Genomic DNA, 40,691 nt, shown 5'->3' on the forward strand with positions numbered 1-40,691 from the left:
GAAAAACTTCATCTTGATCTGCACGACGTTTCCAAATAATTTTAAGCGGCATTGTATGTTCACTGATATCATAGCCCGCAATTTGTGGCCAATGTTCTATAAGCGCTACATTAAGCCCTGTCCGTTTGCGTAAAACTGGATCAAGTATTTTGTATACCGTCTCAGAAAGAGAATAAAAGATACGTTTTTTAAGTTGTTTTCTCATTTTTAGATCATTGTTCAACCGCTTACTAAATTAAAATCATTTGTTTCATCTAAAAATTGTTGCCTCCTCAATTTATGAAATATCAACAAAATAAATAATTTTTTCTTTTGCATTTTATATCTCCCTATGCTTGAAAGCAATCATGTATGAAATTTCTTCGCACCTCCTTGCTTGGTACGATCAAAATCACAGACATCTTCCGTGGCGGATTACCCCAGAAAAGCAAAAACAAGGTATCCGTCCTGATCCTTATCAAGTTTGGCTTTCTGAAATCATGCTTCAACAAACAACCGTTGAAACAGTTAAGCCTTATTTTAAAAAGTTTCTAAAACTATGGCCTGATCTTTCCTCTTTAGCAAAAGCCTCACAAGATGATATCATGAAAGCATGGGCTGGACTTGGTTATTATTCACGCGCACGTAATCTTAAAAAATGTGCGCGACAGCTTGTTGAAAACTACGCGGGACAATTTCCACAATCTGTAAAAGAATTGCGAACTCTAGCCGGTATTGGAGATTATACTGCCGCAGCCATTGCTGCGATTGCTTTTAACCACCCTGTAGCAGTGGTTGATGGTAATGTCGAACGTGTGGTAGCGCGACTTTTTGCTATCACTTCAATATTGCAAAAAGCAAAAGTTGAAATTAAAGAAAAAACACAAAAAATTACTGCTTTAAATCGTCCTGGTGACTTTGCTCAAGCAATGATGGATTTGGGAGCAACAATTTGTACTCCACGCAAACCATCTTGTTATACCTGCCCTCTTCAATGTTTATGCAAAGCAGAAAAGATACAACAAACGGAGTCTTTTCCAGTTAAAGCCCCTAAAAAAGAACGCCCTTCAAAAACAGGTATTGCTTTTGTGGTCCTTAATAAAAAGAAACAAATTTATTTGGAAAAACGACAGACGCAAAAGCTCCTTGGTGGAATGACCCAAATTCCTAACAATATTGGCATAAACAACGAAAATGGGCTCCAAAATGCACCCTTTACTGCCAATTGGCAATTCAAAGGACAAATTACGCATGTTTTTACTCACTTTTCTCTAAAACTCGATGTTTACTATACTGAGAATGTTCATGAAATGAATTATGAAAATGGTTGGTGGTGTAACATTCAACATCTTGCCGAAGAAGCACTACCTACTGTTATGAAAAAAGCCATTTCCGTAGCACTTCCCAATTCTTTCAGATTTAAATAACCTTCCCTATTCATAAAAATGTTTTCTAATGGAGACTTTTGTATCTCTAGCGATCATTTATTAATCTGTAAAAGAAAAATTTTAAAAAATGAAATAACCAATTTTTTCTACAGACAAAAATTAAGGAGGGATAGAAACGCTTAGAAGCTTTAGATTTAAATTTCAGGATCTATCCTTTTTTGCTTATGAAGGAGCAAGTCAGCACCATCATTATATTTACCAGCCTCCTACAACAACCCTTGGCACTTGAAACGGTTCATAAAAGGTACTTTTTAATTCTTTCTTTAATAATTTTATTCACACGCCACCCCCGCTTATGACATGCAAGCAAGTAAATTTTATTGATTCAATATGAAACAGGTCTGAAATAAGAAAATTTGACGATATTCGGGGAGGACGTCAATATGAATAACGCTAAATTAGCTTGATAAACCAATACATCTTACGCACTTTACAGATGTACGTATTCAAAAACGCACTTAATTTTGAACTTCTGAATGAACCTTTTAATTCTGATATTTCATTTTTATAAGCTTATATTGAAATTTTACTGTTTTGGAACTAAAATCAGAACATAGAGTGAAAATTTCTCATTTTAATTTCTTCTAAAAGAAGCATAAAAATACTCGCTTGCCGCTTATAAGCGGATTAGTGTTTTAATAAAAAACATCTAAGAAAGGCAAAAACACCCTCCCGTCCATCTCAATCAAGATCAGGTACATTGATGATCACTCTAGAATGAAGCGATCAGCTTAGTTCATAAAACACCCGTTTTTAACATTTGTGAACGTATGATCATTCTTAAATGATCTATGGACTTCAACCGTCCATTTTCCTCATAATACCAAAAGGTCCAACCATTACAACTCTGCGAATCTTGAGCCTTTCTTCCCATTGCGTGAATTGAGCCCGCTTCACCACCATGCATAATCGTACCATCAGCTCTTACAATAGCAGATACTTGCTTCTTACGATCATACAGAACTTCTCCAGGATAGAGTAAACCTGCTTCAAGCAAACTGTTGAATGCTACGCGTGGTTCTGCTTTTTTTCTATCCAAAATCGCTAGTTCTGGTTGCGCTAAAGGTTGAACCGCTGCAATTCTCTCACATGCTGCATCGATGTAATCTTGCTCGCGTTCAATCCCAACAAAATCACGCCCTAAAAGCTTGGCAACAGCACCTGTTGTTCCCGAACCAAAAAACGGATCGAGAATAACATCTCCAGGTTTACTAGAAGCCATAATAATACGCGCTAATAACGCTTGCGGTTTTTGTGTTGGATGTAATTTACGCCCTGAATCATCCTTTAAACGTTCAGCTCCAGTGCAGAGAGGGAAAAGCCAATCTGAACGCATTTGTAGATCTTCATTTGCCGCTTTTAAGGCATCATAATTAAATGTGTACTTTTTATCTTTTTGATCTCGCACAGCCCAAATAAGCGTCTCATGAGCATTTTGAAAACGGCGCCCTCGAAAATTAGGCATCGGATTATTCTTGCGCCAAATAATATCATTAAGCATCCAAAAACCTAAATCTTGTAATGCCGTCCCAACTCGAAAAATATTATGGTAAGATCCGATAACCCAAAGTGTTCCGTTGGGTTTTAATACACGACGACAAGCAAGCAACCATGCACGAGTAAAAGCATCATAAGCAGCAAAACTCTCAAACTGATCCCATGCATCATCAACCGCATCAACAAGCGAATGATCTGGACGATATAAAGCTCCGTCCAATTGCAAATTATAGGGTGGATCCGCAAAAATCATATCAACGGAATGTTTTGGAAGTTTTTCTAGAACGGAAACACAATCTCCTTTAAAAATTTTATTGCGCCATGGCATCTGTGAGGGAGTACGAAGAAAATCTTTTTGAAGCTGAATAACTGTCATGAAAAACCCAACAAAATTAACTGAATTTGCCCTATAATCAACCAAAATAGTTTATAGGCCCGCATTACCAATCCATATTTACAAAATAGCGTAAACGTATCGTTAAAGTTCTACAAAATTGATAATTGTTTTTGTTTTTTTAAGTAAAAAAACTTTCATATGAATGAAACCTTATTTTTCTTTTTTTCAATGTACTGTTCCCATATCTTTTATTTCGTAAAAGAATTAAGAATCATTTTCAAAGCGTATTTTTATGAAATAAGATCCTCTCAATATCGTTTTCATGAAAGTTGTCCATCTCGTAACATGTAAAGGAATATCTTATGCCTCAGATAGATCTTATTATTTTTGATTGTGACGGAGTTCTCGTCGACTCTGAATATCTTGCAGCAAAAATTGGATCTCAATTGCTCAAACAAACAGGATATGAAATATCACCCGAAGAATTGAGTGAGCGTTTTGCAGGGCTTATTTTTCGCGATATTCTTAAACACGTTGAACAGGAAACAGAAAAACCAATTTCCGCTCATCTCATAGATCAGATGACTAATATTTTTCGTACACAAATAAAAACTAAATTACGGGCTATTGATGATGTAAGAGAAGCCATAGAAATTATTCAAACACGCTATCCCTACTGTATCTGCTCTAATGCAAAAAGCGTAGATATAAAAGAGATGCTCACCACGGTTGATCTCTATGACCTTTTTGAAGGTAAAATATTTTCAGCACCTGAAGTTGGAACAAAAAGAACGAAACCGGCCCCTGATGTTTTCCTTTTTGCCGCACAACAATTACAGGCAGAGCCCCAAAACACTATCGTTATAGAAGATTCCCTTCATGGTGTACACGCAGCCACAGCAGCAGGCATGCGTGTCATCGGCTTTACGGGAGGATCACATAGCTATCTTGGCCACTCTAATGCACTTGCAGAAGCTGGTGCAGAAACAGTTATCGCAAAACATGCTCATTTAGGAGAAGTCTTAGAAGCAATGGCAGTATGGAGGGATCTATTATAAAAAATCTCTTGAATATATTAGTTTGTAAACTCTTATGTAAGAAGCATTTTTACTCAAATGCCCTTCTCTTCTCGTTGCTTCTTTTATAATAACTTCAATAAATGCGTAATTCACGATACGGGTGAATTGCATTTCAATGTGAAGGAAAAAATATAGCACCTCGTTGAGCAATCAATAAGTCAGTTAACCATTGCACGCGCTTTAAAAAAGCAAACAACAGGGAGGAAAACTCATAAAAATCAAACCCTGCTTATCTATCTCAAATCCGATATCTCACTCCCAACCTCAGCAGCCCATCCTGATAAGTTATTATATTTTTCAAAAAAGGAATATGACGATGCCCTGCTCGATAAGATGTGAAAATTGCTAGCCTCTTCCATCTGATCAAAAAAATCACACACTATGGTAAAATTTTAGAGTATGTGCGTATTGGTCATGGAAAGCATATTAAAATTCGCGGAATCTATGGAATACAAGAGTTTATTGAAAACAACAAAAGCGTCCTTGTTGAGTTAGAAGAACTTATATTTACTCAATCCAAATCTCATAAACTTGTTGAAGGCTTATTTACTTTGCTGCTTAAACAGTATTTTAACAGCTTCAATCGGTACAACCTCCCTAAGATTACAAAAAACAAAAAGAATACATTCTTATAAAGATTTGCATTTTATAAAAAACATTTCATACCAAGTAATTTACAGACAATATATTGATTTATAATCATAATTTATCATTATTCAAATTAAGCAAAAAAAACGAATATTGTAAGATTCTCTCATTTCAAATCTGGATATGCTGAATTAAATAAATAAAGAAATAAAAATGCCTTTTAATGAATCATCTCAAAAGGCAAAAATTATAGCAACATTAGGAGCGAGAAAAGTGTATGGCAATGCCATCTTTCTTCTTTATAAACGTCAAAAATTCTGATGCCCTAAGAATTTTATATTATGGGGGCTTTATCATCATATCTATCATTGCAAAATAGGCTTGAGTACCTTGAGAACGGTTTCTTTAAAAAAGCACATAAATATGAAACATATAATCATGTTAAACAAGCGACAGAGATACCAATAGTTGCTTAAAATTTTCCGAAAGCACTTAATAGCCTTTTTAAATAAGCAATGAAATCAGACCTTTTCAAAAGTAATCCACTTTCTAAAAATAAAAGCGGCTTTTCAGTTTGGAAAAAAGAAAGTGTTGAAAATATTATCTAATGCTGATCTTTCGGCACTCATAAATATGTCTAAATTATATTCTTCTATACACCGCCTTCCATCATAGTAATATGCTGTTCACATTGGCGAGAAAAAGATAATATCATTTATCTCTATCCAATTCGAGCTCTACTTTATACTATGAGAAAATTGTACATTTTTTAGTATCTATAACATATTATTATCTATAAGATAAATGTATATATTTAATAGTAAATTAAGAATTATTATTCTGCTATCACGATGCACTTAAATAACCATTGAATAATAACTTAAATAATATCTATATAACACACATTATACAATAATGACTATCTATAATAAATACTATAAATAATAAAATTTTATCGTATCCTTTCATATTTTAATTGTTAATAATACTTTTATAACTACATCATAATTTTCATGTTTTCTATTATACTATCGATAATAAATAAATTTTTATATATTTAATATGTAAAAATTTTGATCACTTTTATTATCTATAAATGTATTTAAAAAATATATTAATATCGTTTTATAAAAATTATACGATAACCATATGTTGTTTTATATATAACACATAATAAAATATTGTATAAAGTTTTTAAAAAATATAATTTGTAATTATTACTGTTACTTTTTTACAATAACGTTTATAAAAATTATAGTTATATTTTTATATGTATTTTTATTATTGACTAAAAATACATATTGAACTATATGGCTTGTATATAGTGTGATATACATAAACATTATGTATATTTATTACATATATAACTTAAAAATATTTGAGGTAAATTTATGGTAAAAATATTTAAAAATTATATTTTAAGCATTTTTATAGCGAGCACTTTTTTTATTTCACAAACTGTAAATGTTAATGCAAACTATTTGAAAAACGATACTCCAAAAGAGGAACTTTCTGTTTTCCCAATGGAACAAGTAAAATATGCGAAATCCGATGTAGTTTCTACGACTGCTTTCTATGCTCCGTCTGTAAATTATCAAACAGAACATGGAACAATAGGTGAAGAAAAATTTGAAAAGGTCGTTGGGCCTATGACTATAGGAATGGGACTATTGTACGCTGGATATGCACTGAGTTTTATAGGATCGATAATAAGTTGGATAAAGGACATAGTATTGATGTTCAAATAATTCAACCTCGTCTATAACTCTAGAATAATAGCTTCATTATGAGTCAATAATTAATTGTAAATAATTACATAATGAAGCTTATTTTTCCATGAAATATAAATTTCGTAGATTACATCCAAATATCCAAAGTACAAATTTACGCATATATATTGAATATTATAAATATTTGAGGTAAATTATGATTAAATTATTTAAAAATCATATATTAAGTATTTTCATTATGTCTGCCTTTTCTCTTTCTCAGGTTGTAAATGTGCATGCAAACTCTTTACAAAATAGTACTCATCGTGAGAATATTTTTGTTTCTGCAATAGAGCAGAAAAGAAAGGATGTAGTCCATACTGTTTCTCTCTATAGACCTAGTCTAAATCGTGGAGTGGGTAATGAAGCTACTATTGAAGGAAAATTTGAAAAGGTTGTTGAACCTCTTACACTCGGGGCTTTTGGTATGGGGATGGCACTTGGATATGCATCAAGTACGATAGGCATGTTTTTAGGATGGATAATAAGTAAAATAATATTGTATTTTAAATCTCGTTAAAATTGAAATTTCATCAGAATAAGACCTTCTCATATGAAATATAAACTATGAACATATTCTGTGTTTATCCATTGTTGATGACAAAAACTAATGAATTACCACACTAAGAGTGAAAAAAGCTTTAAATGCTTCTGTTTCTCTCAATGTGCACTAATTCTGCCGATGCATCTATTCAATTCAGATTAAAATAAAAGTATTGGTGGTAAACTATGATTAAAGTATTGAAAACTTACGTATTAAATATTTTTATAGCAGTTGCTTTTTTGCTTTCACAAGTTATAAATGTTCATGCCAATCATTTGAAAAATGATACTCAATGGGAAACTGTCTCTCTAATAGAACAAGGAAAGAAAAAAACTATCGATATAGCTGCTCTTTATGTCCCAAGTTTCACTCATAGAGCAAAAAGTGAATCTGCCTTTGAAGGAAAATTTGAGAAAGTATTTGAACCCATTACGCTAGGAGTTTTTTCTACAATGGGAGCTTTGGGTTTTGGATTTTTAACCGGATCTGTTATGGCCATATTTAGTGCGATAATCGGATGGGCAATAGGAAAAATTAAAGGCAAATAATTCAAAGATACTTAGTTATTTTTTTCTATTTAAAATGAAAATACTTTACAGCCTGCTTCCCATCATTTAGCAGGCTGTTGTATGTTTTCTATGGATAAACTTTAGGTTACCATACTGTATAGCACAAATATAATATCTATTATTATACAAAGTGATAAATTAAGCTAAAAAAGATTATTCAAAGTATAGATTTGCGCACGAAATGCCATAAATTTACCTTATAAATCTTCCAATGTGAGTTCTGAGGTGTATCATTTTAACATTCAGTTCAGCAGATTTAATTGTTACAAAGTATTAAGAGCATAAAATAACTATAAATGATTGAGTTTTATACAAAAGTTCTTCAGTAAATGCCATTCTATCTATTTAATTGTATTATTTAAGAAGGTGTACAAATGAAGATACGTTGTAAAATTTAAGTGAATGAATAATAGAGAGAAAATTTTCGACTGTAAAAGATTTTCTGTGAACATTTGGCGTTTATATCTCAAAAATAAAAATGCTTAAGGCTATTTCCTTTCATTATTGAGTTAAAAAGAAGAAAAGAAGCTCTATCCATTTAATAATTTAAATATTATGAAAAACGTGAAATAAATAACTTCACCAATTTGCCAGAAATAAAAAAAGGATAAGACTTATGGAATATATCAGCACGAGAGGTGAAGCTCCTGCTTTAAGCTTTACGGAAACAATCATGACAGGGTTGGCGAGTGATGGTGGGCTTTATCTTCCAGATAAATTTCCGCAATTATCATTTGATGCGTTACGAGCACTTCGTGGTCAGTCCTATACAACAATTGCTAAAACTATTCTGTGGCCCTTTGTGAATAACGAAATCGAATATACAGCTTTTGAAAATATGATCGCTGAATCTTATGCAACCTTTCACCATCCAGCAATCTGTCCGTTACGACAAACTGGAGCAGATGAATTTATCCTTGAACTCTTTCATGGTCCTACTTTAGCTTTTAAAGATGTAGCAATGCAGTTTCTTTCTCGACTGATGGATTATGTTTTGACTAAAAAAAATAGATGTGCAACGATTATTGCTGCAACATCAGGTGATACAGGAGGAGCTGCGATACAAGCTTTTGCTGGAAAAGAACACTCAGATATTTTTATTTTATTTCCTAAAGGACGTGTATCACCTGTTCAACAACGGCAAATGACAACCAATCAATGTTCCAATGTTCATCCCATTGCCATTGAAGGAAATTTTGATGATTGCCAAGCTCTTGTCAAAGCAATGTTTAATGATCATAATTTTCGTAAAAAAACAGCGCTTTCAGGTGTTAATTCTATAAATTGGGCGCGTATCATGGCGCAAATTGTTTACTATTTTTCATCTGCATTTTCTTTAGGAGCACCTGATAGAGCTGTTTCATTCACTGTTCCTACTGGAAATTTTGGTGATATTTTTGCAGGTTATGTCGCAGCCCGTATGGGATTACCCATTGCTCAACTGGTCATCGCAACGAATGATAACGACATCCTTGTACGTACATTGACCAGTGGTACTTACGAAACAAAACCAATAGTCCATACAACATCACCTTCTATGGATATTCAGGTCTCTTCTAATTTTGAACGTTTGCTCTTTGAAAGTGGCAATCGTGATCCAATGTGGATTCGCAATGCAATGGAAAACTTGAAAAAAACGGGTCTCTTTACTCTTGATGAAAAGCAACTCAAAAATATTCGTTCGCTATTTTCCGCTGGGAAAAGCAACATGGCTGCAACAGCTCAAAAAATTGATAGTGTCTATAAGGAAAGTGGCTATCTTGTTGATCCACATACAGCGGTCGCTCTTCAAGTAGCGCGTGAAAACAAAAAACCGCATATTCCAATGATCGTTCTTGCCACGGCTCATCCAGCTAAATTTCCTGATACTATTAAAAGCGCTTGTGGCCTTCATGCTCCATGGCCATCTCATCTCAATGATGTAATGAAACACGAAGAACATTTTATAAATCTTGCTAATGATGAAAAAATAGTAAAAGATTATATTTCTTTAAAATCGCGTGCATCTTATTAAAGTTAGCTGCATTAATTTAAATCAAGAAGATTCTGATACCCTTACAATGAGGTATTTAGCTTATTTAATGGAGTTGTAAATACATGGATGTAGATATCTGTCGCCTAAATAATGGTTTGACTATCGCCACACATACAATGCAACAAATTGATAGTGTTGCCCTCGGAATATGGGTTAAAGTGGGCTCACGCAATGAAACCTCCACACAGCATGGTATTGCTCATCTTCTTGAGCATATGGCTTTTAAAGGAACCGAAAACCGTACTGCTTTTCAAATTGCAACCGATATTGAAGATGTTGGCGGTGAAATCAATGCTACAACCAGTATTGAAACAACAGCTTACTTTGCACGTGTACTTAAAAGCGATATCCCACTTGCTATAGACATTTTAGCCGATATTTTAATGCATTCAAAATTTGACGACGATGAACTAGAACGAGAAAAACAAGTAATCTTTCAGGAAATTGGTGCTGCCCATGACACTCCTGATGATATTGTTTTTGATCACTTTACAGAAACAGCCTTTCGTCATCAATCCCTTGGACGCTCTATTTTAGGAACAGCTAAAACTATTCAATCATTTACATCTACTGATCTCCATGATTTCATCAATAAACAATATAGTGCAGATCGTATGATTGTCGTTGCTGCAGGAGCTGTAAAGCACGAAAGTTTCTTGCGAGAAGTTGAAAGTCGTCTTGGTACTTTTCGCTCCCATTCAACCGCACCTCTTACTAATCTTGCAAATTATGTCGGTGGCGACTTTCGTGAATATCGCGATTTAATGGATACACAAGTTGTTCTAGGGTTTGAAGGGCGTGCTTATCACGCGCGTGATTTTTATGCGGCCCAAATTCTTTCAATCATTCTTGGTGGTGGTATGTCTTCACGTCTTTTTCAAGAGGTAAGAGAGAAACGTGGATTATGCTATTCTATTTATGCTTTTCATTGGGGATTTTCAGATACTGGGCTTTTTGGTGTTCACGCAGCTACCGGACAAGAAGGGCTCAAAGAACTTATTCCTGTGATTCTTGATGAACTTTCCAAGGTCAGCAAAAATATTCACGCCAACGAACTGCAACGAGCACAAACGCAATATCGTGCAAATCTGACAATGTCACAAGAAAATCCCTCTAGTCAAGCACATCTCATTGCTCGCCAAATACTCCTTTATGGTCGACCAATTCCAATATCGGAAACAATTGAACGCCTCAATCTCATCACTCCTAAAAGATTAACTGATTTAGCACATCGTCTTTTTACAAACTCCACTCCAACACTAACTGCTGTCGGACCTGTAGGCCCCCTCATAAATTTTGATGATTTAACGTCAACTCTTTCATACAAGCTAAAGTAAAAACTTCTTTTTAAAGCAGCATCACAATAACGTCACATATTTTATCATAAAATTTACCACAAAAGCTCTCCTCATTAAATAAGTTTTGGAAATATTGGGCAAAGAGGTGTACAAAACTACCCAATTCATACTTCATGTGATAAAGATTCTAATAAGTGAAGGTATATCCGTGAAATCTGAAAATTCATGGTTTAACTTTGCCCTTTTAAAATATAAAACTTCATTCGCTTCAGGTTCCATTGAAGCAAATGGGTGTGTGGTCTATTTGTATATAAAATCACATAACTTAAGAAAAAGTGATAACAATTTATTATGTAAATAAATTATAAAAGGTGGACGTTTTTTCTCAAAAGTCGAAATGAAAATTAAACATCCTAAAATATTGAGAGTGGGACATTGTGAAGAGTTTGCGTAAAATAATTGACATCATTTTCATTGTAGTCGTTAGTTCTCTTGTCCATCTTACATCAGCACAAGCAATTGAACCAGTTAAAATTTCTTCTCAAGATGCTGCTCTTGATCTCTCAAAAGCAATTGAAATTCACCATACAAACAACTCTATTTTTCAAACAAGTACAGCACCAGGACCAGATGGTATTGTATGGCGTATTGAAGTGCAGGCAAAAAATGAAAAATTTTCCGGAAATTGGGCAGTTTTTTCTCTTGCAAATCCAACAGATGAACAAGTTGATCGTCTCATCGTTGCCCCCCATTACCGCATGGCACGTTCTGGATTTTTTTGGCCAGACCTTGGATCATCAAGGATTCAATCCATAACGCCAAGCGAAGGTTTTTCCCTCGATCGTCAACTTAGTGCAAACTCTGATATCTTTCGTATTACCCTTAACCCTGGTGCTGTTATTACATTTGTGGCCGAACTTAACTCTGCAAATCTACCGCAAATCTATTTATGGCAACCTGAAGCTTATAAAGATGCAATTAATTCTTATACGCTTTATCATGGTATTCTTCTTGGGATATCAGGTCTCTTAGCGCTTTTGTTAACTGTTCTCTTCGTCGTCCGTGGAACAGGGCTGTTTCCTGCAACAGCGGCAGTTGCTTGGGCAGTGCTTTTTTATATTGGTATTGACTTCAACTTTTTAAATAAATTCTTTGCAGTTACACTCACAACCCAACCAATCTGGCGTGCTGGTACAGAAGTAGCACTTACTGCTACACTCTTCATTTTTCTTTTTACCTATCTCAGCCTTAACCGCTGGCATTATCATTTTAGTTACGGTGCTATCGCTTGGACCATTGCGTTTTGCAGTCTAGGAGCCTTTGCTATTTATGATCCCATCAGAGCAGCTGGAATTGCGCGTTTGTCTTTTGGCCTTACCGCTGTGCTTGGTATAATATTAATCATCTATTTCTCAATCAGAAGCTATGACCGCGCCATTATGCTTATTCCAACATGGTTGCTCATTAGCTTTTGGTGCGTTGGAGCCTATGCCTGCATAGCTGGACATTTAAACAATGATATTATCCAGCCAGCATTAGCGGGGGGATTAGTGCTCATTGTTCTTCTCATAAGCTTTACTGTCCTGCAACAAACTTTTTCTAATGACGCTTTCCATGAAGGAATATTTTCCGACCTTGAACAACAAGTACTCGCAGCAAAGGGAGCTGGAAATATTATTTGGGATTGGAATATTGAGCGTGACCGTATTGTTGTACATCCAAACATGGCAACCCTTTTTGGTACTGAAATTCATAACCTCAATGGACCTATGCGCAACTGGATTTCAGCCTTGCACCATGATGATCGTGAACGCTTTCAAGCCGTATTGGATATCATTCTTAAAAATAAAAAAGGGCGCATTGATCAAATTTTTCGGCTTTCTTCCGGTGGTGGTTATTATCATTGGTTTTCTCTTCGTGCACGTCCGGCTATGCAAAAAGATGGAAAAATCACACGTGTCATTGGAACCATTGTCAATATTACTAACCATAAAAAATCCGAAGAACGCTTATTGCATGATGCAATCCACGACAGCTTAACCGGACTTCCTAACCAACAAATTTTCTTTGATAGACTACAAAATTATACCTCTTTAGCGAAAGCAAATATCAAAATTAGACCGACTGTCTTTATGATTGATTTTGACAATTTTCGCCAAATTAATCGCAAATTAGGCATAGCAGTTGGGGATACTGTACTGCTTATAATCGCACGTCGTTTAAATCGTCTCATTAACTTTCAAGACACCTTATCGCGTCTTTCAGCAGACCGCTTTGCAATTATTTTACTCAGTGAAACCGAACCACAAAAAATTGCAGCATTTGCAGATCATTTGCACAAAACAATTTCAGCACCTATTTCACTTTCAGAAAATAAAATAATCCTTTCAACCTCTATCGGATTGGTTACATGGAGTGAAAGCCGATCGACGGCTAAAGATATTTTTAATGATAGTGAGTTAGCGATGATTCGCGCAAAACAAATGGGTGGGAACCATATTGAACCTTTTCGTCCTAATTTTCGCACTTTGGGTCTCGAACATAATACTCTGGAGAAAGATGTTCATTATGCCATAAAACGTAATGAGATGAAAATCCTCTACCATCCTATTCTTAATTTATCAGACGGACATATTATTGGTTTTGAAACAATTGTAGAATGGCATCATCCCACTTATGGAAATTTAAATGTCTCTGATTTCATAAAAATCGTAGAAAATGAACAAATTGTTATGGATTTGTCACAATTTATCATCGATAATGCCATTATTGATCTTATAAATGTACAAGAAAAGTTTTCCCAACAATCTTTCTTTATTTCAATTAATTTACCAAGCGCAGAAATGATTCATCCTCGTTTTATCAGTCAATTGCGTGCCGCTTTGCTTCGCCATCCGCTCCACAAAGGGCGTCTGATGATTGAAATATCTGAATTTGTCTTAAGAAATAATCCTGAACAATCAGCGCACTTTCTTGAACAAATTAAAACACTTGGAATGAATCTCGCACTCGATAATTTTGGAACAGGTTATTCGTCTCTGACCTATCTCGTACGTTATCCATTTGATATGGTTAAACTTGATCGTTCACTTATCTCAATCGACTCTCTTAAGAAGAAAATTGTTCTAAAGTCTATCATTAATATGGCAACAGATCTTAATTTGCAAATTATCGCAGAAGGTGTTGAAAATGAAAAAGAAGCAATCTTCCTCCGTCAAGAAGGCTGTAAATATGTTCAAAGTACACTTGTGACAAAACCGATTGCCATAGAAGAATTAATTACGCTCGTTCAGAGCCATTTCCCTTATAAAATAAAAACATAAGGGATAAAATAAAGTTAAAAAGCTTAGAAAAAACTCTACGCGTGTCCCATTTCAGAAGCAAGATAAGTTGGATCGATACCCATGCGTGTTAAACTTTTATCATATTTGCAGCTTAAATCGCTTTCAAAAAGAAAACTAGGTGATGTAGAACTGATTAGCCACCCATTTGTAGAAATTTCTGCCTCAAGTTGCCCCGCTTTCCATCCAGCATAGCCTAATGCGACCAGTGCATGTTGCGGACCTTGTTCGCAACTGATCGCTTTTAATATATCAATTGTCGCAGTAAAACAGATCTTATCTGCAATAAAAACAGTTTCTTCACAAGCATAATCATCTGAATGAAGAACAAAACCACGCGAAGGATCAACAGGACCACCATAGCGAACTGGAAACTGTTTTATTGGTTCAGAAAGACTTTTTTTTTGGCCACTGTCTATGATTCCTAAGTGAAGCAAAAGCTCCGGAAAATCAATATGATGCAATTGATTGAGAATGATGCCCATCGCACCGGCATCAGAATGCGCACAAATATAAATAACAGAACGAATAAAGCGTTTGTCATTCATCCCAGGCATTGCTATGAGTAATTGTCCACCTAAAAAGCCATTACACCGCTTCATTAATCTGTTATTCTCCATAATTTACATGATAAAAGTTTGTTCATTTAGCACACTAGGAAAATAAAACTCCAATGAAAAAAAGTTATATATTTACAAATTTACAAAATATCGCAACTTTCTTTTATAAAAAGCTTTTAGTTACTTTAAGCTTAACATTCATAGTTTTAGAATTACTTAACATTCCTGTAAATGCTCAAACAGAACAAAAACTCCAGCTTTTCGCAACATCTTGGTATGAATCAGATGGTGGTCGTATCCGATTAGCGATCACTGAACCTTCTCTTTCTGGAATAAGAGAAGGCATTATTGAAATTGAGCTTAAACCAGAATGGAAAACTTACTGGCGTAATCCAGGTAATTCTGGCATGGCACCATTTTTTAATTTCAACCAACAGATTTCTTATGAAATCTTTTATCCTACTCCACAGCTTTTTGAAACAGAAAATGATTGGTCATTAGGTTATAAAGATAAAGTAATATTGCCCTTCAATCTTTCTAGTTCAAGCAAAAATTTAAGTGGTGCTTTCACTCTTGGATTATGTCACAAAATCTGTCTTCCATTTACTGTTAACTTTGATTTTTCGCCATCTGCTCTTAAAAATAAACAGCTTCCTGCTTCCTTCTTAAAAAAGGCGCAAGATTCTTTGCCACGCATGGCGCAGAATGCACTAAAAATAAGTGCCGAAAAAAATAACAGTACCCTTCTTATAAAAATACAAAATAATAACAAAACCACTCCTTCCTCTCTCTTTTTAGATGGAGGAGAAATGCAAATTGGAGCAGCAAGAAAAGTCAGTGATAACGCAGAATATACACTCTTTAATGCTCCACTCTATTTCGCACCAGAAGAAATAAACCAAAAAATTTTTTATACAGTTTCTTTTAAAGATCACGCCTTAAGTGGAACATTCATATTCCATACGCAGCCAACCCCTCTTGCGTCTCCGTGATAAAAGAAAAAGCTCTCAAACAGCAATTATGCTGGAAAACGTCCATTTTCACGATATTGAGTAATTGCTTTGCGAGCAAGGGCATCTGCGCGTTCATTTTCTGGATGTCCCGCATGCCCTTTTACCCAGTGCCATCTAACTGTATGACAAGAACTAGCATCCTCAAGAGCTTGCCATAGCTCCATATTTTTAACAGGATTTTTTGATGCGGTGCGCCAATTATTCTTTTTCCAATCTTCAATCCACTTAGATATACCGTTACGTACATAAACTGAGTCTGTATAAAGATCGACCAAACAGGGCTCTTTAAGCACCTTTAATGCACAAATTGCCGCCATGAGTTCCATTTGATTGTTTGTCGTATGGACCTTACCGCCATAAAGCTCCCGTTCATGACCATTCCAGCGTAAAATTGCCCCCCACCCTCCAATTCCAGGATTCCCTGAGCAAGCACCATCTGTATAAATTTCAACGACTTTTTGTTGAGTTGCCATAAAATTTAAAAACCTAATTCACTTAGCGAATTTACATTACTGAAAAAACAAAGCTTGTGCCAATACTCCCATGGATCTTTCTTAATAACAAAGCTATTAGGCGGTGTATTAAACCAATCATATAGACGTGTGAGTAAGAAACGTAGAGACGCACCACGAGCTAATAAAACCATCTTGTCCAATTCTAAAGGGATCAATGGTCTTATTTTTTGATAATTTTCCAATAACTTACGTGCTTTGGTAAGATTATAGGAATGATCAGGCTCAAAGCACCAAGCATTTAAACAGATCGCTAAATCATAAGCAAAAAAGTCATTACAAGCAAAATAGAAATCTATCATCCCAGAAAGACGATGATTCACAAAAAAAACGTTATCATTAAATAAATCTGCATGAATAATGCCTATTGGTAAATTGAACGGCCAATTTTCCTGTAAAAAAGCCAATTCCAACTCAATTTTTTGTCCAAATTCTTTTAACAATGCATCTTCTTTGGTTTGACAACGTTGCCACAATACCTGCCAATCCATAACAGAAAGAGTATTTTTACGACTGAGTGTAAAATCCTGTCCTGCTAAATGTAATTGTGCTAACCCCATCCCCACTTCGCCACAATGATCTATGTTGGGCTGGCGGATCCACTCTCCTTCCAGAAAAGTAATAATAGCAGCAGGACGTCCTGCTAATTCACAGATCATCATTCCATCATTTTGAATAACAGGTTTAGGACAAGGAATTCCACGTTGTCCTAAATGCTGCATCAAGCGACAAAAAAAAGGTAAATCATCTTCTGAAATACGCTTTTCATAAAGTGTTAAAATAAATCGCCCTTGTGTTGTCTCTAACATAAAATTGGAATTTTCAATCCCCTCTTCTATACCTTGATAAGACAAAAGTGATCCTATTGCATAACGTGTTAAAAACACTTTTAAATCATTTGGGTGAATATCTGTATAAACGGCCATTATTCTGCTTTCGTTGTAGACATGTCTGTATTCTGATTTTCATTTTTTGCATTATTTGCTTGACCATTGACGAAAGCCATATCTTGAGACGTTAAAATGACGTCACGTAATTCGCGACTCACTAAAAATTTTTCCGTTTCTACCGCTGTTTCAGCTAATTCTATTGTGACATCATAACGCTCACGAAACGCTGAAATAATTTCATCAATAATAATTTCAGGAGCCGAAGCCCCTGCTGAAAGACTGACAATAGAAAGAGATTTTAGGTTTTCAAAATTAATTTCATCAGCGCGCTGAACTAAAATAGCTTGTCGCGCACCAGACTTTTCGGCAACCTCTACTAAACGTCGTGAATTAGAAGAATTTGGTGCTCCAACAATCAAAAACAAATCACTCCCCTTTGCCGCTGCTTTAACCGCATCTTGTCGATTCGTTGTAGCATAGCAAATTGATTCAGCCGCTGGGGCTGCTAATGTAGGAAAACGTTGTTGTAATATATCGATAATTCCTGCAGTATCTTCAACAGAAAGCGTTGTTTGTGTAACAAATCCTAATTTATCTGGATCATTGGGTTGATAATGCAAAGCATCTTCTATCGTTTCAATAAGCGTCACAACCCCTTCTTCAAGCTGTCCCATTGTCCCTATCACTTCAGGATGACCAGCATGACCAATCAATATAACATGACGACCATGACGTTGATGTCGTATCGCTTGTTTATGAACTTTCGAGACCAACGGACATGTTGCGTCGAGATAAAACAAATTATAGCATCGTGCTTCTTCTGAAACAGATTTTGGTACACCATGAGCAGAAAAAACAACTGGTTGATTGCGATGTTCTTCTGGAATCTCATTAAGTTCTTCGACAAAAACAGCACCCCGTTGCTGTAATCCCTCAACCACGTAGCGGTTGTGTACAATTTCATGACGAACATATACTGGAACACCATATTTTTTTAATGCAAGCAGAACAATCTGGATAGCACGATCAACCCCTGCACAAAATCCACGTGGACTACAAAGACGTATCGTTAAAGGGGGAAGTCCAGACATAATCATCCTTAATCTCTATAGCTTTATTATATTCAAACAACCTATCATTATACATGAATAAGCAATGTAAAAAAACGCGCAATATCATCTTTTGTATAAGAACACACTCTATCGTATTTTCTTACAGCATTTTCTTGAAGAAAAGCTCTTTTAAAATTTGCTCCTTCATTTTACGCGACTAAAGAGCGATAAAATACCAAACAAGAGATTCAATCAAAAGAATTCCAAAGATAGCTGCCAAATAAAGTAATGAAAAGAAAAACGTTTTTTTGGCCATCAAAATAGTTTCATTATGTGTATCAGCTTTCCACAAACGATAGGCAAAATAAATAAAGATAATGCTTAAAATTGTTGAAAAAATACCATAAAAAATTCCGCCAAGACCAGTAAAACACGGAGCAGCAGCGCATAATGCCATCAAAACAGTATAAAATAAAATCTGTTTTTTTGTTGAATGCTCACCTCGTACATTAGGCATCATAGGGATACCTGCAGCCTCATAATCAAGAGATGAAAATAAAGAAAGAGCCCAAAAGTGAGGAGGGGTCCACATAAAAATGATTAAAAATAATAAAAAGCTATCAATACTCACTGTCCCTGTTGTCACGGACCATCCAATCATTGGTGGAAAAGCCCCAGAAGCACCACCAATAACAATATTTTGTGGTGTGATACGCTTTAACCAAATTGTATAGATAACGACATAAAAGAAAATCGTAAACGCAAGAAAAAATGCCGCAAACCAATTAATGAAGCTCCCCATAACCAATACCGAGAGCATAGAAAGAACCATGCCAAAAATAAATGCCTTTTGGGAGCTGATTTTACCCATGGGAATAGGACGCTTTTTAGTTCGTTCCATCACAGCATCAATGTCAGCATCATACCACATATTCAATGCTCCCGCACCACCACCGCCAACAGCAATACATAAAATTGCTAAAAAACCATACAACGGATTGATAGGAACAGGCGATACAAGCAAACCAACCAGAGCCGTAAAAACCACAAGAGACATAACACGTGGCTTTAATAATGTGATGTAATCACCAATACCGGATTTTGGTGGCGTTGATTTACCATTCACAACAGATAACTCTTCTGAAACTGACATTCCACTCAAAGCCCTTTTCCATTTCTGTCATTCACAAACCCAATATTATCTGACAAATATTATCTAGCGTATGGAAATGACCAATTAAGACCAATCGTATTTTTGAGAAAATATGAAATATCTCTTTCGCACGTATCCCCTAAAAGTAAATGGAAATATTGGCAATAAAAATACATTTTTTCAATCAACGTTCTCTCCACATTACAAATGTATCATAAAAATATATCATATGAATTAATATATTTGGGTAAATACTGATTTTGTGTTATAGTTTTTTATGGGGAGTTCATTTTTTTATGTAAATCTATGCATGGTTGTGGGTGTTGAGTCGGATAGGATTTTCTGTGATACTTTATAAATTACTCAAAAAAACTTTTTTTATTGGTGCTGTTCTTTACACACTTTATAGTAGTTTTATCAGTCATGCATTTGCACAAACACCCTATGCACAAGATGTCCCTGCTCCACAAACCTATGGTGCATGGACAAAAGTGTGTTCTCTACCACCAGGTACACCTAACATGCAGTGTGAAGTTGTACAAAACGTTCACACACAAGGGCGTCAAGATATTACCTTGCGCGTTACATTTTATAAACTTCCTCAAAAGCAAGGTGCCTTGATGCGTGTTTTTGTTCCGATTCGCGTTGAATTACGTCCTGGCGTTGGAATTAAAATTGACGATAAAAATATGGGCAGAATGGAATATCGTCGTTGTCTTGGTGATAATTGTGTTGCTGAAGCCTTTCTTAAAGAAGACATATTGCAGCTCTTTTTAAAAGGAAAAATGGCAACCTATTTTATCTTTACAACTCCTGAACAAGGGATTGGAGGTTTTGTTGACCTTCATGGTCTTGGCGACGCCTATGCAACCTTACCGACATGAATGAAATCAATACATTTTAAACAATCAAAATCTCATCGTATATTTTGAAAGATTCTTAAAATTAGATTGATAAAAATCTTCTAAGCCCCCATAAAAATAGGATAATTCTTATGAAATCGCTGATTGATCATTTTGATATTGCTTCCTCTAAAGTGCAATCACTTATACAGGAAACACTTCATCATGCTGATGATGGTGAGCTTTACCTTGAGTATACAGAAAGCGAAGCTCTTTTATTTGATAATGGACAGCTTAAAAACGGCTCATTTCATCAAGATATGGGATTTGGACTACGCGTTGTTGCTGGAGAGGCTACTGGATATGCTCACTCTAGTGAGTTATCAGCTGCTGCACTCAAACGTGCCAGTGAAGCTGCTAAAGCTGTTACCTATAATAATCATGCAGGGACTTATAGCATAGCACCTCAACAAACAAACAAAAGACTTTATCAACCGCATAATCCCCTTGATTCTCCATCATTTGAAGAAAAAAGTGCTCTTTTGCAAAAAATTGATGCCTATTTACGTGCTAAAAATGATAAATTGCATCAGGTGACTGTTTCTCTTTCCGGCTCGCTACAACATGTTGAAATTTTACGTGCAGATGGTTATTTGGTTCGTGATATTCGTCCCCTTGTGCGACTTTCTATATCTGTGGTCGCAGCTGAAGGCAATCGACGTGAAAATGGTTTTTATGGATGTGGAGGGAGACAAGCATTTAACCAATTTATTCATGAAGACAATTGGAAAAAAGCTGCAGATGAAGCCTTACGTATGGCTTTAACAAATTTAGAAGCAGAAGCAGCGCCAGCAGGAACATTTGATGTTGTTTTAGCCAATGGATGGCCCGGTGTTATGCTTCATGAAGCCGTAGGTCATGGATTGGAAGGTGACTTTAACCGCAAAAAAACTTCTGCTTTTGCTGGACTTCTTGGCCAACAAGTTGCCGCAAAAGGTGTTACAGTTGTTGATGATGGTACAATTCCCGAATGCCGTGGTTCACTTACTGTTGATGATGAAGGAACCCCATCAGGATATAATGTTCTTATTGAAGATGGAAAACTCGTTGGCTTTATGCAAGACAGACTAAATGCTCGACTTATGGGGGTTAATCCAACTGGAAATGGACGGCGTGAATCCTATGCACATGCACCAATGCCGCGGATGACTAATACGATCATGCTAGGAGGCGATAAAACACCTGAAGAAATTCTATCATCATTCAAAAACGGTATCTACGCTGTTTCATTTGGCGGAGGACAAGTTGATATCACTTCTGGAAAGTTCGTCTTTGAATGTACTGAAGCTTACAGAGTAGAAAATGGTAAAATTGTAGCGCCTATTAAAGGTGCAACCCTTATCGGTAATGGACCAGATGCCATGAAACGTATTACAATGATTGGCAATGATAGCAAACTTGATAATGGTATTGGCATGTGCGGAAAAGCAGGGCAAAATGTCCCTGTTGGTGTTGGTCAACCTCATCTTCGAATCAATAATATGACAATCGGTGGAACTGCGCTTATAGAGGAATAAGCTTGCTCATTCCTTCCCAGTATTGCCTCCTTCTCGTCTATTACGACCATTTTGTGAGGGGGATGTTACAATGAATTGATTTATAAAGATAATCTAGCGTTATTCATATTTTATTAGAACCTTGAATACCGTAAGATTCTCTCATTTTAAATCTGTGTCTGTTGGATCAATCAAAATCATTCGTTTATACGTTACAGGCGGGGAGAGTTATATGGATAAAAACTGTACAAGAAAGAACTAAAGATTCCTCTTATGGGCCGTCTCAAGTACCAAGAGTTTTAAGAAACATTAGGGGATGGCAAATATAACGACGGCACAGGCTTATTCAGACACATCTTCTTCGTAATACATTAGTCTTTTGTGGTTTTTTTGTGTGGGGTAACTTGTCTTTTATATTTCATAATAAAAAAGCTTAAAAGAAAAAAAACACTTTCTACATTCAGTGCTCTTAACTCAACGAGAAAAAGATTATTATTATAGATAAATTTTGGAGAGATTTTATAATAATACACAGGTCAACTTTTAAAAAATCTTCATAGCATTAAAAAAAATTAGGCTAAAGTTTCCAACCTTTCTTTTTTTTCTTTTTGCTCAAAACAGCAACAATTTCGACATGTGGTGACCATAAAAATTGATCAATCGGTATGATTTTTTCTACTGTATACCCCCCTGCAACAAGAAGAGATAAATCACGAGCAAATGTAGTAGGATTACAAGAAATTGCCACAACACGTGATACTGTTGTCTTCGCTAATTCACGTACTTGTTGCTCTGCACCAGCACGGGGAGGATCAAAAACAACACTCTCAAAACATTCAAGTTCCTTTACAGAAAGGGGATGTCGGAAAAGATCACGTTTTTCACAAGTGAACGTTTTTAAACCAGTCGCAAAACGTGCTGCTGTATTTAGATTTCTTAATGCATCTTCATTATTTTCTACTGCATGAACATTCATCTTTTTTGCCATACGCAAGGTAAATGTTCCTACCCCTGAAAACAAATCAACAGCATTCTTTACTTTTTTAAAATGAGTCAAAATAATATTGCCCATTATATTTTCAGCTTCACAAGTTGCTTGCAGAAAACCACCAGAAGGAAATTCAACACGGACATCTCCAAAGTAAATCTCTGGTTTTTCTCGTTCAACCAAAACTTCACCGTCAACAGATAAACGTATAATCCCATATGAAAGAGCAGCACTGATCATTTTCTGACGAAGTGATTCATGGTGTATAATGCAACCGCTTAAAGCAACATCTAAACCATTTTCAACACATGTTATCGTAACATGAAACCGTTTGGCAGAGCTGCTTAGAAAAGCACAGAGCTCTCTAATATTATGCAACTGAGAAATAAGCTCTGGACGGCTTACTGGACATTCCTCAAGAGCTACAATCTCATGAGAGAGATAACGGTTAAAACCAACTTTTTGCCCCTGTGGGGTCATAGATGCTGTTAGAGTAATCCGCCGTCGGCTATAAGGTTTACATTCTATTAAAGGCGCAACAACATTATTAAGTCCATACTTTTTAAGCGCATCAACAACCAATTGTTGTTTCCATACGCGATAAGCATCCATATGCCAATGCTGAAGAGTACACCCTCCACATTCTCCAAAATGCTGACAAAGAGTATCAATGCGTTCTAATGATTTTTCTTTTAATGCTATATATGTTGCATATTTTCCATGAACCGTAATTTCAGCACACTCTCCTGGTAAAGTAAAAGGAACAGAAACGAAGCCGTGAGACGTCTTAGCAGTACCATAACCATTTGCTCCGATATGATCGATTATGACATTGTCATTCACTCTTGTTTTTCTCCGAATAGTAAATATTCCACGTTGCCATCACCACCTGTAATAGGGGAAGAAATTAAACTTTTTGCACTCCACCCTGTTTGTGTACTTAACCAAACAAAAAGCGCCTCAGCAATTTTTTTAGCACTTGATGGACTTAATATTCCTCCCTTACTAAAGTGTTTACGACCAACCTCAAACTGAGGCTTTACCAGTAAAACAGCTTGGGCTCCCTTCTTGGCTAAAGACAACACGGGAGGCAATGCAAGTTTGAGCGAAATAAAGCTAACATCTGAAACGATAAGATCAATTTCTCGCCCACCTAAATGTTCCTGTTTAAAATCTCTGACATTCAAGCCTTCTAATAACGTTATAGCACTGTTGCCCAATAAACGTTTATCAAATTGATGATGCCCAACATCAACGGCAATGACATGATCTGCTCCACGCTCTAAGAGAACTTGCGTAAAACCACCTGTTGATGCACCAACATCAATGGCTGTCACTTTATCTGTTATAATTGGAAATGCATCAAGTGCAGCAATCAATTTTAACGCTGCCCGAGAAACATAATTCTGTGCTGGATCACAAACGGTAATCTCTGCATCATCAAAAACGATTTGCCCAGCTTTAAAAACGATTTCTCCGTTAACTTTAACAGTTTGGCGCATAATTGCATCACGTGCGCGTGAACGTGTCGTAAAAAAGTTTTTTTCAACTAAAAAAATATCGAGTCTTTTTCTGGAAGCCATCTCATACTCGAATTTTCTATTCTGTTCGAATCTCGCGTCCCAAAACAGCAAAAACCGTGCTTAAAATACCCATAGCGTCAAGTCCGACACGTGAAAGAACTTTTTCTGGTGAACCATGATTCAAATATTCATCAGGAAATTTTAGTGTACGAACTTTCAAACCATGCTCTAAGAGCCCTTCTTGCGCTAAAAATTGTAATATGTGCGCTCCAAATCCACCGATTGCCCCTTCTTCAATTGTCACCAATACCTCATGCTCACGTGCCAAACGACGCATCAAATCCTTATCTAAAGGTTTTGCAAACCGTGCATCTGCAACCGTTGTAGACAATCCTTCAGCCTCCAACGCATCAGCAGCTTGCAACACTTCTGACATCCGCGTTCCAAAACAAACCAAAGCGATTCTATTTCCTTCACGCAGAACGCGCCCTTTTCCAATTTCTAATAACTCACCACGTTGCGGTAAATCTATACCAATCCCCTCACCACGCGGATAACGAAAAGAAATTGGTCCCTGATCATAAGCTGCAGCTGTACGCACCATATGCATCAGTTCAAGCTCATCAGAAGGTGCCATAACAACAAAGTCAGGAAGAGTGGCCAAAAAAACAATATCAAAACTTCCAGCATGTGTTGCACCATCTGCCCCCACAAAACCTGCTCGGTCAATAGCAAAACGTACCGGTAATTTTTGAATTGATACATCATGAACAATTTGATCATAAGCACGCTGTAAAAAAGTAGAATAAATTGCAACAAAAGGCTTATACCCTTCACAAGCAAGTCCTGCCGCAAAAGTTACGGCATGTTGCTCAGCGATACCAACATCAAACATTTTTTCAGAAAATTTTTTCGCAAAAGAATCAAGACCTGTCCCTGTTGGCATCGCTGCTGTTATGCCAACAATCTTATCATCATGGCGAGCTTCTTCTATTAAAGCTTTAGAAAATACCTTGGTATAGGGTAGAATATTACTTGATGCTTTTACCTGTTTTCCTGTCGTGACATCAAAACGATTAACACCATGATATTTATCAGACGAGGCCTCTGCAGGTGGATATCCCTTTCCCTTATGGGTTACAACATGCACCAAAACAGGACCATTAGGATATTCACGAACATTTTTAAAAACAGGCAATAAATGCCCCAAATTGTGCCCATCTATGGGGCCAACATAATAAAAGCCAAGCTCATCAAATAAAGTTCCCCCAACCAAAAGGCCACGCGCAAATTCCTCTGAACGACGGGCTTTATCCAAAAAAAACTTTGGCAATTTTTCGCTCAACATCTTTACGCGTTCACGCAAATGACGATAAGAAGGACGAGACACTAATCGTGCAAGATGTGCACTCATAGCACCTGTAGGTGGTGCTATAGACATATCGTTATCATTAAGAACAACAATCAAGCGTGCATTCAAAGCACCAGCGTTGTTCATTGCTTCATAAGCCATGCCCGCAGACATTGCACCATCACCAATGACAGTTATGATATTGCGTCTTGTCTCTGCTTTCAAAGCACTTGCCACCGCCATACCAAGCCCCGCTGAAATAGAAGTAGACGAATGCCCCGCTCCAAATGGATCATACACACTTTCTGAACGTTTTGTAAAACCCGATAATCCGCCATCTTGACGTAATGTGCGAATTTTTTCTCTACGCCCCGTTAAAATCTTGTGTGGATAGGTTTGATGACCAACATCCCAAATAATCCTATCCTCTGGTGTATTAAAAATATAATGTAATGCAACAGTGAGCTCAACAACACCAAGTCCCGCGCCAAGATGACCACCTGTTACAGAAACCGCATCAATTGTTGCGGTCCGCAACTCATCAGCCAACTGTACCAAATCAGACTCAGGCAATGCCCGCAAATCTTGCGGAAAACAAACACGGTCAAGCAATGGTGTTAAGACCTGAGACAAAAAAAATCCTTTCTATTATCTTAACTCAAGAAAACACAATGATAAAAATATATCTTCTCTACTCTTTTATTTACAGTTTTGCATCTTTTTTACTGAAAAATGCTCTTTTCTATTTGAGATGAGCTATAATTTCCTCATTTTTAACTTATTTTATAAAAAAGAGATCAATAAAACTTTCTATTTATAAACTAAGGTTATTGCTTCTCTTAAGTCCCACAATAAATATCCAAAAAGATTTAAATTATTTAGCATCAAGTGGTTCCACTCCTTCTGGAGAACCTTCTTCTGAAAGCTGGATTTTTTCAACTTTAGCTTCAGCAACTCTTAAGAGTTTTTCACAATGCTTTTTAAGCGCTTCACCGCGTTCATAAATATCAATGGATTGTTCCAAAGGCACATCGCCACGTTCCAAATTTTCGACAATAACTTCAAGTTGCTTAAGCGCTTGCTCAAAGCTTAAGGTCGTAATATCCCCCTCTTGTATCTCTTTTTTCATATGAACCTCAAAAAATATCTGTTCTGGATATACGAACTCCAAAACCTTCCAAACCTACATAATGATGCTCTTTAGAAGCATAAACAATAACAGAGCCTATTCCTAAATATTTTAAAATTTGTGATCCTAAACCAATTTTGCGCCATTCTTCTTCGCGTTCAATCGCCTGCACATGGTTTTCTGAACTGTTTCTTGTCATGTTTTGAATACCAACAGTTGATTGTATAACAGATCCTTCACGCAAATAAATAAATACGCCACGTTTTTCTTTTTCCATCATACGCCGCATCATCACCATAATATCTGAAGTTTGACAAAAAACGTCACTTATAATGTTTTCATGATGTAAATGCACAGGAATATTCTCACCCTCACGGACATCACCAAAAACAATTGCAATATGCTGAACGACTTCCCAAGGGAGTTGATAACTTTGAACAATAGCGGGACCTACAGATGTTTCAATAAGCATTTCTCCAACATGCTTGATCAATATTTCCTTACGTTGGCGGTAAGAAATTAAATCTGCAACCGTTATAATATGCAACCGATGTTCTTGCGCAAATTTCATAATCTGATCGCCATGTTTAACGCTTCCATCATCATTGACTAATTCACCGATAACACCAACCGGCGGCAAATTAGATAATTTACATAAATCAACAGCGGCCTCCGTGTGACCTGAACGCATGAGCACCCCCCCTTCATGCGCAATTAAAGGAAAAACATGCCCTGGACGAACAAAATCATCCGCACTTGCATTTGAATTCGCAAGATTACGTACAGCTAATGTACGGTCATGCGCTGAAATTCCTGTTGTTATGCCGTGTTTAAAATCAACAGTAACCGTAAATTGCGTCCCATGTGCAGAGTTATTATCTGGTACCATAGGAGAAAGATTAAACCGTTTTGCTTCTTTTTTTGGCATAGGTGTGCACACAATACCTGTTGTGTGACGAAGAATAAACGCCATCTTTTCTTCTGTACAATGCGCTGCAGCAACAGTTAAATCACCCTCATTTTCACGGTCATCATCATCTGTCACCACAACAATTTCACCGCGTTCAAAAGCTTTAAGTGCAGAAACAATTTTTTTTTCATCATACGCCATTGTTCACCTTTTCAATCACCCAACTTGACCGCGATGTCTTAGATAATGGTCAGCAATAGCACAAGCAACCATCGCCTCACCAACAGGAACGGCACGAATCCCAACACATGGATCATGACGTCCCTTTGTTATAACGTCTATATCATGACCATCAACATCAATGGAACGACGAGGTGTTAAAATTGATGAAGTAGGCTTTACAGCAAAACGTGCAACAATTGGCTGTCCACTCGATATTCCCCCTAAAATACCACCAGCATGATTGGATAAAAAAAGCGGTTTTCCATCATTTCCCATTCGCATTTCATCGGCATTTTCTTCTCCCCTCAAGCGGGCTGCCGCAAAACCATCACCAATTTCCACACCTTTTACCGCATTAATCGACATAAGTAACGAGGCAATATCTTGATCAAGCTTTGCGTAAATAGGGGCTCCTAAACCTGCCGGAACATTTTCTGCAACGATCTCAACAACCGCACCAACAGATGTCCCCTCTTTACGGAGTTTACTGATATAGTCACTAAAAATGTGAACCATCTCTGCATCAGCTGTAAAAAAAGGATTATTATCAACCTCTGACCAATCCCAACGATCACGATTAATATTATGAGGACCAATTGCTATCACTGCTCCTCGTACAATCAAACCAGGAACGATTTTACGAGCAAATGCACCTGCTGCAACACGTGCTGCCGTCTCCCGTGCCGAAGCACGTCCCCCGCCTCGAAAATCACGAATGCCATATTTAATATCATAAGTATAATCCGCATGTCCTGGACGATACTGATGAGCAATTGCTCCATAATCTTGAGAGCGTTGATCTGTATTTCGAATCAACAGAGAAATTGGTGTACCTGTTGTCACCAATGTCGTTCCATCGTCTTGAACAACAACTCCTGAAAGGACCTCTACTTCATCTGGTTCTCGGCGCTGCGTTGTATATTTTGATTGTCCTGGCTTGCGTTTATCAAGATAAGCTTGAACTTCTGCAAGAGTAAAAATAATTCCAGGTGGACAACCATCAATGACACAACCAAGAGCAGCACCATGACTTTCACCCCATGTTGTTACACGAAACAAATGACCAAATGTATTATGCGACATGAAAAAAGATCCATTTCTCTGTCAAATATATACAACGATAACGTATGTTGTGTGCTATACACAAGACAACTCTTTTCTCCCAAATACTCTTGGACACCTTAAATTTGGTCAAATTACTGCTGTCTAATAAAATCTTATAAACCAAACTTTATTCTTTAACGACAGAAATGTCTGGTGCATCAACTGCCTTCATACCTATGATATTATAACCCGAATCGACATGATGGACTTCACCGGTAACAGAACGAGACAAATCTGAAAGAAAATAAAGCGCAGAATCACCAACCTCTTCAATTGTTACCGTACGACGTAATGGAGCATTATATTCATTCCATTTTAAAATATAACGAAAATCACCAATACCAGAAGCCGCTAACGTTTTAATTGGTCCAGCAGATATAGCATTAACACGAATATTTTGGGGACCTAAATCTACCGCTAAATATTTCACGCTCGCTTCAAGAGCGGCTTTGGCAACCCCCATTACATTATAATTGGGAACAACCTTTTCTGCACCATAATAGGTTAGTGTCAAGATTGAACCACCATCTGGCATCAATTTTTCTGCACGCTTCGTTAGAGCTGTTAGGGAATAAACGGAAATATTCATCGTCATCATAAAATTTGATTCGCTGATATCAATATAACGACCACTTAATTCATCTTTATCAGAAAAACCAATAGCATGAACTAAAAAATCAAGTTTTCCCCATTTCTTCTCTATTTCTCTAAAGACCGTATCAATAGAGACACTGTCAGAAACATCACAATGTCCACAAACAAATCCCTTTAATTCTTCAGCCAAAGGCTCGACACGCTTTTTCATTGCTTCACCCTGATAGGTAAAAGCAAGCTCTGCCCCTGCGCTACTTGCCGCTTTAGCGATTCCCCAAGCGATGGAGCGATTATTGGCCAACCCCAAAATTAAACCACGCTTACCGTACAATAAACCATTACCCTTAGCCATCAGCACTGCCCCATTGTTACTTAAAATTAGTATTATTCACCTGCCTATGACACAGGTCAACTTTTTCTTCAAGCAATTGGTTTAAAATCAAACAAAAACTACGCTTTTATATATAAAATTTTTAAAATTAATCTTGTTGCATTTGCAAAAACTGTTCTAGTGCGGCGGCATTTTCATCTCCCGGCAACATAATGCGAACATGCACATAAAGATCATCTCTTGTACCATTTTTTAAACGAAGCCCTTTCCCTTTCAACCGTAAAACGCGATCAGAACTTGACCACGCAGGAATCGTTAAAACCACACGCCCCTCCAACGTCTCAACTTCTTCTTTTGCTCCCAAAACAGCATGTTTAAGAGAAACTGGTAAATCAAGATGGAGTGCTTTTCCTTCAACCCGAAAACGAGGATGTTTTTGAATCTGAATGGTTATCAACGCATCTCCTGCTTGCCCGTGAGGTACCTCTTCTCCCTGACCTTTTAAACGAATAGTCTGTCCGTCTTCAATATAATCTGGAAGTTTAATTTTTAACTTTTTTCCATTTGGAAAAACAGCCTCCACCTTTTCTGCGCCAACCATCTGCTCTAATGTTATGGCAAGATTAGCACGAACATGTGCTCCTTGTTGGGGACGGTTATAGTGTGTGGAATTCGAAAAGCTACCTCCTCCTCCAAACAGATCCCGAAAAATATCACTCGCATCAAAACTTGCACCACCTGAAGAGGAAAAATCAAATCCCTTTGCTCTTCCTGAAAAGGGATTTTGTTTATTGCTAAAATTTTCACCAGCACCATAGGCTTGATAAAGCGGTTTTCCTTCCATATCAATTTCACCGCGGTCAAATTGTGCCTTTTTATCTTTATCACCTATAATTTCATAGGCTTGATTAATTTCAGCAAATTTCTCTTTAGCCTTTGTATCATCTTTATTATGGTCTGGATGATATTTCTTCGCTAATCTTCTAAATGCCGATTTAATCTCTTGCGATTTTGCGGTACGTGCCACACCCAGAATCGTGTAGGGATCACGCATATTGCCCTCTTTTCAATTTCTTCGTTTTCAAAATATCAACTGATACGTTGTTCAATATCCCTTATAGCTTCATTAGTCTATTCTAGAGAATAATTTCTTCTTTTCTCTTTATATGTCTATCAATAAACTAAAATACCAGATAAAATGAGACATTTATTTAATATAGCTCCTTGTAGTCTATGCTAAAGTAAAAAATAATTAAACTACCATAGAAATACACGATAGCATTGGCTTTTTGAAAATAAGAAAAAATAGTACTGTAACTTCTTGATGATCAAGTAAATGAGAAAATGCCTCACCCATGCTCACTGATATTTGGAGAAACTATGAGCACAAAAATACCAACAGATGATCATTTTATGAAAATGCAAAAACCTTTTGAACTTTTCGCAAAGTGGCTTGAAGAGGCAACGATAAGTGAAATAAATGATCCGAATGCTATGGCATTAGCAACAGTTGACGAAACAGGACTCCCTAATGTTCGTATGGTTCTCCTCAAAGACTACAGTCCCCAAGGATTCGTCTTCTATACCAATTATGAAAGCTGTAAAGGACAAGAAATTTTAAAATCAATGAAAGCATCCTTAGGTTTTCATTGGAAATCACTCCGTCGTCAAGTCAGAATTAGAGGAATCGTTGAAAAAGTAAGTCAACAGGAAGCCGATGCCTATTTCCAATCGCGACCACGTGGTAGTCGAATTGGTGCATGGGCCTCTAAACAATCTCAACCTTTAGACAATCGTTTTGTGCTCGAAAAAGCAATTGCTCAATATACTGCGCGTTATGCTCTAGGCAATATTCCACGACCACCTTATTGGTCTGGGTTTCGTGTTAAACCCCTTTCTATAGAGTTCTGGTGCGATCGCCCATTTCGTTTACATGATCGTTTGCTTTTTACACGGGATTGTGTTGAACACAGCGATTGGAAAAGACAAAAACTTTATCCCTAATCCTTCAAACTTCATCGTTATGAAGATTTTTTCTTCGCAACAATTAAACAAATATTTTTTATTCGAAAAATTCTAAAAGAAGATGATTTATTCTATTTAAATAGAAGAATTTTATTTTCACTGTAAAGGTTAATTGGTGATATTTTCTACTGTATTGCTTAAAAATAGATTAGCAACAAGCTTATTAAAAAAAACATACTGTATTCAGTAGAAACTATGATTTTAGCTAACTTATTTTTAGACCGCAGGATAAAATATCATCCATATACCCCCACATACTAAACCAGAAAAAATCACAAAACCAATAAGCGAATTAGATTTGAAAAGCCTGAGGCATTGTGAACTATCATCTATATCAATGACTTTAATTTGAATAAACATATGGATACTTGCCACAAAAATCCCCAAAAAACTAAGAACAGGGACTCCAGCTAAATAAAATGCTAGACTAACGAACATCACAAAACCACCATACAAAAATACTAAAGCACGCTTGGTTGCTTTACCAAAAAGAAGAGCCGTAGAACGGACACCAACAGTAACGTCATCTTCTTTATCTTGATGTGCGTAGATTGTGTCGTATCCTATGGTCCACAAAATTGATCCCACATAAAGCAAGATTGGTGCCCAGCTTAAACTTCCAAAGACAACAGCCCACCCCATTAATGCCCCCCAATTAAATGCAACGCCTAAAAAAAACTGCGGCCAATATGTTACGCGTTTCATAAAAGGATAAAATGCAACAGCTATCAATGACGAAATACCTAGAAAAAAACTAAACCTATTAAATTGTGATAAAACGACTAAACCAACAAAACATTGCACAAGGATAAAAACTCTCGCTTGAAACCGACTCACATGTCCTGTTGGCAATGGGCGAGAACGTGTCCTTTCTACCTGAGCATCAATTTTATGGTCAATAAGATCATTCCAAGTACATCCTGCCCCTCGCATAGCAATAGATCCCAGAAAAAAAAGAAAAAGATACCAAACCCAATGAAGAAACATTGATAAAAGAGTATCGTAATGCATGTTATAAGAGAAAAAAGCCATTGTTGTTGACCAAAAACAAGGCCACATCAACAATTGCCAACCGATAGGTCGATCCCAACGCGCCAATTGCGCATAAAACCATAAAGAACGGGGAAGGAAGCTGTAGACCCATTGTTTGGAAGATGCATCCATAACCCGTCCTTGGCTATCATAGGACTGAACATGCGCGATATTTTTATTTTTTTTCATCAAATGATTTACCTTTGGTCTTGCGATAGAGACATTTCATTCTTATGAGAAGAGGATGAGATTAATTATCTTTTATGAGAGGAGCAAGCAATGAATATTCTTCTTATTGGCTCAGGTGGACGAGAACATGCTTTAGCATGGAAAATAGCAGCATCACCACTGCTAACAAAGTTATATTGTGCTCCTGGAAATCCTGCAACAACAGAATTTGGTGAAAATATTAATTTGAACATTGATGACCATCCCCTTGTTATTGATTTTTGTAAGGCACATTCTATTGATCTTGTAATTGTAGGACCAGAAGCACCCTTGGTGGCGGGTATAACAGACTCTCTTAATAGCGCTAACATCTGTGTATTTGGTCCTACTCAAAAAGCTGCTCAACTAGAAGGTTCAAAAGCCTTTACAAAAGATTTATGTCGGAAGAATAACATTCCTACAGGAAGTTACCAATGCTTTAATGATGCCTCTAAAGCTAAAGCTTACATTCAGCAACAAGGTGTTCCCATTGTTATTAAAGCTGATGGCTTAGCAGCTGGCAAAGGTGTCGTGGTTGCAACAACTATGGAAGAAGCGTTTAACGCAGTTGATGCCTGCTTCAAAAGTACATTTGGAGATGCAGAAAACAAAATTGTTGTAGAATCTTTTCTTGAAGGTGAAGAAGCAAGCTTCTTCTGCCTTTGTGATGGTAAAGTTGCTCTTCCTTTTGGATCTGCTCAAGATCATAAACGTGTAGGTGATGGGGATACTGGAGCAAACACCGGTGGTATGGGTGCTTATTCACCAGCGCCCATCATGACCCAAGAAATAGTGAATCGTACTCTCAAAGAAATTGTTGAACCAGCTTTAAAAAGCATGAAAGAAATGGGTGCCCCCTTTAAAGGTATTCTCTTCGTCGGATTAATGATAACGCAAAAAGGACCCGAATTAATTGAATTTAACGTACGATTCGGTGATCCTGAATGTCAAGTTTTAATGATGCGCCTCAAAGATGATATTTTGCCAATTTTTCTTGCTGCAGCTCAAGGAAAACTTGAAAATCAGCCTCTTCGGTGGTCTGAAAAAACAGCTCTCACCGTTGTTATGGCTGCTAATGGTTATCCAGACTCTCCCCAAAAAGGTACTGTTATCCGTAACGTTGATCAAGTAAACACTCTTCTCGATGTGAAAGTTTTTCAAGCTGGTACAGTGTTGCGTGATGGAGAACTCATTGCAAATGGTGGACGTGTACTCAATATAACAGCAACAGGAAAAACGATTACCCATGCACAAAAACGTGCTTATGAAGCTGTTGATTGTATTGATTGGCCAGAAGGTTTTGTTCGTCGAGATATCGGATGGAGAGCCGTTGCGCGAGAAAATTAAATCCTTTGAATATTCTTTTTTTACGATTTTCTTATTTTATATAAGAGCATGATACAAAAATTTTCTCACTGTTTTACGTTGACCATAATTTTGAAAAAATGAGTGTGCTTTCCTTTGAACAATCAAATATTGTAAATAGGATATCTACTCATGATAAAATAGGAAAATTTTCTGAATCTGAAGATGTAATATAAAATAATCATTTTACTGTTGTCTTTACTTTAAACGCATTTTCTCATCATTTTTATAAACACTTTCTTTCTTATAAAATCCTGAGGAAAAACGTATATACTATCATTTCTTTTATTTATCGCGTTTTTAGTGAAATTCCGCTTTTACGAAAAATGAAATGCCCAAAAAAGATAGTTATGTTATTCACATACAAACTCTTAAACAATATCTCTCATGCTTATCATTCCCATTTTACGACACTACCTGCAAATAGTATAAATCCATTCTGCCAGCTTTCTGGAATAAAAATAAAAACCTATACCATCATTGTATTTTCCAATTCTCAATATTACGATAACCCTTTCTATCTAAATGATTTTGATTATAAAAGAGAGATGAAATAAGAATATTCTGCAATATTCAAAGCTTTCATTCAACATGAAGAAATGATTTATAAAAAAATTCAAAAACACTTCCAGTAATCTTCTGGTGTTTTTAATAATGTGGCAAAAACCCAAAATTATACCGCAAAAAAACAGTTTCTATTGTTATGAAAACCGTTTTTACCTCTCTGAAAAAAGCGTTTTACATCATCGATTCCTGCTGCCAATGTATGGTGTCAAAAAACTCTCATTTACAATCATTGACTTTCTCTTTGTTTTAAAGAACCAAAAGTCACACCAAATCCCGTCTGTAAAGGTCTGAATTCTCATTAATATGCTGCACTTACACAAAGACCTACAAGCAAACTTAAGAATATTCGCCATATCTTCTAAAAACACTTCATGTGTGAAGTTTACATGCCTTATGTTACCTCCCCAAACAACGATGTTTTACAGCACAACAAGATAAATGCTGACGGTAGTACAAAAATGAATGCATGTTAATTTACTGGAGTGCAATTCGATTCGCAATCACCAAACGCAAGCCTAACGGATTGCTATAACGAAGTAAAAAATGCTTTTGTTTAGAATGTGCTGTTGTACCAAAAAATCGATGTAAATCAGAACGATCTTTTACAACCAGAATGCGATTATCTTCATTGATCATAAGCATGGGAAGGCCATAAGTATCCGCCCATAACCGCCAATCCAGAAGAACATTATTCAAATCTCTGGAAACCAAAAGCGGTATACAAGCTTCCTCATCGGCATGAAGTAATTCTAATGCAACAGCTCTTTCTCCTGAACGCGTTTTTACGGTACGTGCTGCAATTCCTTGAAAATGATAAGGGGGTATTAAATGCGATAAGCTTGAAGGCATATCCGTTTTAAAAGAAACACCACGCTCATTTAACGAACAAATAACCTGATTACCCGTTTTGGATGAAAAATATGTCGTCGTTTGTGGCAAATGGCACGGATCTAACCGAAATTCAAGCACCGCTTTTGCCTGATTAAAGCATTGATTAGCCATATACATTATCCCAATTTATCTTAAATAACATACACCCTTTAGCAGCTTTTTCTCATTGGATTATTAAAAGTTTGAATAAAAAACAACTGGTTTCTTTTTTGGTTATTAAAATCTAAACAAAAATGCATGATCACCATTCTTGAATTATAATACTTTTCCAGGATTCATTATCCCTAAAGGATCGAACGTTTTTTTAATCCCTTGCATAATATCCAATGCGACAGGCGATTTAAAAGAACGAAGTTCTTCGCGCTTAAGCTGACCAATTCCATGCTCAGCAGAAAATGCACCTCTATAGTCCACCACTAAACTATGAATGCGATGATTCATTGTTGACCATAACTGCAAGAACACTGTCGTATCAGCTCCTACAGGTTGTGTAATATTATAATGTAAATTTCCATCGCCCATGTGTCCAAAACAAATCACCCGTGCTCCTGGAGCAATATCCTCAACAATAAGCGCTGCATCAGCAATAAAATCAGGAATAGAAGCAAGTGGGATTGCAATATCATGCTTAATGGACCCTCCTGCTAACTTTTGTGCTAATGATATACTTTCTCGTAATTGCCAAAAAAAATCTTGCTGTTTTAAAGATTGCGCAACAACTGCATCTTCTATCACCGCATTCTTTAAAGCTTCTTCTAAAATAGTACTCAATACCGATAACGCCTCATCATTGCCTTGCAACGATGAAATGTTCATTAATACATACCATTCATGTTTCCGCTGAAGAGGAGGCTTCTCACACATCTTATAATCTAAAGCCATTTGCAAACTGAGATTTCCCATGAGCTCAAAACCTGTCAACATCCCTCCTCCATACTCTTGAGCCAGAGATAAAAACTCTAAAGCCTTCGCCGGACTATATAATCCCACCAAAGCAACAGCTTTTCCTTTTATTTTTGGAAACATCTTCAAAACGGCTGCGGTTATAACACCCAATGTACCTTCTGCACCAATAAAAAGATCTTTTAAATCGTAACCGCTATTGTCTTTTTTAACAAAACGCAAATCATCTAAAATACGCCCATCCGGTAAAACAACTTCTAAACCAAGACAAAGATCACGCATATTGCCATAGGCTAAAACAGCTGTCCCTCCAGCATTCGACGAAAGATTTCCTCCTACTTGGCAAGAACCTTCAGATGCCAAAGAAAGAGGGAAAAAACGACCTGATTCATCCACTTTTTTCTGTAAATCCTGTAAAATAACACCAGCCTCTACAACAACAAAATTTCCTTCAATATTTATAGCTCTAATCTTATTTAATCGCTCCATGGATAAAAGAACGCCCTCTCCTCTTTCATCTGGTTGTTGTCCCCCCACAAGCCCTGTATTTCCACCCTGTGGCACAATCGGTGTGCGCGTTTTGCTCGCTAACTGCATAATCGATGAGACCTCTGCGCAAGAAGATGGACGTAAAAGTAAAGGTGTTTTTCCATGAAAAAGCCCACGCTCTTCAAGCAAATACGGTGCAATCAACGCTTGATCTGTTATAGCATGCTTAGCACCAACAATTTCCCTAAACCCTTCAATTAATTCCTGCTCCATGTTCATTTCTCCTTTGGAGCCGCAGCCCGTATAAGACGATCATTGATAGCCTCCCCTAATCCGTATAATGGAATAGGTTCTACTGCGATACATCTCACTTTAAATGAATCTAATTCCTTCATATATTGAAATAAATGAGAGGCTGCCTCTTCTAACTTTCCATCTTCGCTAAGGTTTAAAATAGAAACGGCATTTTCAGCCCCCATAACACGCTTTGAACCAAATGCTAAAAGCGCTTCACCATTTTCCACCTTTTCTACATTCATACGAACCGTGGCATTGGGAGCATAATGCGACTTTAACATCCCAGGAGCTTCAATCGCCGCCCTTTGATCTATCCGTTTTAAAGGCTTCCCCACAACTTCTTCAATTTCATCAGCCGCAAGCCCCCCTGGACGCAAAAGATAAATATTTTCACCACAAATTTTAATAATCGTTGATTCCAGCCCTATTTTAGCAGGTCCTCCGTCCAATATCAAAGGAACAGATTCCCCCAAAGATGCAAAAACAGCCTCAGCTGAAGTAGGGCTAAGACGCCCCGATTGATTCGCACTAGGAGCAGCAAGTGGGCGGCCAAAATGTTGTACCACTTCCGCAAAACGACTGTCTGGAAAACGAACAGCCAAGGTATTCAAACCAGAGGTTGTTAAAGGATGGATATTATGCTGTTCCTTTAAAGGCAAAACCAATGTCAAAGGACCTGGCCAAAATTCCTCCATTAATTGGCGTGAAAGAAAGTCAATTTTAACATAACGTTCCGCCATTTCGATGCCGCTGACATGCGCAATAAGAGGATTAATTTGCGGACGACCCTTTGTAGAATAAATAGAAGAAATTGCTCTCCCATTGGTTGCATCGCCCGCTAATCCATAAACAGTTTCCGTTGGTAATGCTACTAACTTCCCTTGTTCAAGAAGCGCTATTGCCTCTCTTATCGAAGCACTATCGAGTGGTAGAATCGTCATGACACATCATTTCTATAACACTCTTTTAGTGATATTATGCTCTTTTTTATTCATATATCACATTGATTTATATGTTTTTTTAAGTATGGGGTTCATAAATAAAGGTTAGGGAATAGGATTTTCCAATATTCTTCTACAAAACATATCTTATTCTGCTAACTTTCTCTAATAATTTTTTGAATTTTGCTAAGTTCTCTTGTGAAAAGCTATTGTTGAAACTCTTGACATAGACTTAACGTACAGTACATTGTGCTACAATTGAATAGGGGATTTAGCAATGGGAAAAATTCAAGCCCGCATACCTGATCAAGTTCAAGAAATTGCAAGTGCAGTTATTAAGTCTACGGGTTTAACTGTATCGGATGTAGTACGCATGTTTATGACCCGCATTGCTAGAGATCGTACATTACCGCTTGGATCTTTCAACCAAATCCGGAAACATTACGAGCTATCGAGGATGTCGAAATGGGATGCGTCGAACGTACATTATTAGACAGCTTAAGGACCATGATACGCGAAGATAGAACCGAAATGCGTAAATCTGAAAAGAAAACCTAAGCTTGCTATATTGTCTATACGCGTTCATTCCGGTCTGACCTTAAACGTGAAAGCAAAGGTAGGTATGCTAATACACTAGAGAAGGATTTGCTGCTTTTGGTCAAAGCGTTAGCGGAGAATGAACCGCTAAAAGCGCATTGGAGAGATCATGCGCTAACAGGTCAATGGCGCAATTGTCGTGATTGTCATATCAAGCCAGATTTAGTTTTGATCTATCGAAAGCCGAATACCAAAACACTCGAGCTCTTACGACTTGGTTTGCATTCTGAACTACGCTTATGATTGGATCTCCAATTCATAGTAAAAAGAATTTTTCGAAGTTTTTGCTTGTATGACAGTTTTTCTAATTCTTTGAGAACCACTGCTTCAAATGAGCGAAGATGTTGTCTATCGCATCCATGAGGCATGCAAAATCAAGGATAAGCAAAAAAAGAAAAAATGCTATCCACTTCATCAAGCGAGACATCATTTTCACGCTTTGATAGGTGATGATCATTTCTTGAAGCATTTCTTTTTCTGCTTCTGTAAGCTCTGTGTATTTTTTGGATTTTTTTCTAACCATGTTTCCACCCACACAAGCGTTCACCTAGATTATTGTGCTTTAAGATCTCTCTTGCTAAGTTTGAGCTAATGGTGTTCAGATCTTGCCGGCTTAAATAAATAGGTAACCAACCAACACAAGAAGAAACATATTTATTTGTCGCGCAACCAGTGTGTAATGCATTGATTTATAATCATAATCTAGCGTTATTCATATTGAATGAGAACCCTGAATAACGTAAGATTCTCTCATCTTAAATCTGTGTATCTTGAATCAATTCATATCACTTGCTTGCACACCACAAGCGGGGCTGACGTGTGGGTAAAAACTATAGCAGAAAGGAGTAAAAATGGTTCTTATGAATCGTCTTAATGCAAGATCTGTCGCAACATTGGGAACTGGCAAATATAATGATGGTGCCGGCTTGCTTCTTCATAAGCGTAAAGATGGAGGTGCTCAATGGCTGTATCGTTATACCATTCATGGGCGGCGTCGCGAAATGGGCTTGGGTGCTTTAAGAGATGTCTCTTTAAAACAAGCCCGTGAATTGGCAACTGGGTGGCGGGCTGTTTTACGTGAGGGGCGTGACCCTATTAAAGAACGTGAAAAACAAAAGCGTGAGGCAATAAGCAATCTCCATTACTTAAAAGATATTGCACTA

The 40,691-nt window shown here is 36.9% G+C and carries 35 protein-coding genes and 1 pseudogene (1 of these 36 running past the window's edge); 16 read left to right on the top strand and 20 right to left on the bottom strand.

All coding sequences use genetic code 11. From position 1 onward, the window contains the following. Positions 1-205, bottom strand: the 5' portion of a protein-coding gene (locus ACFIL7_RS09830; protein WP_375631604.1) for a DUF721 domain-containing protein. The gene continues 296 nt to the left of window position 1, outside the view; 205 of the gene's 501 nt are visible here — the first part of the coding sequence; it begins with the start codon at positions 203-205; its stop codon lies off the left edge, out of view. A gap of 142 nt (positions 206-347) precedes the next feature. Between ACFIL7_RS09830 and mutY the strand changes: the two genes are divergently transcribed. After that, positions 348-1,406 carry an A/G-specific adenine glycosylase gene (gene mutY, locus ACFIL7_RS09835; protein ID WP_375683547.1) on the top strand — a complete coding sequence of 353 codons (1,059 nt, stop codon included), beginning with the start codon at positions 348-350 and terminating at the stop codon, positions 1,404-1,406. Positions 1,407-2,163: 757 nt separating this feature from the next. On the opposite strand, the gene ACFIL7_RS09840 is transcribed toward mutY, so the two are convergent. Further along, positions 2,164-3,252, bottom strand: coding sequence for a site-specific DNA-methyltransferase (locus tag ACFIL7_RS09840; protein WP_375613050.1), 1,089 nt, complete (start codon positions 3,250-3,252; stop codon positions 2,164-2,166). Positions 3,253-3,623: 371 nt separating this feature from the next. Between ACFIL7_RS09840 and ACFIL7_RS09845 the strand changes: the two genes are divergently transcribed. The 7 genes from ACFIL7_RS09845 (at position 3,624) to ACFIL7_RS09875 (ending at position 14,466) form a co-directional block, all read left to right on the top strand. Next, a complete protein-coding gene (locus ACFIL7_RS09845; RefSeq protein ID WP_375634246.1) occupies positions 3,624-4,319 on the top strand; it encodes an HAD family hydrolase in 696 nt (231 codons plus the stop codon). A gap of 2,000 nt (positions 4,320-6,319) precedes the next feature. Next, the gene (locus ACFIL7_RS09850) at positions 6,320-6,676 is read left to right on the top strand and encodes a hypothetical protein (RefSeq protein WP_375634281.1); all 357 of its coding nucleotides are present in this window, start codon (positions 6,320-6,322) and stop codon (positions 6,674-6,676) included. A gap of 178 nt (positions 6,677-6,854) precedes the next feature. Beyond that, positions 6,855-7,217 carry a hypothetical protein gene (locus tag ACFIL7_RS09855; protein ID WP_375634242.1) on the top strand — a complete coding sequence of 121 codons (363 nt, stop codon included), beginning with the start codon at positions 6,855-6,857 and terminating at the stop codon, positions 7,215-7,217. A gap of 209 nt (positions 7,218-7,426) precedes the next feature. Continuing rightward, positions 7,427-7,789 (top strand): hypothetical protein, encoded by a 363-nt coding sequence (locus ACFIL7_RS09860; protein WP_375634240.1) that lies wholly within the window; start codon positions 7,427-7,429, stop codon positions 7,787-7,789. Positions 7,790-8,426: 637 nt separating this feature from the next. Next, the gene (gene thrC / locus ACFIL7_RS09865) at positions 8,427-9,824 is read left to right on the top strand and encodes a threonine synthase (protein ID WP_375683548.1); all 1,398 of its coding nucleotides are present in this window, start codon (positions 8,427-8,429) and stop codon (positions 9,822-9,824) included. An 83-nt stretch (positions 9,825-9,907) separates the two neighbouring features. Further along, positions 9,908-11,182: a M16 family metallopeptidase gene (locus ACFIL7_RS09870; RefSeq protein WP_375618402.1), complete on the top strand. Its 1,275-nt coding sequence runs from the start codon at positions 9,908-9,910 to the stop codon at positions 11,180-11,182. Between the two features lie 398 nt (positions 11,183-11,580). Continuing rightward, positions 11,581-14,466 carry an EAL domain-containing protein gene (locus tag ACFIL7_RS09875; protein WP_375680220.1) on the top strand — a complete coding sequence of 962 codons (2,886 nt, stop codon included), beginning with the start codon at positions 11,581-11,583 and terminating at the stop codon, positions 14,464-14,466. Between the two features lie 35 nt (positions 14,467-14,501). Here ACFIL7_RS09875 and ACFIL7_RS09880 read toward each other — a convergent pair whose 3' ends face one another. After that, on the bottom strand, positions 14,502-15,086 hold the full coding sequence (locus ACFIL7_RS09880) for a YqgE/AlgH family protein (RefSeq protein ID WP_375613019.1): 585 nt from the start codon (positions 15,084-15,086) through the stop codon (positions 14,502-14,504). 71 nt (positions 15,087-15,157) lie between these two features. Between ACFIL7_RS09880 and ACFIL7_RS09885 the strand changes: the two genes are divergently transcribed. Next, complete coding sequence (locus ACFIL7_RS09885; protein ID WP_375634235.1) at positions 15,158-16,036, top strand: protein-disulfide reductase DsbD domain-containing protein; 879 nt, start codon at positions 15,158-15,160, stop codon at positions 16,034-16,036. Between the two features lie 26 nt (positions 16,037-16,062). On the opposite strand, the gene rnhA is transcribed toward ACFIL7_RS09885, so the two are convergent. From rnhA to cyoE, 4 genes are all read right to left on the bottom strand, one after another. Next, positions 16,063-16,530, bottom strand: coding sequence for a ribonuclease HI (rnhA, locus tag ACFIL7_RS09890; protein ID WP_375634233.1), 468 nt, complete (start codon positions 16,528-16,530; stop codon positions 16,063-16,065). A 5-nt stretch (positions 16,531-16,535) separates the two neighbouring features. Continuing rightward, on the bottom strand, positions 16,536-17,495 hold the full coding sequence (locus tag ACFIL7_RS09895) for a homoserine kinase (protein ID WP_375672016.1): 960 nt from the start codon (positions 17,493-17,495) through the stop codon (positions 16,536-16,538). Further along, the gene (gene ispH / locus ACFIL7_RS09900; protein ID WP_375634229.1) at positions 17,495-18,550 is read right to left on the bottom strand and encodes a 4-hydroxy-3-methylbut-2-enyl diphosphate reductase; all 1,056 of its coding nucleotides are present in this window, start codon (positions 18,548-18,550) and stop codon (positions 17,495-17,497) included. Before ispH ends, ACFIL7_RS09895 begins: the two co-directional genes overlap by 1 nt. 178 nt (positions 18,551-18,728) lie before the next feature. Then, entirely contained in the window at positions 18,729-19,664 is a 936-nt protein-coding gene (gene cyoE / locus ACFIL7_RS09905; RefSeq protein WP_375634227.1) for a heme o synthase, read from the bottom strand. A 344-nt stretch (positions 19,665-20,008) separates the two neighbouring features. Here cyoE and ACFIL7_RS09910 point away from each other — a divergent pair, with 344 nt between their 5' ends. Both ACFIL7_RS09910 and tldD read left to right on the top strand, forming a co-directional pair. Then, complete coding sequence (locus ACFIL7_RS09910) at positions 20,009-20,548, top strand: invasion associated locus B family protein (RefSeq protein ID WP_375611128.1); 540 nt, start codon at positions 20,009-20,011, stop codon at positions 20,546-20,548. Between the two features lie 110 nt (positions 20,549-20,658). Next, entirely contained in the window at positions 20,659-22,083 is a 1,425-nt protein-coding gene (gene tldD / locus ACFIL7_RS09915; RefSeq protein ID WP_375634225.1) for a metalloprotease TldD, read from the top strand. Positions 22,084-22,639: 556 nt separating this feature from the next. On the opposite strand, the gene ACFIL7_RS09920 is transcribed toward tldD, so the two are convergent. The 8 genes from ACFIL7_RS09920 to ACFIL7_RS09955 all read right to left on the bottom strand — a co-directional run bounded on the left by ACFIL7_RS09920 (position 22,640) and on the right by ACFIL7_RS09955 (position 31,268). Further along, positions 22,640-23,893 carry a class I SAM-dependent RNA methyltransferase gene (locus ACFIL7_RS09920; RefSeq protein WP_375634223.1) on the bottom strand — a complete coding sequence of 418 codons (1,254 nt, stop codon included), beginning with the start codon at positions 23,891-23,893 and terminating at the stop codon, positions 22,640-22,642. Then, a complete protein-coding gene (locus tag ACFIL7_RS09925) occupies positions 23,890-24,633 on the bottom strand; it encodes a TlyA family RNA methyltransferase (protein WP_375634289.1) in 744 nt (247 codons plus the stop codon). The genes ACFIL7_RS09920 and ACFIL7_RS09925 overlap by 4 nt, the downstream gene beginning before the upstream one ends. Positions 24,634-24,649: 16 nt before the next feature. Continuing rightward, on the bottom strand, positions 24,650-26,557 hold the full coding sequence (gene dxs / locus ACFIL7_RS09930; RefSeq protein ID WP_375634291.1) for a 1-deoxy-D-xylulose-5-phosphate synthase: 1,908 nt from the start codon (positions 26,555-26,557) through the stop codon (positions 24,650-24,652). 241 nt (positions 26,558-26,798) lie between these two features. Then, positions 26,799-27,053, bottom strand: coding sequence for an exodeoxyribonuclease VII small subunit (locus tag ACFIL7_RS09935; protein WP_375618413.1), 255 nt, complete (start codon positions 27,051-27,053; stop codon positions 26,799-26,801). Between the two features lie 7 nt (positions 27,054-27,060). Further along, entirely contained in the window at positions 27,061-28,164 is a 1,104-nt protein-coding gene (gene ribB / locus ACFIL7_RS09940; protein WP_375634292.1) for a 3,4-dihydroxy-2-butanone-4-phosphate synthase, read from the bottom strand. Between the two features lie 15 nt (positions 28,165-28,179). Further along, positions 28,180-29,268, bottom strand: a complete 1,089-nt coding sequence (gene aroC / locus ACFIL7_RS09945) for a chorismate synthase (protein WP_375634294.1) — start codon at positions 29,266-29,268, stop codon at positions 28,180-28,182. Between the two features lie 148 nt (positions 29,269-29,416). After that, positions 29,417-30,235 (bottom strand): enoyl-ACP reductase FabI, encoded by an 819-nt coding sequence (fabI, locus tag ACFIL7_RS09950; RefSeq protein WP_273787904.1) that lies wholly within the window; start codon positions 30,233-30,235, stop codon positions 29,417-29,419. Positions 30,236-30,362: 127 nt separating this feature from the next. Next, positions 30,363-31,268 carry a DnaJ C-terminal domain-containing protein gene (locus ACFIL7_RS09955; RefSeq protein ID WP_375634213.1) on the bottom strand — a complete coding sequence of 302 codons (906 nt, stop codon included), beginning with the start codon at positions 31,266-31,268 and terminating at the stop codon, positions 30,363-30,365. A gap of 326 nt (positions 31,269-31,594) precedes the next feature. Here ACFIL7_RS09955 and pdxH point away from each other — a divergent pair, with 326 nt between their 5' ends. After that, positions 31,595-32,218 carry a pyridoxamine 5'-phosphate oxidase gene (gene pdxH, locus ACFIL7_RS09960; RefSeq protein ID WP_375611119.1) on the top strand — a complete coding sequence of 208 codons (624 nt, stop codon included), beginning with the start codon at positions 31,595-31,597 and terminating at the stop codon, positions 32,216-32,218. 237 nt (positions 32,219-32,455) lie between these two features. Here pdxH and ubiA read toward each other — a convergent pair whose 3' ends face one another. After that, a complete protein-coding gene (gene ubiA, locus ACFIL7_RS09965) occupies positions 32,456-33,460 on the bottom strand; it encodes a 4-hydroxybenzoate octaprenyltransferase (RefSeq protein WP_375634211.1) in 1,005 nt (334 codons plus the stop codon). A 90-nt stretch (positions 33,461-33,550) separates the two neighbouring features. Here ubiA and purD point away from each other — a divergent pair, with 90 nt between their 5' ends. Next, entirely contained in the window at positions 33,551-34,825 is a 1,275-nt protein-coding gene (gene purD, locus ACFIL7_RS09970) for a phosphoribosylamine--glycine ligase (RefSeq protein WP_375634209.1), read from the top strand. A 1,059-nt stretch (positions 34,826-35,884) separates the two neighbouring features. Here the strand turns inward: purD and ACFIL7_RS09975 are convergent. The 3 genes from ACFIL7_RS09975 to ACFIL7_RS09985 form a co-directional block, all read right to left on the bottom strand. Then, positions 35,885-36,412 (bottom strand): DUF6101 family protein, encoded by a 528-nt coding sequence (locus tag ACFIL7_RS09975; RefSeq protein WP_375628324.1) that lies wholly within the window; start codon positions 36,410-36,412, stop codon positions 35,885-35,887. 144 nt (positions 36,413-36,556) lie between these two features. After that, positions 36,557-37,966 (bottom strand): FAD-binding oxidoreductase, encoded by a 1,410-nt coding sequence (locus ACFIL7_RS09980; RefSeq protein WP_375634207.1) that lies wholly within the window; start codon positions 37,964-37,966, stop codon positions 36,557-36,559. Positions 37,967-37,968: 2 nt separating this feature from the next. After that, a complete protein-coding gene (locus tag ACFIL7_RS09985) occupies positions 37,969-38,931 on the bottom strand; it encodes an L-threonylcarbamoyladenylate synthase (protein ID WP_375683549.1) in 963 nt (320 codons plus the stop codon). Positions 38,932-39,208: 277 nt separating this feature from the next. Between ACFIL7_RS09985 and ACFIL7_RS09990 the strand changes: the two are divergent. After that, positions 39,209-39,489 (top strand): annotated as a pseudogene (locus tag ACFIL7_RS09990) (type II toxin-antitoxin system RelB/DinJ family antitoxin). 9 nt (positions 39,490-39,498) lie between these two features. Next, positions 39,499-39,771, top strand: a complete 273-nt coding sequence (locus ACFIL7_RS09995) for a type II toxin-antitoxin system YafQ family toxin (RefSeq protein ID WP_375634310.1) — start codon at positions 39,499-39,501, stop codon at positions 39,769-39,771. A 61-nt stretch (positions 39,772-39,832) separates the two neighbouring features. On the opposite strand, the gene ACFIL7_RS10000 is transcribed toward ACFIL7_RS09995, so the two are convergent. After that, complete coding sequence (locus ACFIL7_RS10000; RefSeq protein WP_375634205.1) at positions 39,833-40,051, bottom strand: hypothetical protein; 219 nt, start codon at positions 40,049-40,051, stop codon at positions 39,833-39,835. 328 nt (positions 40,052-40,379) lie between these two features. Here ACFIL7_RS10000 and ACFIL7_RS10005 point away from each other — a divergent pair. Then, on the top strand, positions 40,380-40,691 hold a 312-nt coding region (locus ACFIL7_RS10005), incomplete at its 3' end, for an Arm DNA-binding domain-containing protein (protein ID WP_375634355.1).

Source organism: Bartonella sp. AP3QHHD (assembly GCF_042195765.1).
Classification (GTDB): Bacteria; Pseudomonadota; Alphaproteobacteria; order Rhizobiales; family Rhizobiaceae; genus Bartonella.

Bases quoted from the DNA above. Each gene is read 5' to 3' on its own strand.
- mutY (WP_375683547.1), top strand. From the start codon at position 348: ATGTATGAAATTTCTTCGCACCTCCTTGCTTGGTACGATCAAAATCAC.
- pdxH (WP_375611119.1), top strand. From the start codon at position 31,595: ATGAGCACAAAAATACCAACAGATGATCATTTTATGAAAATGCAAAAA.
- fabI (WP_273787904.1), bottom strand. From the start codon at position 30,235: ATGGCTAAGGGTAATGGTTTATTGTACGGTAAGCGTGGTTTAATTTTG.
- ACFIL7_RS09935 (WP_375618413.1), bottom strand. From the start codon at position 27,053: ATGAAAAAAGAGATACAAGAGGGGGATATTACGACCTTAAGCTTTGAG.
- ACFIL7_RS09925 (WP_375634289.1), bottom strand. From the start codon at position 24,633: ATGGCTTCCAGAAAAAGACTCGATATTTTTTTAGTTGAAAAAAACTTT.
- tldD (WP_375634225.1), top strand. From the start codon at position 20,659: ATGAAATCGCTGATTGATCATTTTGATATTGCTTCCTCTAAAGTGCAA.
- ACFIL7_RS09845 (WP_375634246.1), top strand. From the start codon at position 3,624: ATGCCTCAGATAGATCTTATTATTTTTGATTGTGACGGAGTTCTCGTC.
- rnhA (WP_375634233.1), bottom strand. From the start codon at position 16,530: ATGGCAACTCAACAAAAAGTCGTTGAAATTTATACAGATGGTGCTTGC.
- ACFIL7_RS09855 (WP_375634242.1), top strand. From the start codon at position 6,855: ATGATTAAATTATTTAAAAATCATATATTAAGTATTTTCATTATGTCT.
- ACFIL7_RS09885 (WP_375634235.1), top strand. From the start codon at position 15,158: ATGAAAAAAAGTTATATATTTACAAATTTACAAAATATCGCAACTTTC.
- thrC (WP_375683548.1), top strand. From the start codon at position 8,427: ATGGAATATATCAGCACGAGAGGTGAAGCTCCTGCTTTAAGCTTTACG.
- aroC (WP_375634294.1), bottom strand. From the start codon at position 29,268: ATGTCGCATAATACATTTGGTCATTTGTTTCGTGTAACAACATGGGGT.
- ACFIL7_RS10000 (WP_375634205.1), bottom strand. From the start codon at position 40,051: ATGGTTAGAAAAAAATCCAAAAAATACACAGAGCTTACAGAAGCAGAA.
- ACFIL7_RS09985 (WP_375683549.1), bottom strand. From the start codon at position 38,931: ATGACGATTCTACCACTCGATAGTGCTTCGATAAGAGAGGCAATAGCG.
- ACFIL7_RS09870 (WP_375618402.1), top strand. From the start codon at position 9,908: ATGGATGTAGATATCTGTCGCCTAAATAATGGTTTGACTATCGCCACA.
- ubiA (WP_375634211.1), bottom strand. From the start codon at position 33,460: ATGAAAAAAAATAAAAATATCGCGCATGTTCAGTCCTATGATAGCCAA.
- ribB (WP_375634292.1), bottom strand. From the start codon at position 28,164: ATGGCGTATGATGAAAAAAAAATTGTTTCTGCACTTAAAGCTTTTGAA.
- ACFIL7_RS09975 (WP_375628324.1), bottom strand. From the start codon at position 36,412: ATGGCTAATCAATGCTTTAATCAGGCAAAAGCGGTGCTTGAATTTCGG.
- purD (WP_375634209.1), top strand. From the start codon at position 33,551: ATGAATATTCTTCTTATTGGCTCAGGTGGACGAGAACATGCTTTAGCA.
- ACFIL7_RS09860 (WP_375634240.1), top strand. From the start codon at position 7,427: ATGATTAAAGTATTGAAAACTTACGTATTAAATATTTTTATAGCAGTT.
- ACFIL7_RS09840 (WP_375613050.1), bottom strand. From the start codon at position 3,252: ATGCCATGGCGCAATAAAATTTTTAAAGGAGATTGTGTTTCCGTTCTA.
- ACFIL7_RS09955 (WP_375634213.1), bottom strand. From the start codon at position 31,268: ATGCGTGATCCCTACACGATTCTGGGTGTGGCACGTACCGCAAAATCG.
- ACFIL7_RS09880 (WP_375613019.1), bottom strand. From the start codon at position 15,086: ATGAAGCGGTGTAATGGCTTTTTAGGTGGACAATTACTCATAGCAATG.
- ACFIL7_RS09895 (WP_375672016.1), bottom strand. From the start codon at position 17,495: ATGGCCGTTTATACAGATATTCACCCAAATGATTTAAAAGTGTTTTTA.
- ACFIL7_RS09850 (WP_375634281.1), top strand. From the start codon at position 6,320: ATGGTAAAAATATTTAAAAATTATATTTTAAGCATTTTTATAGCGAGC.
- ACFIL7_RS09980 (WP_375634207.1), bottom strand. From the start codon at position 37,966: ATGGAGCAGGAATTAATTGAAGGGTTTAGGGAAATTGTTGGTGCTAAG.
- cyoE (WP_375634227.1), bottom strand. From the start codon at position 19,664: ATGTCAGTTTCAGAAGAGTTATCTGTTGTGAATGGTAAATCAACGCCA.
- ispH (WP_375634229.1), bottom strand. From the start codon at position 18,550: ATGTCTGGACTTCCCCCTTTAACGATACGTCTTTGTAGTCCACGTGGA.